56 protein-coding genes, 1 tRNA gene and 1 pseudogene (1 of these 58 running past the window's edge) are annotated in these 56453 nt (G+C 58.5%); 17 read left to right on the top strand and 41 right to left on the bottom strand.

The window, feature by feature from the left end:
- Positions 1-705, bottom strand: partial view of a helix-turn-helix domain-containing protein gene (locus tag ACR0JC_RS17925; protein ID WP_170343484.1) — the 5' portion only. Its footprint begins 303 nt before the window's first position; 705 of the gene's 1008 nt are visible here — the first part of the coding sequence; its start codon is at positions 703-705; the stop codon falls past the left edge of the window.
- A gap of 117 nt (positions 706-822) precedes the next feature.
- Here ACR0JC_RS17925 and ACR0JC_RS17920 point away from each other — a divergent pair, with 117 nt between their 5' ends.
- The 4 genes from ACR0JC_RS17920 to ACR0JC_RS17905 all read left to right on the top strand — a co-directional run bounded on the left by ACR0JC_RS17920 (position 823) and on the right by ACR0JC_RS17905 (position 4696).
- Positions 823-2235, top strand: coding sequence for an amidohydrolase family protein (locus ACR0JC_RS17920; RefSeq protein WP_254429908.1), 1413 nt, complete (start codon positions 823-825; stop codon positions 2233-2235).
- 26 nt (positions 2236-2261) lie between these two features.
- Complete coding sequence (locus ACR0JC_RS17915) at positions 2262-3026, top strand: DUF3299 domain-containing protein (protein WP_170343485.1); 765 nt, start codon at positions 2262-2264, stop codon at positions 3024-3026.
- Positions 3023-4201, top strand: a complete 1179-nt coding sequence (locus ACR0JC_RS17910) for a carbohydrate porin (RefSeq protein WP_170337128.1) — start codon at positions 3023-3025, stop codon at positions 4199-4201. Before ACR0JC_RS17915 ends, ACR0JC_RS17910 begins: the two co-directional genes overlap by 4 nt.
- A gap of 114 nt (positions 4202-4315) precedes the next feature.
- Entirely contained in the window at positions 4316-4696 is a 381-nt protein-coding gene (locus tag ACR0JC_RS17905; protein WP_170337130.1) for a hypothetical protein, read from the top strand.
- A gap of 1486 nt (positions 4697-6182) precedes the next feature.
- On the opposite strand, the gene ACR0JC_RS17900 is transcribed toward ACR0JC_RS17905, so the two are convergent.
- The 17 genes from ACR0JC_RS17900 to ACR0JC_RS17820 form a co-directional block, all read right to left on the bottom strand.
- The gene (locus ACR0JC_RS17900) at positions 6183-6776 is read right to left on the bottom strand and encodes a hypothetical protein (protein ID WP_170343487.1); all 594 of its coding nucleotides are present in this window, start codon (positions 6774-6776) and stop codon (positions 6183-6185) included.
- Positions 6777-7227: 451 nt separating this feature from the next.
- Positions 7228-8754 carry an AAA family ATPase gene (locus ACR0JC_RS17895; protein ID WP_170343488.1) on the bottom strand — a complete coding sequence of 509 codons (1527 nt, stop codon included), beginning with the start codon at positions 8752-8754 and terminating at the stop codon, positions 7228-7230.
- Between the two features lie 230 nt (positions 8755-8984).
- Positions 8985-9746, bottom strand: coding sequence for a hypothetical protein (locus ACR0JC_RS17890; RefSeq protein ID WP_170343489.1), 762 nt, complete (start codon positions 9744-9746; stop codon positions 8985-8987).
- 132 nt (positions 9747-9878) lie between these two features.
- Positions 9879-10112 carry a helix-turn-helix transcriptional regulator gene (locus ACR0JC_RS17885; protein WP_170343490.1) on the bottom strand — a complete coding sequence of 78 codons (234 nt, stop codon included), beginning with the start codon at positions 10110-10112 and terminating at the stop codon, positions 9879-9881.
- A gap of 222 nt (positions 10113-10334) precedes the next feature.
- On the bottom strand, positions 10335-11633 hold the full coding sequence (locus tag ACR0JC_RS17880; RefSeq protein WP_170343491.1) for a tyrosine-type recombinase/integrase: 1299 nt from the start codon (positions 11631-11633) through the stop codon (positions 10335-10337).
- A 14-nt stretch (positions 11634-11647) separates the two neighbouring features.
- Positions 11648-11908, bottom strand: a complete 261-nt coding sequence (locus ACR0JC_RS17875) for a hypothetical protein (protein WP_170343492.1) — start codon at positions 11906-11908, stop codon at positions 11648-11650.
- Between the two features lie 318 nt (positions 11909-12226).
- Positions 12227-12604, bottom strand: a complete 378-nt coding sequence (locus tag ACR0JC_RS17870; RefSeq protein WP_480764004.1) for a hypothetical protein — start codon at positions 12602-12604, stop codon at positions 12227-12229.
- Between the two features lie 495 nt (positions 12605-13099).
- Positions 13100-14254 (bottom strand): Gfo/Idh/MocA family protein, encoded by a 1155-nt coding sequence (locus ACR0JC_RS17865; protein WP_170343494.1) that lies wholly within the window; start codon positions 14252-14254, stop codon positions 13100-13102.
- Positions 14254-15309: a sugar phosphate isomerase/epimerase family protein gene (locus ACR0JC_RS17860; RefSeq protein ID WP_170343495.1), complete on the bottom strand. Its 1056-nt coding sequence runs from the start codon at positions 15307-15309 to the stop codon at positions 14254-14256. Before ACR0JC_RS17860 ends, ACR0JC_RS17865 begins: the two co-directional genes overlap by 1 nt.
- Before the next feature lie 26 nt (positions 15310-15335).
- Positions 15336-16394 (bottom strand): LacI family DNA-binding transcriptional regulator, encoded by a 1059-nt coding sequence (locus tag ACR0JC_RS17855; protein ID WP_170343496.1) that lies wholly within the window; start codon positions 16392-16394, stop codon positions 15336-15338.
- Between the two features lie 7 nt (positions 16395-16401).
- Entirely contained in the window at positions 16402-18024 is a 1623-nt protein-coding gene (locus ACR0JC_RS17850; protein ID WP_170343497.1) for a dihydroxyacetone kinase subunit DhaK, read from the bottom strand.
- A gap of 10 nt (positions 18025-18034) precedes the next feature.
- On the bottom strand, positions 18035-19027 hold the full coding sequence (locus ACR0JC_RS17845) for an ABC transporter ATP-binding protein (RefSeq protein ID WP_170343498.1): 993 nt from the start codon (positions 19025-19027) through the stop codon (positions 18035-18037).
- Positions 19020-20117 carry an ABC transporter ATP-binding protein gene (locus ACR0JC_RS17840; protein ID WP_170343499.1) on the bottom strand — a complete coding sequence of 366 codons (1098 nt, stop codon included), beginning with the start codon at positions 20115-20117 and terminating at the stop codon, positions 19020-19022. The genes ACR0JC_RS17845 and ACR0JC_RS17840 overlap by 8 nt, the downstream gene beginning before the upstream one ends.
- 2 nt (positions 20118-20119) lie before the next feature.
- Complete coding sequence (locus tag ACR0JC_RS17835) at positions 20120-20308, bottom strand: hypothetical protein (RefSeq protein ID WP_170343500.1); 189 nt, start codon at positions 20306-20308, stop codon at positions 20120-20122.
- Positions 20305-21243, bottom strand: coding sequence for a carbohydrate ABC transporter permease (locus tag ACR0JC_RS17830; protein WP_010442361.1), 939 nt, complete (start codon positions 21241-21243; stop codon positions 20305-20307). The genes ACR0JC_RS17835 and ACR0JC_RS17830 overlap by 4 nt, the downstream gene beginning before the upstream one ends.
- Positions 21240-22187, bottom strand: coding sequence for a carbohydrate ABC transporter permease (locus ACR0JC_RS17825; RefSeq protein ID WP_170332156.1), 948 nt, complete (start codon positions 22185-22187; stop codon positions 21240-21242). Before ACR0JC_RS17825 ends, ACR0JC_RS17830 begins: the two co-directional genes overlap by 4 nt.
- Positions 22188-22266: 79 nt before the next feature.
- Entirely contained in the window at positions 22267-23586 is a 1320-nt protein-coding gene (locus ACR0JC_RS17820; protein WP_093965439.1) for an ABC transporter substrate-binding protein, read from the bottom strand.
- Positions 23587-23984: 398 nt separating this feature from the next.
- Here ACR0JC_RS17820 and ACR0JC_RS17815 point away from each other — a divergent pair, with 398 nt between their 5' ends.
- On the top strand, positions 23985-24764 hold the full coding sequence (locus tag ACR0JC_RS17815) for an MOSC domain-containing protein (protein ID WP_170343501.1): 780 nt from the start codon (positions 23985-23987) through the stop codon (positions 24762-24764).
- A 133-nt stretch (positions 24765-24897) separates the two neighbouring features.
- Here the strand turns inward: ACR0JC_RS17815 and ACR0JC_RS17810 are convergent.
- Positions 24898-25698 (bottom strand): annotated as a pseudogene (locus tag ACR0JC_RS17810) (sulfotransferase domain-containing protein).
- Positions 25699-25794: 96 nt separating this feature from the next.
- Between ACR0JC_RS17810 and ACR0JC_RS17805 the strand changes: the two are divergent.
- Positions 25795-26034 (top strand): hypothetical protein, encoded by a 240-nt coding sequence (locus tag ACR0JC_RS17805; protein ID WP_170343503.1) that lies wholly within the window; start codon positions 25795-25797, stop codon positions 26032-26034.
- A 63-nt stretch (positions 26035-26097) separates the two neighbouring features.
- Here ACR0JC_RS17805 and ACR0JC_RS17800 read toward each other — a convergent pair whose 3' ends face one another.
- The 6 genes from ACR0JC_RS17800 to ACR0JC_RS17775 form a co-directional block, all read right to left on the bottom strand.
- On the bottom strand, positions 26098-27645 hold the full coding sequence (locus ACR0JC_RS17800) for an arylsulfatase (protein ID WP_170343504.1): 1548 nt from the start codon (positions 27643-27645) through the stop codon (positions 26098-26100).
- Between the two features lie 562 nt (positions 27646-28207).
- Positions 28208-29056 carry an enoyl-CoA hydratase/isomerase family protein gene (locus ACR0JC_RS17795; protein ID WP_170343505.1) on the bottom strand — a complete coding sequence of 283 codons (849 nt, stop codon included), beginning with the start codon at positions 29054-29056 and terminating at the stop codon, positions 28208-28210.
- A 78-nt stretch (positions 29057-29134) separates the two neighbouring features.
- A complete protein-coding gene (locus tag ACR0JC_RS17790; RefSeq protein ID WP_170343506.1) occupies positions 29135-29923 on the bottom strand; it encodes an SDR family NAD(P)-dependent oxidoreductase in 789 nt (262 codons plus the stop codon).
- A gap of 12 nt (positions 29924-29935) precedes the next feature.
- Positions 29936-30901 (bottom strand): LLM class oxidoreductase, encoded by a 966-nt coding sequence (locus ACR0JC_RS17785; RefSeq protein ID WP_480764003.1) that lies wholly within the window; start codon positions 30899-30901, stop codon positions 29936-29938.
- Positions 30902-30914: 13 nt separating this feature from the next.
- The gene (locus tag ACR0JC_RS17780) at positions 30915-31691 is read right to left on the bottom strand and encodes a CmcJ/NvfI family oxidoreductase (RefSeq protein WP_170343507.1); all 777 of its coding nucleotides are present in this window, start codon (positions 31689-31691) and stop codon (positions 30915-30917) included.
- Between the two features lie 54 nt (positions 31692-31745).
- Entirely contained in the window at positions 31746-32441 is a 696-nt protein-coding gene (locus ACR0JC_RS17775; protein WP_170343508.1) for an NAD(P)H-dependent oxidoreductase, read from the bottom strand.
- A gap of 110 nt (positions 32442-32551) precedes the next feature.
- Between ACR0JC_RS17775 and ACR0JC_RS17770 the strand changes: the two genes are divergently transcribed.
- A complete protein-coding gene (locus tag ACR0JC_RS17770) occupies positions 32552-33466 on the top strand; it encodes a LysR family transcriptional regulator (protein WP_170343509.1) in 915 nt (304 codons plus the stop codon).
- 44 nt (positions 33467-33510) lie between these two features.
- Here ACR0JC_RS17770 and ACR0JC_RS17765 read toward each other — a convergent pair whose 3' ends face one another.
- The 6 genes from ACR0JC_RS17765 to ACR0JC_RS17740 form a co-directional block, all read right to left on the bottom strand.
- Positions 33511-34593 (bottom strand): energy transducer TonB family protein, encoded by a 1083-nt coding sequence (locus tag ACR0JC_RS17765; RefSeq protein ID WP_170343510.1) that lies wholly within the window; start codon positions 34591-34593, stop codon positions 33511-33513.
- Complete coding sequence (locus ACR0JC_RS17760; protein WP_170343511.1) at positions 34590-34967, bottom strand: ExbD/TolR family protein; 378 nt, start codon at positions 34965-34967, stop codon at positions 34590-34592. Before ACR0JC_RS17760 ends, ACR0JC_RS17765 begins: the two co-directional genes overlap by 4 nt.
- Positions 34968-34971: 4 nt before the next feature.
- Entirely contained in the window at positions 34972-35337 is a 366-nt protein-coding gene (locus ACR0JC_RS17755; RefSeq protein WP_254430029.1) for an ExbD/TolR family protein, read from the bottom strand.
- Entirely contained in the window at positions 35330-35995 is a 666-nt protein-coding gene (locus ACR0JC_RS17750) for a MotA/TolQ/ExbB proton channel family protein (protein WP_170343512.1), read from the bottom strand. Before ACR0JC_RS17750 ends, ACR0JC_RS17755 begins: the two co-directional genes overlap by 8 nt.
- The gene (locus ACR0JC_RS17745; RefSeq protein ID WP_254430836.1) at positions 35992-36333 is read right to left on the bottom strand and encodes a hypothetical protein; all 342 of its coding nucleotides are present in this window, start codon (positions 36331-36333) and stop codon (positions 35992-35994) included. Before ACR0JC_RS17745 ends, ACR0JC_RS17750 begins: the two co-directional genes overlap by 4 nt.
- Before the next feature lie 259 nt (positions 36334-36592).
- Positions 36593-37717 carry an ROK family transcriptional regulator gene (locus tag ACR0JC_RS17740; RefSeq protein ID WP_170343538.1) on the bottom strand — a complete coding sequence of 375 codons (1125 nt, stop codon included), beginning with the start codon at positions 37715-37717 and terminating at the stop codon, positions 36593-36595.
- A gap of 306 nt (positions 37718-38023) precedes the next feature.
- Here ACR0JC_RS17740 and ACR0JC_RS17735 point away from each other — a divergent pair, with 306 nt between their 5' ends.
- The 4 genes from ACR0JC_RS17735 (at position 38024) to ACR0JC_RS17720 (ending at position 41591) form a co-directional block, all read left to right on the top strand.
- Complete coding sequence (locus tag ACR0JC_RS17735; protein ID WP_093965461.1) at positions 38024-38992, top strand: sugar ABC transporter substrate-binding protein; 969 nt, start codon at positions 38024-38026, stop codon at positions 38990-38992.
- 114 nt (positions 38993-39106) lie between these two features.
- Positions 39107-40180, top strand: a complete 1074-nt coding sequence (locus tag ACR0JC_RS17730) for an ABC transporter permease (protein WP_170343514.1) — start codon at positions 39107-39109, stop codon at positions 40178-40180.
- A complete protein-coding gene (locus ACR0JC_RS17725) occupies positions 40180-40956 on the top strand; it encodes an ATP-binding cassette domain-containing protein (RefSeq protein WP_170343515.1) in 777 nt (258 codons plus the stop codon). The genes ACR0JC_RS17730 and ACR0JC_RS17725 overlap by 1 nt, the downstream gene beginning before the upstream one ends.
- Entirely contained in the window at positions 40953-41591 is a 639-nt protein-coding gene (locus tag ACR0JC_RS17720; RefSeq protein ID WP_170343516.1) for a nucleoside/nucleotide kinase family protein, read from the top strand. Before ACR0JC_RS17725 ends, ACR0JC_RS17720 begins: the two co-directional genes overlap by 4 nt.
- On the opposite strand, the gene ACR0JC_RS17715 is transcribed toward ACR0JC_RS17720, so the two are convergent.
- The 6 genes from ACR0JC_RS17715 to ACR0JC_RS17690 all read right to left on the bottom strand — a co-directional run bounded on the left by ACR0JC_RS17715 (position 41588) and on the right by ACR0JC_RS17690 (position 45503).
- Entirely contained in the window at positions 41588-42106 is a 519-nt protein-coding gene (locus tag ACR0JC_RS17715) for a GNAT family N-acetyltransferase (RefSeq protein WP_170343517.1), read from the bottom strand. The two genes, ACR0JC_RS17720 and ACR0JC_RS17715, sit on opposite strands and share 4 nt — an antisense overlap.
- The gene (locus ACR0JC_RS17710) at positions 42103-42657 is read right to left on the bottom strand and encodes a helix-turn-helix domain-containing protein (RefSeq protein ID WP_170343518.1); all 555 of its coding nucleotides are present in this window, start codon (positions 42655-42657) and stop codon (positions 42103-42105) included. Before ACR0JC_RS17710 ends, ACR0JC_RS17715 begins: the two co-directional genes overlap by 4 nt.
- A 108-nt stretch (positions 42658-42765) precedes the next feature.
- A complete protein-coding gene (locus ACR0JC_RS17705; protein ID WP_170343519.1) occupies positions 42766-43779 on the bottom strand; it encodes a Fe(3+) ABC transporter substrate-binding protein in 1014 nt (337 codons plus the stop codon).
- Between the two features lie 151 nt (positions 43780-43930).
- Positions 43931-45094, bottom strand: coding sequence for a WD40/YVTN/BNR-like repeat-containing protein (locus ACR0JC_RS17700; protein WP_170343520.1), 1164 nt, complete (start codon positions 45092-45094; stop codon positions 43931-43933).
- A gap of 115 nt (positions 45095-45209) precedes the next feature.
- Positions 45210-45335, bottom strand: a complete 126-nt coding sequence (ykgO, locus tag ACR0JC_RS17695; protein ID WP_005648635.1) for a type B 50S ribosomal protein L36 — start codon at positions 45333-45335, stop codon at positions 45210-45212.
- A gap of 93 nt (positions 45336-45428) precedes the next feature.
- A tRNA-Val gene (locus tag ACR0JC_RS17690) sits at positions 45429-45503 on the bottom strand.
- Positions 45504-45651: 148 nt separating this feature from the next.
- Between ACR0JC_RS17690 and ACR0JC_RS17685 the strand changes: the two genes are divergently transcribed.
- Positions 45652-46512 carry an N-formylglutamate amidohydrolase gene (locus ACR0JC_RS17685; RefSeq protein ID WP_170343521.1) on the top strand — a complete coding sequence of 287 codons (861 nt, stop codon included), beginning with the start codon at positions 45652-45654 and terminating at the stop codon, positions 46510-46512.
- A gap of 6 nt (positions 46513-46518) precedes the next feature.
- Here the strand turns inward: ACR0JC_RS17685 and ACR0JC_RS17680 are convergent, their stop codons facing one another.
- Entirely contained in the window at positions 46519-47772 is a 1254-nt protein-coding gene (locus tag ACR0JC_RS17680) for a DNA polymerase IV (RefSeq protein ID WP_170343522.1), read from the bottom strand.
- Between the two features lie 373 nt (positions 47773-48145).
- The gene (pyrF, locus tag ACR0JC_RS17675; RefSeq protein ID WP_170343523.1) at positions 48146-48862 is read right to left on the bottom strand and encodes an orotidine-5'-phosphate decarboxylase; all 717 of its coding nucleotides are present in this window, start codon (positions 48860-48862) and stop codon (positions 48146-48148) included.
- An 87-nt stretch (positions 48863-48949) separates the two neighbouring features.
- On the opposite strand from pyrF, the gene ACR0JC_RS17670 reads away from it, so the two are divergent.
- From ACR0JC_RS17670 to clpB, 3 genes are all read left to right on the top strand, one after another.
- Positions 48950-50206 carry a tetratricopeptide repeat protein gene (locus ACR0JC_RS17670; protein WP_170343524.1) on the top strand — a complete coding sequence of 419 codons (1257 nt, stop codon included), beginning with the start codon at positions 48950-48952 and terminating at the stop codon, positions 50204-50206.
- 100 nt (positions 50207-50306) lie between these two features.
- Complete coding sequence (locus ACR0JC_RS17665) at positions 50307-50621, top strand: hypothetical protein (RefSeq protein WP_170343525.1); 315 nt, start codon at positions 50307-50309, stop codon at positions 50619-50621.
- Positions 50622-50747: 126 nt separating this feature from the next.
- The gene (clpB, locus tag ACR0JC_RS17660) at positions 50748-53366 is read left to right on the top strand and encodes an ATP-dependent chaperone ClpB (protein ID WP_170343526.1); all 2619 of its coding nucleotides are present in this window, start codon (positions 50748-50750) and stop codon (positions 53364-53366) included.
- Positions 53367-53430: 64 nt separating this feature from the next.
- On the opposite strand, the gene ACR0JC_RS17655 is transcribed toward clpB, so the two are convergent.
- Positions 53431-54414, bottom strand: a complete 984-nt coding sequence (locus ACR0JC_RS17655) for a hypothetical protein (protein WP_170343527.1) — start codon at positions 54412-54414, stop codon at positions 53431-53433.
- Between the two features lie 224 nt (positions 54415-54638).
- Here ACR0JC_RS17655 and msrP point away from each other — a divergent pair, with 224 nt between their 5' ends.
- The gene (msrP, locus tag ACR0JC_RS17650) at positions 54639-55541 is read left to right on the top strand and encodes a protein-methionine-sulfoxide reductase catalytic subunit MsrP (protein WP_170343528.1); all 903 of its coding nucleotides are present in this window, start codon (positions 54639-54641) and stop codon (positions 55539-55541) included.
- Positions 55542-55545: 4 nt separating this feature from the next.
- Positions 55546-56160, top strand: a complete 615-nt coding sequence (msrQ, locus tag ACR0JC_RS17645) for a protein-methionine-sulfoxide reductase heme-binding subunit MsrQ (protein ID WP_170343529.1) — start codon at positions 55546-55548, stop codon at positions 56158-56160.
- Between the two features lie 79 nt (positions 56161-56239).
- On the opposite strand, the gene ACR0JC_RS17640 is transcribed toward msrQ, so the two are convergent.
- Positions 56240-56453 (bottom strand): hypothetical protein (locus ACR0JC_RS17640; protein WP_480764002.1); only part of this gene is annotated, 214 nt, incomplete at its 5' end.

The raw sequence follows: 56453 nt of genomic DNA, 5'->3' as shown, positions 1-56453 counted from the left end.
CACGGTTACTTCTTCATCTTGTCGAAGTGATGCTATGGGCTTGGCAGAACCCTCAGAGACGTGGTGCAAAAACAACCATTCCACAGGAAAACTAATTTGCATTCCGGGATCAGTCCCAAGGCCAACCTCGATCCCTTTGTAGTCGATAGGCAGCCCATTGATGTATCTGCTTTCCCATCGCACACGGGAAGAGTCCCAGGACTCTCCGACGACGGTCTGCAATAGGCGTACATAGATTGCGGCACCAAAACCGGTCACCTGAATGGGTGGGACGGTTGGTTCCTGTTGCCTCTCGATACGATAAGTCGCTTTGTCTGCTTCAATGACAAGGCTGTGCCGCACAGAATTGGACTCCTGCGGCACGAGCTCAACAAAGCGGGTAAAAAACTCGAACAGCGTTTTTGTAGATTGCAAGGCTTGAGCGAAGGGCGGCCATCCTTGTAGGTCAAACGCTTCCCCTACATTCAGTCCTAGGTATCGATCCCCTGATACTTCTGAGAAAGCATTTACCAAGCCGTAAACCAGCTCGGAGTGAACGAACACGGATGGGTTAGTCAACAGTTCGGCTTTCAAGCCGACCTGATCCAATGCTGGTTGCGGATTGATCTTACGTTCGGTGAGATATTGCAGAAAGGGAGCGGCTAAAGAGAGGCGAACAAAGCCCTCGCTATGCTCTCGGGAGGTGGAGTTGAAAGGCAAGCTCATAACCCTTGTTGGATTAGCTTTAAGAAGTGGCCATTTTTGCAGTCACATTCGTACATCCTAATTCAAAAGGGGCAACCGAGCCAATGAATTCCAGACTATAGTTGGCAAAACATGAATATGAAGGGAGTACTTATGTCCGGCTTACGAATGTCTCTTTGCTCGACGGCAATTGTCGCGGCAGTTCTTTCTTTTTCGGCGACCGCGCAGGCTCAGGATCAAGAAGAACCCCAAACGCTGTTTACCAACGTGCATGTCTTCGACGGTGTGAATGAACAGCGGATCGAAAATGCAAGCGTTCTGGTTGAGGGCAACCTTATCAAGGTCGTCTCAACTGATGCGATCGATGCCCCCAATGCGGAGGTGATCGATGGCGGCGGTAGGACACTCACACCGGGCTTCATTGAGCTTCACGCACACCTCATGCTCATGGGACCGTCTATCGCTTCCATGGAAACGAACTCGACCTGGGAGGATTTTGGCATCCATGGAACCAGGATGGCCGAGATGTACCTGATGCAAGGATTTACGACTGTAAGAGATGCTGGCGGCGCCAACGGCGGTCTGCGGAGGGCCATCGACGCCGGACAGATCGTCGGTCCACGTCACTATGCGTCAGGCGCGTTCCTCGGGACACGCGGCGGCCACGCTGACTTCGCATCCTTCACCTCGCCGCCGGGCGGACAGACCAACTTCGGTAATCTGAACATGGCGCAACAAGTCAGCGGTGTCGATGATGTCTACCTGTATGGTCGTAATAACATGCGCATGGGGGCGACACAGCTGAAATTCATGCAGTCGGGTGGGGTGATCTCGGCGTTTGACCCATGGCAGTTGCTCGCCGGCTCCAAGGAAGAAATCGAAGCTGCCGTTCAGGTTGCCAACGAATACGGCACCTATGTCATGGCGCATTCTTACCGCAAGGAAGCAATCATGAACGCCCTTGAGGCCGGTGTAATGTCCATTGAACACGGCTTCTCCTTCGATTGCGAGATTGCCGAGATTATGAACGAGAAAGGGGCTTACATAACGACTAACCTCACGGCTTTTGATCCGGGTTTGTTGGATATCCCATCGGTCAAGAACGAGCCCAAGAGCCTCGCGAAAGCGATATCGGCGTCCGCGACTTTCGCGAACTACATTCCGAATATGAAGGAATGCCCGGTAAAACGCGGCTTTCAGACCGATTGCGTGGGATCAGTGGAAGCATGCAACATCCAGATTGCTTATGAAAAACATCTCAATAACGAGTTCTTCGGACCGTACCAGTCGATGGTGACACTTACGTCAATCGGCGGTGAGGTCGTAGCTTTGTCAGGCGATTTTTCGAACCCTTACACGGCTGGCAAGCTCGGTGTGATCGAGGAAGGCGCCTATGCGGATATCCTGCTGATCGACGGTAATCCGCTCGAAGATTTCTCGGTGGTTGGTACGGGTGATCAATGGTTTGGGGCCGACCCGAGGCCTGAAAGCCCAGAAACAATCCGCCTGATCATGAAGGACGGTGTGATCTACAAAAACACACTGGATTGACCAGATAAGGCAGCCGGAGAGCATTCATGCGAAATTGGTTTTGCTCCGTAGTATTCGCAGGGTTGGTTTTGTGCGGTTATGATGCTGCGGCGACGCCTGGAACCGCGTTGGACTGGGCAGACCTGCTAGATCCGTCTGCGCAGGTCTTTGATGACCCCTATCGTGATCTCAGCCCTGAACAGTTCGACGATGTTCTTTTCGTTGTGCGTATACGCGGCAGGTTGCAGCAGGAGGTTGGCAGCGCCGAAGAACGGCAGAAATGGCAATTGCTTTTAGCAGAGACCGAAGACGCCTTGGTGTCAGACGGAATTGACGTCGACTGGTTACTCGATCAGCGCGAGGTTGTGACTGAACGTCGAAGAAAGGCTGGAACGAGCGGAAACCCGCAATTCGACGGCCGAACAATCACACTCGCGGGCTTTGCCATTCCTGCTCCGAGCGATCCGGACGGCCGGCCTGTGGCGTATTTGGTGCCAGAAAGAGGGATGTGCAGCCACATGCCTCCACCTCCGCCTAACCAGATGATCCGTGTGCGGTTGAACGGGGACTGGGCGCCTAGCTATTTCCACGAACCCGTTCGGCTGACAGGCACGCTGACTATCGATCCTTCCGTTCATAATATGATGGTTGTGGATGGCCTCATGCCTATGAATGCGACTTTCCAGCTAGAGGCGGAACGTGTCGAAACTCTGGAAACCGAGGCAGACAGGTTGGAATGGAAGCAGCGTGCTGCTGATCGCATCCGCGCGGCAGGAAATCGCAAGACCGGTGGGGCACAGGCGTCAAAATGATAAGACTTCTGGTTGCCGCATTGAGCATTGCATTTGCTGGCGCAGCGTCGGCTCAGGGACTATCCGGGCCATCTTCAGTCGAAGCCGATCTTGCGCCCGGAGACGGGCTCACCGATCCGCAATATCGTTCCGATTTTCCACGCAACATCGCACCGGGTTGGTTTCAGTGGAAAGACCGACTGGCTGAGGGTGGTTTTCGGTTCAACATTGACTACCTGGCATTGGGCCAAACCACGGATGCTGATCTGGGAACCGGCGAAGCAGCCAGCGGAATTGCGCGGTTCTACGGCAGTTGGCAGGCAACTGAACGGGGGTCTCTGACATTCAAGATCGAAGACAGGCACAGTTATACTGACGTTGCTCCGCAATTTCTCGGGCTGGATGGCGGAGCCCTTTCAATCACGGGAACAGCCTTCAATGACAACGGTTTGCTTCTGACCAATTTGTTCTGGACCCAAAGGGCTGAGAATGGGTCGTGGGCGCTGCAAGTCGGCCAGATTGATGTAACGGACTTTGTGGATATCTACGGGTTGGTAAGCCCCTACAGTGGTTTTCAAAACCTGTCTTTCAATACCAACCCGACAATCAACACGCCCAACCAAGGCCTTGGTATTGCCGGTGGGGTAAAGCTGAGCGAGAACCTCTACGCCGTTGCCAGCGTATCAGACGCAAACGCCGACCCGTCCGATCCAAACTTTGATGTGTTTAGCGACGGCAATCTCTTCAAGTCGCTCGAACTTGGGTACACGTCCGGCTTTGATCGCATCTACTTCGACAATATCCATCTGACCCTCTGGCATGCGGATGCGGCTGACGATGGCAGTCGAGCAGAAGATTACGGCGCAGCGTTTTCCGCCGCATGGTTTGTTGACAATAAATGGATGCCGTTCTTCCGTGCAGGGGCCTCGAAGGGAACCGCAGCGCTTTATGAACGGTCGATTTCTGCCGGTCTCGGTTACTATGGTCGCAACACCGATTTGGCCGGTCTGGGCCTAAACTGGGCCGAAGCAAGAGGCATAGATGGCGATCAGTTCACGCTTGAAGCTTTCTACCGCTTTTCAATCTCACCCGGACTGCAGATCACGCCATCGGTACAATTCATTTCCGACCCGCTTCTAAATCCCGATCAGGACCGGATTACCCTGTTCGGTCTAAGAACCCGGATCGTTTTCTAATGCGGGGTGAAGGCAGTCACTAAGGGGTGTGCCAAAGGGCAACTAAGAGAGATCAAGCGCGTGCCGGAATTTTCAACGCCGGTCGAATGAAGTTGGGAAGCAAAGGAACAATCTATGAAGATTGCATACGGAATTCTTGCAGCCTTAGCAGTTGTGTTTTTCATCCTTGGAGGCAGCGATGCCCATGCCAAAGACAACAAGGGTAAAAAGCCGAACAAGGGGGGCAAGAACGGTGATGTCAGCATTCAGATAGAAGACAAACCCGGCAAAGGCCCAAAAGCTGTACCACCTGGACAGATCAAGCGCTACACGCGCGGTGCCAAGCTCCCATCTGACCTGGAGTTCGAGGATATTGGGGACCTTTCCAAATGGAAGCTTGGGGAGCCGGGCAAAGGAAACCGCTACATTCTGGTCGATGACGAAGTCCTCGAAGTTACGAATGACCTGTCTACCGTGGTCGATGCCGTCGGCATCGTCGGTGATCTTCTAAATTAGGCGAAAGTACGATGTTTCAGGGCAAGAACTACCTCGTTTGCCCTGACGCTGGCCGGGGCGATCATTTGTGAACCCCGGCCCAAGTTCAAAACCCGGATCCGAGGCGCTACGATGATAAAGGCCCTTCTTGTTCTTTTTGCGCTTGCTACCTTTTCGTCAGCACGCGCCCTACTCGCTCAGGAAAACGGTGCAACTGAAGTCCCGCAAACAATACGCTTTGAGGGCTATGTATAGCCCAGTCGCGAAGCAGAACTGTCGCCTTTGGTGGACAATGTGGTCAACCGGACTTTGCAAAGTCTGCTTTCTGCGCAATGCTACAATTGGGGCATCGAGCAGCATCGGTCAAAGTGGGCTCGATGCAGAAGTTCGCCTAAGTTTTGCTAGCGACCGCAATACAGCACAAAGCGGACAACGATTTAGCTTCCATCTTCAAGAGTTCGTTTGGATCAACTGCACCGCCAAATATTACAAGTATTTTAGTGTCATGGCGTCAGTTTTGTTATAAAATAACACATCCCATGAGCGGCGTAGCAGTAATCGTCATCAGCCATGAAATTTGCATCGCAAGAACACGAAAGCCTGTTTCACGAACGAGGCGAGCCCTACCGAATGGGTAGCCCCGGAGCGCGGACTTGCGGCGCGCGACTGAAAACAGGGGCCGCTTGCCCCAACCCCGCAATCAAGGAAAGCAAGCAGGGCCGGTGTCTTAGCCACTGTGGACCCCATGCCGCGCGTGCCTATCGTGAGCGCCAGAAACGCCGGTTTGAAACCGGCAGAGTGTCCTCCGCAGAGTGGAACCGGGCCGAAGCGCGCCGCGCGGCGAACCGGCTGGGGGGTCAGTGGAAGAAAAACCCGTGGTTGCCGGGCAGCACAATTGACCTGGGCGAACACGAGTGCGCGTTTCGTGACGTGCTGGGCGACTTGATTGTAGAGGCCTTGCCCCCAGCGGTCACGGATTGGCTTCGGTGGCGGTACCGGCGAACACAGATCGACCGGCAGAACGACGCAGCTTGGCAAAAGGCGCTGTTGGAGGATTTGCCTCGGCGCGTCGCTAAGGCCGGGCCACGTCCGGCTGATGGCTGCGGACGTGACTCAAAGCCGAGTGCGACGCCCCGGACGTGGAAAGTGAACTATGGGCAGGATAACCCATATTCAAAGCGCGCCATGCCAGACAAACCCAAGGCCCCTAAAGCCCAGCGCGGCAAAGGCAACGGACGCCGTGGCCGTCCCCGGACGCAGCTTGCCGGTGAGGACGAACTATCAGTTCTGGCGCAGGTCTACCGGGAGAACGCTGTGCTACTGGAACCGGTAATGGCGGGAGTCACGGATGAGGCGAAGCAACTGGCGGTGCTACGGACTCTGCGGGACTATCTGGCCCGCCCTACGGACGCAGAGGCGTGCAAACGCTGGCTGGCAGTGGTAGAACCTAACGCGGTGTGTCAGCGGCGCTCTGTGCGCCGCTGATCGTTGTTTGTGCGGGTCAGCTTCACTTGACGCCCATTTGTTTAAGCGCCGCGTCGAACCGCGCTTGGCCGTTGCAGGCAATCCAATAGCTGCACAGGCTTAGCGGGTCGCCTGTCGCAAAGGTCTCAGGAACGCCCGGGACGTAAATGGGTAGGTTTACGGCGTCCTCAATCAATGAGTACCGGGGCTTCGGCCCTTGATGCACCGACTGCCATTGGCGCCAGACCTTCGGCTGCATATCGAAGTGGGGACGGGCCAACGATCCGAATGTGTCTAGGGCAATGCGTTCTTCTTCGAGTTCCGTTGGCGGCAGAGGCGAAATTGCAGCGCCGCCAATCGCCAACACGAGTTGGTCTTTAGGCACCAGTACATATTTCAGCAGCCAGCCTTTCGGATCACGCGGAGCAGAGCGACGGAATGCAATCGCCGCGCTGAAAGCGGTTGTGTGTACGCTTTCCTTGATGATCCGCAACCGGGCGGTGCGGTCCGGGTGCTTCAAAAAGTATGCTTCATCGTCGTGCCGGTTTTGCCCCGGAAAGAGGTCGTGCGAGGTCGCTGTATCAATCGCCATTTCGACGGCAGTTTCGTAAGTGCGGGGTGCCGCTGTGTTGGACATGCTCTGTCCTTTCTATTCAAATCGTCTTCATCACAGACCGGGCGTTGCCTGTATGCTGCGCTAGTTGCGCAAGATGTGTTTTCCACCCAGTGCGGGACAGCGGCCCCCGCATGCTTATCGCTGTGAATATCGCTCTGACTGTTCGCGTTGCATGCAGTCAGATTGAGTAACCGTTGCGTCTCTTAACCCTCGCAATGCGCCCCGTTCAAAGGCAATAAATCGAACTCATTTCCACGGTCCGGCAGAGGTGTTGTTTGGTTCACCGTGCATGAGGGATTTCTTCGACGACGGTCTGTCCGCCTTAAGTAAAACTCTGTGGTGGTGGGGCGCTTTTTTAAAGCGCGCCCCACTACCCCGTGCAGTTTTACGGACCAATCCACAACCCCTCACGGTTCAACTGTGGGACTGTAGAAGCGTCCTGTCTGAACAGTCAAAGTGGGGTTTCTCACGCTCATTGAGCGGACCCCTCGACCTCATTTCGAACGGCTGCCGGTTCGCCTGCGGCAACGCAGTTTACAGCACGCCCTGCGCGCGGATCGTGTTCTGAAACTACCCGCAGTCCGCCGTCGGCAATCCAGCTTTCCAGCATGTCCGAAACCGCGCTGTAGGCCCGCGCCTGATCCGGGTTTCGGTCCGCTGCTTTGATGCCGCGCGTACCTACATCCATGCTCAGCGTGTCTGCGATCAGGTAGCCCGCCCAAGACGGCGACCGCTTGTCGGCCCGCGGCTTGGACGCAGCGGATTGAATGGCAGCTTGAACGAGGTGAAGGTCGCTAGGTGTCCCCACGGTTGGGCCAGGCGGCGTCCAATCCTCGACAACTGCAACCGTGTCCCCTGCCGGATACTCGGGTGTGCCGTTGTGCAACTTCACCGAGACCAGTCGCCGCCAGCGCGCTTTCGCAGCGGGCGCGAGGTTGGCCTTACCGTTCTCTACGCGGACGTATTGGTGGCGTTCATCGTCGGTAATACCAAACTGACGGGCTTCTTTGTCTGTCATGCGGACCAACTGGCGAACAACGCGCGCGCCGTCTACGATGGCGGATGCGCCGCGCGCCGCGCTTGCCCCCGCCGCACCCATGTCCGCGCCCGCTGCTTTGCCGACGTGGTGAACCAGAACAATTGCCGCGCCGGTACGGTCCGCGATCTGGCGTAGCGCCCCCATCAGCGTATTGGCTGAGTTATTGTCGTTCTCAGGCAGATTGTGAATAGCGCCCAAAGGGTCCAAAACCAGCACGCCTACCTTCGCGTCCAGCATCACGCGCACAAGAGCGTCTACCATACCCGGTACCCCTTCTGGCCCATCACGGCGCATCCGTGCCAAACACAGGTGCAAATCACGTCCAGACGTCATGAACAGCCGTCCGCCAATGTCTGCGTCCGTAATCCCGTAGTGCGCTTGAGCCGCTGCCAAACGGCGCAACTGTTCGTCCTGGGGGTCTTCGGCGTTGTGCAGCCAGACGTTTGACGGGCGGGTTGGTTCGTCACCGCTGAACAACGTCTTTCCTGTCGACATTGCGAGCGCTTCCGCTTTTATCAGCGCGCTTTTGCCTGTACCACCGGGCGCGACCAATACGGACACGAAGCCTTCGATAACACTGCGCCCGTACAGCCAACGACGAGGCGGGATTTGTCCCGGCGCAGGGGCCTTTACAGGCGTCAGCGAGAACGCAGCCAAGGCCCGTGCCATCGCGCTACCTATAGCGACCTGTGCCGAAAGAGCGTCCACGTCCGCCGAGTTGACCGGGCTGGCACCGAAAACGGCTTGTGCGTCAGCATGGGCCACACGTTCGCCCAGCGCTGGGTCCAATCGTCCGGCAAAGCCGCGCAGCCATGTCCAGCCAGTGCGTGTATCACGGATCGTGTCGTAAAGCTGAGCGTCATGCACGGTGTCGCCGCCCCAAGCCCAGCGCGCAGACCATTCAAGAAACAGGGCGCGCCCTTCGGCTTCAAAGCCGGTTCCTTCCACTGCGCCGCGCACTGCGTGCGCTACGGATACTTGTTCGTCCCGGCCAATGCGGTCTGTGTTTGGCAAACCTTCCATCAGCATCTTGAACGGCTCCAAGAAAGCTACTTTGTCCGGTGCCGCGTCTGCGCTGGGCGGCGCGCCTGCGGACGTGGACACACCTTTGCGTCCAGGCAAACCAAGCCGGTTAGCAATCCCAACAAGAGTGTTTCGGAGTTCTTCGGGGGTGGGTGCCAGTACGTGCATCATGCGGCAAGTTCCTGTTTGTTGTCGAATTGCGCCACCGGTAGTGCAAGGCACAGCTTGGCCCCCCGTTGACGCTTTCGTTCTGTCGGAATGTTCAAGGTGTAGGGCAACCGCACAATGCGGGCTGGGTCCGCAACTGGGTCCGAACCCAACGCGGCAAGCGCCTCAGCCAACGGACCGGCTGACGACGATTGCAGAGCGCCGTCCCGTTGTTCTTGTACGCGAAACCAAACTTGGAAGCCGTTTCCGCTGTGGACTACCAATGAAGGGGTCAGTGCGTCCAACGCTGCAATTGTTAGTGTCCAGTCCGGGTCCACGTCCGGGGCGTCTTTCATGTCCAAATCCGCGACCAAATGGCGGCGGCAAGCAACGTCCTGCGCCTTGGCCCGGCGGTGTTGACCGGCCATGTGTTCTTTGCGCGAACAGACGCCCAGGTAGAGATTGCGCAAACCAAACTGGGCCTTGATGAAATCGTGCAGAGCGGCTTGGCCTGCTGCTCCGTCCAACTTTTCACAGAATGCGACAACACTGCCGTCTGTGCCGATTGCGCAGAGTTCGATCACGTCGCCGGACGTGAACAACGACGCAACCGCATCAAGCGCGCGCTGCGCAATGCCGCATTCAGTTAGTGCATCGCGCGTCGCTGTAAGTGCGTCGTCAAATGTGAGAGACCCGAACGCGAAGTGCGCGGCCAGCCCTTCGGCGGTGTTATTGTTACAATCCAGAATGTATTTCTCCTTCGCCAAAGCCAAGACGTCCATAGCTTCTTCTGGTGAAGGTGATCGTTGCCCGCTAGTTGCGGGTTTGGTGGTATTTGTGCTCATGGAAAACTTGCCTTTCGCCCCGTTGCCGCGCTTGCTTGTGGCGCGGGGTTCTTCTTTTTGGGCTTCAAATTATGCAGCGAGCCGAGCGGCTTTTTGTCCTTCAATCCAGTCGGTCAACTCCGATTGACTCCAACGAGACGCTCGACCAATTTTTATCGGCTTGGGAAATTCGCCATTGTTCATCATCTCGTAGATTTTGGTTCTCTTGAACCCAACGATTTTGACGACTTCTGGATAAGCCAGCAACCGTTCGCCTGACGTAGCCCGCTCTTGGCAGCTGTTCTGCTCAGGGGTGTTCTGCATTCTCGCCTCCATAGAAACTGATCGAGTAAGAACTAGGAAGGTACTTGGCGTACTGCCACGAAAAAGTATGCTAATTGTCTGAAAATAATCTGTTTTCTGACTGCTCTGTCAAAGTTGGAGGCGTTGTTTGTCTGTTGTGTCAGGCGCGGGACGAATGACCGTGCAATTTCGGGTCAAAAAAATGTCGCCTTCCTGAGCACTTCGAATCAGCAAAGGCAAAGTTTAGGCTCGATCCCTGAAAGGAATGACGCGGGTGTTGTCGTGTTCTTTGCCGTCAATGAAGTCTTGCCATGCAAGCATTAGGCCCCGGCGACGCTCAACAGCTTGTTCGCGCCGATAGGCTCTTTCCACGTCGTTCAGTTGGTGGGCCAAGGCTTCTTCGGCCAACTCACGGGGAAATTCAGTGTCGTTCGCGGCCCAATCTTTGAACGCGCTTCGGAACCCGTGCGGGACGTACTGACCCAAGTTCATGCGCCGCATCACGGCACGAATGGTCATGTCGGACATTGGCCTGCCCGGTTTAGCGCCTTCAAACACATAGTCGTCTGATTTGATTTCAACGTTTCGCAGCGCTTTAACTTCCGAAAGGATCGCCAGTGCTCTAGGGCAGAGAGGAACTACGTGCTTTCTCCGGGCCTTCATGCGCTCCGCCGGAATGGCCCAGAGTGCGTTTTCCTCGTCAATTTCACTCCAAAGTGCCAATCGCACTTCGCCAGAGCGCGATGCCGTGAGGATTAGAAACTCTAACGCGAGTGCACCCACCGACTTGCTTGCTCGTAGCTGTTGGGCGAACGATGGGACGTCTTTTCTTGGCATTGCCGGGCGGTGCCCCCCGGTCAGTTTCCGGGGCGCGGACAAAGTGGCGTTGAACAGTTCCCAGCGGGCAGGGTTATCCTGATGGTAAGCCCCGTTTTGGATTGCGTGGTAGAACAAGGCCTCAAGCCGTGCCCGCAAGCGAGTGGCCGAAACATGCAGCGCGTCCCACATCGGTTCGTTTCTTTCCGTGCCGTCGGCCTGCTTGACGGGCATAGGCTGTGTCAGAACTTGCCAAATGTCTTGCCGGGTAATCTCGACCAAAGGTTTGTCTGCGAGGGGCGCCGCGTACTTACGAAGTGACATGCCCCATTGGGCAACGTGCTTGGGGTTGGAGAACCCTTTTGTTTTCCAGGGCAAAAACACATCGACGTAATCGGAGAACGTCACGGTTGCGGCTTCGGCCTCTATTGCCGCGACGCGCATTGCAGCGGCTTGGTTTTCAGCCTCGGCAATTGGATCAAGTCCGCTTGCCAGCAAGTCGCGCGCGGCTGTGGCCTTCTGGCGCGCTTGTGCAAGCGTCGTTGAGGGAAACCCGCCGAAGCCCATTTCCCGCTGCTTTTGTCCTTTCAGCGTAAAGCGGAACACCCAACGCTTTGTCCCGTTGGCCGTGCAGCGCAAAGACAAACCGCCCCCATCATTGAGGGCGGTGCCAGGCGCGGCGTTTTCAACTTGTTTGACTGTCAGTCGGTGCATTCCCCGCGCCATGTCTGTTCTCCCGCTTAAATGCTGATTGCAGCGCGATACTCGGCAACGACGTCCGTGGACACTCCTGCCGCTGCCGCCGCTTTTTGATCATCAAAGCCAAGGTCGTTGACCAATGTGCAGAGCAAGTCTGCAAGGTTGCGCCAACTTTCTGGCATGCCGAAATAGATTGTGTCGGGCAGGGTTGGCAGGAGCTCCATTGCCTGTGCCAACAACGGTTGCTCTGCTGTGACTTCATTTGTGAGGGCGGAATTGCCTGCGCGTTCGATAGTTTGCACGTCTTTTCTTTCTACTAATCCGGGGCAATGGGTGCGGCCCCTAATCGCGCCCCTTGTGTGCCCCTAAAAATCAGGGGCAGTCAACGGAATTCGGCGGACGTCAGCGGACGTGACGCCCACTTCCGTCGAAAAATTGCTGATAAGAATATAAAAAATGAACACCAGCGGACGTCAGCGAAAAGCCAATGGCGGCTCCTCGGTCCGCCACTGGTAACTCTCAAAAAACAGTGTTTTCGTCAGTTTGGCCCATGTGGTGAAACCGAGGTGTTTTGTCTCAAGACAACTTCGAGGCAACCGCGCTGGGTTTAGTGGGTTGTTTCACCTCATTCCATATGGTCCGCCTTCCTGTAGTTCGCTGAATGCCGCCCAAACCTCGTGACAAGCATGTTCGAACGCCACATCATCTTTTGGGATGCTGGCCTTGAAATTGGGGTAGGACATGTGGTTGCCCAAGTTCATCAGCACGGTCACTAGGTGGTTGCGCGGTATGAACGCCCGGTAACGGTAATCGCCGCCCGGTGTTTCGATTACCTGACCGTCCATGCCATAGTCGCGCAGCAATTCGGCGTCCTGTGCGCGGCGAAACCGCAGGCAGACGCGGGATCCCATGTGCGGCCCGCTGGTGTTGCCGTCCTCATCCTTGGCAACGGCTGAGAAAAAGCCCGAACCCTCGGGCGTCGAGAATGCTACCCACATCTGCAGGTCCTCCTATTTTTGGGAAAGGGCGCGCTGTCTATCAGAAAAAATTTAGGGTCGTCAAATCGAGGGGGCTTGCGCGCTCGGTTGCTTGGCCTGAAGGCGCAAACCGAGGCCTCAAAATCCGGCAGTGGATACGTGGTGGTTGGAGGCTATTCGTACCCATCCAGTTTTGCCGTGATCGCCTCCTGTTGCGGCGATCTTTCTGAAAGCGGTGGCTGACATCATTGAGCTGCTGTGCTGAACAGACGCTCATACCGATGGTTCCTTTGTGGGGCGGTTCGGGCCATTTGTACTTGCCGGCCGCGTTGGCGGCTTCGTCCGCAGAGCGGCCATTGGCGGATGATGCGGCGAAGGGTTGCTTCGCCGCAGGGCTTTTATTTGGGCGGCCACAGAGTTTCACTACTGCGGTGAACTGGTGGTTGGACGAGCCGAGGGGCAGGGAAGGGTTGGCTGGCTCAGTATCCGGTGCCTACCCTATGCCCACAGCCAGACTTACTCCAACTTGACCCAAGCCGCGTTTCTGGACGAGCTTTGCACACAAGCGGCTACAAATTTGACCCCGTCTAGCCCGTCATGCACGGTTGGGTAAACAACGGACGCCTCAGGTGAAATCCCATTTCGGAAAGCCTGGATCGCCTCAGCAACCTCTCCGTAAATATTGGCGAACCCTTCAAGATATCCCTCGGGATGGCCCGGAGGAACTCTGCTCAAGCGATTGGCAGCGTCACCAGCTCCAGCGCCATTGCGGGTGATCAGACGCTTTGGTTCGTTGTAGGGCGTGAACCAGAGATAGTTCGGGTCTTCCTGAGCCCACTCCAGCCCACCTTTTTCGCCGTAGACCCGCAACCGAAGTGCGTTTTCGTTGCCGGGAGCCACCTGAGAGGACCACAGCATACCCCGTGCTCCGCCTTCGAAGCGAAGCAAGACATGTGCGTTGTCATCGACTTGGCGCCCCGGCACGAAAGCTTGCAGATCCGCCGCAAGGCTTTCCGCCCTCAGCCCGGTCACAAAACAAGCGAGGTTGTAGGCATGGGTTCCGATGTCACCGGTTGATCCGCCCGCGCCGGAGCGTTCGGGATCGGTTCGCCACTCCGCCTGTTTGAAATCCTGCTGCTCGGTCAGCCAGTCCTGCGGGTATTCAACCTGGACGACGCGGATTTTGCCAATATCGCCGTTGGCAACCATTTCACGCGCCTGCCGAACCATTGGGTAGCCCGTGTAGTTGTGGGTCAGTATGAACAGGGCATTCGCGCTTTCCGCCGCTTTGACAAGTTTTTTTGCATCGGCAAGGGTCGAGGTGAGTGGCTTGTCACAAATGACGTGAATCCCGCGTTTCAGGAATTCACGCGCGGCGGCATAGTGGACGTGATTTGGCGTGACGATTGAGACCGCCTCGATCCCGGATTTGAGCCGGGCTTCCCGGATCGCCATTTGTTTGAAGTCTTCATAGACCCGTTCGAGACCCAATGCCCGGCCGCTTTCAATGGATTTTTCGGGCGTCGAAGACAAAGCGCCGGCAACCAGTTCGAACCTGTCATCCAATCGCGCCGCTATGCGATGAACGCCGCCTATGAAGGCGTCATTTCCGCCGCCGACCATGCCAAGCCGAATGCGACCCGAGGCTTCTTCACTGCGTCCTGTAACCATTATTCGATCCCCAGCATTTTGCGATTGGCGGCTTCGTCAGTGCCACCGTCCGCGAAATCATCAAAGGCTTTCTCGGTCACACGGATGATGTGATCCGACACAAACTGAGCGCCCTCACGCGCTCCATCCTCGGGGTGTTTGAGACAGCATTCCCATTCGACCACAGCCCAGCCATCAAAGTCGTTCGCCGCCATTTTTGAGAACACTGCCCCGAAATCCACCTGGCCATCACCAAGCGACCGGAACCGGCCGGCACGATCCACCCAGCTTTGGTATCCTGAATAAACCCCTTGCCGCCCGGTCGGGTTGAACTCGGCATCTTTGACATGGAACATCCGGATCCGATCCTTGTAGATGTCGATATTGTCCAGATAGTCGAGGCATTGCAGTACGTAGTGCGACGGGTCGTACAACATGCAAGCCCTTGGATGATTACCTGTCCGTTCGAGGAACATCTCGTAGGTCACGCCGTCGTGGAGGTCCTCTCCGGGGTGAATTTCGTAGCAGACATCGACGCCGCATTCTTCGGCGTGGTCGAGGATTGGCACCCAACGGCGGGCGAGTTCATCAAATGCCGTTTCGATCAAGCCGGCAGGGCGCTGCGGCCAGGGATAGACGTAGGGCCACGCCAACGCGCCCGAGAATGTCGCATGCGCCGAAATGCCCAGGTTCTTCGAAGCGGATAATGCTTTTTTGACCTGGTCTACGGCCCATTCTTGCCGGGCTTTCGGGTTTCCTCTGACGCTCTCGGCGGCAAAGCCATCAAAGGCGCTGTCATAGGCTGGGTGAACAGCCACAAGCTGACCCTGAAGGTGCGTTGACAGTTCAGTGACTTCGACGCCATTTTCCCTGGCTTTGCCTTTGAAGTCATCGCAGTAACCGGTGCTGGACGCGGCCTGTTCAAGGTCGAACAACCGGCCATCCCAACTGGGAACCTGGACGCCCTTGTATCCACAGTCAGCCGCCCATTTGGTAATCGCGTCCCACGAATTGAACGGTGCTTCGTCCCCTGCGAATTGTGCAAGAAATAATGCTGGACCTTTGATCGTTTTCATAAGTTTCCTCCCCAAAACCTAAGCCGCTATGGCGGTAAATTTTCCCTCAGATAGATGTCGATACGGATACGTTCCTGCGCTTTGTTGAATGGGACTTTGTCTGAAGTCGCACGCAGAAGACGGACGGCTGAACGAACAATGTGCCCGGTGTCTTGCGAGATCAGAGCGTCAAACGTGCCAAGCCTCAGAGCCTCTCGACTAAGCGGAGTCAGCTCATGCGCTATGATCACCAAATCCTTGCTGAGCTTGTTTTCCGAAAGGAACTGAATAAGGCCGGCATTGCCCGCTGCTGACGAGTATATTCCGACCAGATCCGGATAGGTTTCGAAGATCTCGGGCATCATCTTGTAAATCAGATCCGGGTCATCCCGGCCCTCAACAGACGCCACGACCTCGAGATGCGGAAACTCCTCGGCCACAACAAGATCAAAGCCCTGGCGACGCTCTAGGTGGTCACGTGCCAAACGAGAGCCAGTCAGAACCAAGACCTTGCCTTCCCGATGCACGAAACGCCCCATCAATTGACCGGCGGTTCGTCCTGCGGAAACGTTGTCAATTCCTACAAAGTGGTCTCGCTCGGAACTCGGCAGGTCAGACACCAAGGCAACCACCGGAACCCCTTTGTCCTTGAGCCGTCTCACGGCATCGCGAACAGAAGGCGTTTCGGGTCCGAAAACGGCAACTCCATCAACATCCAAACTATCGACAGCATCCAGAATGTTGACGATATCCTGCGGTTCAAACGGAGCGACCCTTTTGATCGTAATGCGTGTCCGCTCGATAAACTGGTCACGGGATTGCTCTGCGATCTGGTTGCTGATCGCTTCCACAAATTCATTGTCGGTGTCCGGCAAAACAAAAAGGAAATTGTAAACCCGGTTTCGTGCGAGGTTGGCCGCGGCGGTGTCGCGCACATACCCCAGTTCATCAATTGCCTTTTGTACTTTCTGAACGGTTACTGCGCGCACGCCGGGGCGCCTGTTCAAGACCCGGTCCACAGTCGCAAGACTGACGCCCGCAACCCGCGCGATGTCATTGACGGTTGGCTTCTTCACCAATTCTAGTTTTTGTTTTTGGTCTGCCACGTGTTCTTCAGCCCTCAAGCTCCCGAGCCAAGCCCTCGAATAACAAGGCAACGGCCTCAGCGCCGGGATCGTTATGTCCAACTAGGTTTTCTTCGGGAACATAGGCTGCTCGGCCCGCCTTCGCACGGCGAATTTTGGCTGTATTGTTTGCACCTTCGCGGGCGGCATGTGCGGCATGGGTCAACCCCGATGGGAGAGCGGCAAGCGCGGGTGCCAAGGCGTCAATCATAGTTCTGTCGCCGACCTTGGCGCCTCCGACTTGGCTGACGCGTTTCAGGCCTTCTTCCAGGGATTTGGCTACGGTTGCCCCATTGGCACATGCATCACCAGCTGCGTTAAAGAAAATTGCAAGTATCACACCGGAGGAGCCACCCATAGTCTGGCTCAATTCATTGCCCAACGCCGGAAACAGCTGAGTCAAATCAGCGAGCGGCATGCGGTCCAGGCTGCCTTGCAGCGCTCTTGCGGCCGTCGCCAATGTGCTTCCTGTATCGCCATCACCGGATTTCGCGTCCAGTTCGTTCAGGTTCTTCTCAGCGTTGATGAGGAGTTCAGACACGCGCGAGATCGTTTCCCTTGTGGTGGGATTGTTCGAAGGAATTGGATCGATCGGCGTCAGGCCGTCAGGCAATGGTGCCACTTTGATCGGGTCGATGGAATTGACCCTGGGCCACGCGGCCAGATCAACAGGTGCTTCAAGAGCTGACAAATCGGCCTGATCCACGGGGAGAATGGAAACAGAAAACCCGTGCATATCCAGCGATGTCATCATGGGGGCCGGGCCGATGATATGGTGGGCTATACCGGTCTCGGACAAGGCGTGTGTTAGGACAGCCATTTCCAGCGGAGTCGTGGAGCCGAGGTTGTTGACCAACGCCACACATTCCCCAGCCCCAAGCCGTTGCCTCAGTTTCTCCACCACTGTGGACATGGCCGAGACGGCATTTGAGAACTCGACTTGCTGCACACCCGGCTCGCCATGGATGCCCAAGCCAAGTTCCGCCTTGCCGGGTGCGATCCTGTCTTCTTTCGGAGATCCCGGAACGGTACAGGTGTCCAGGCTCATACCGATGCTGACAACTTTTTCGATGGTGCTACTGGCTGCTTTGGCAACGGTGTCCAGGTCAGCACCGTTTTCCGCAAGCGCTCCGGCGATTTTGTGCACGAACAACGTGCCTGCCACGCCACGTGGTTGCGGCAGGTCGGGCAGGGCGATGTCGTCGTCGACGACCACCATCTCAACCTTGCGACCCAATGCACGGGCGCGTTCAGCGGCCAGCCCAAAGTTCAGCCGGTCACCGGTATAATTCTTGACGATCAGCAAGCACCCAGCCTCACCCGTGACTGCAAGAATGCCCGCCAGAACCGCCTCGACAGACGGGGACGCAAACACTTCGCCGCAGACTGCGGCCGTCAGCATACCGGCGCCAACAAAGCCCGCATGGGCGGGTTCGTGACCTGACCCTCCACCGGACACCAACGCCACCTTCGACTTGTCCCAATCCGACCTGTAGACAACTTTGATATGCGGGTAGCCGTCCAGCCGGGTAAGCCTCCCTCCAGAGGAGGCCAGTAGTCCGTCTATGGCATCTGTTACCAGAGTTTCTTTTGTGTTGAGGAACTGGGCCATGCTTTGCTCCTTAATTCACCCGCGCGCCGGACGCGTCAAAATACAATGGGTTGTGGGGGCGGATTTTTATAATTTTTCCAGATGGATAGTCCTGGTGGACATCTATCAACGTCACGACCGGGTGACCGTTTAGGTCCAGGTGCAGTCGTGTTTGATCGCCCAGATGCTCGGCGCGTATCACGCGCGCCTCACTGCCTTCACCTTCAATGATGTTTTCCGGGCGAAGACCAATCTGCGGACCTTTATGGTCGCCTCCGAACAACTCGGACGGAAGGATGTTAATCCGTGGCAGACCCAACCTGCTGGCCACGTAAACGCTGCCGGGATTTTCGTAGATATCGCGAGGGGTACCGTACTGAACCAGCCTGCCGTTTTCCAAAACGCCGATATGCGTGGCCATTGTCATGGCTTCCACCTGATCATGGGTCACATAAAGCAAGGTTGATCCCAGGTCGGCCTGAATTCTTTTCAGTTCAACCCGCAAATCCGCCCGAAGCTTGGCGTCCAAAGAGCTGAGCGGTTCGTCCATCAGGAAGATCTGGGGGTCGCGCACCAGCGCCCGCCCTATCGACACACGCTGCATTTCGCCGCCGGACAATTCGGTGGCTTTGTTGTCCAGCTTGTGCGGGATCTGCAATATCTCCGAGACTTCTTTGACCTTCCTCGCGATCTCATCCTCTGGCGTCTTCAGGATCGGCGACCGCAGAGGGAAAGACAGGTTTTCACGCACCGTCATATGCGGGTACAGCGAGTATTGCTGGAAGACCATCGCCACGTCGCGCTGGGCGGGTGTATCCATCCCTACATCGCGTCCGGCAATGCGAACTGTGCCTGAATCCAGTTTCTCAAGCCCGGATATCAGTCTCAGCGTTGTAGTTTTTCCCGCGCCCGTTGGACCCAACAACACCACAAAGGCGCCGTTGGGGATCGTCATTGAGATATCATCCACCGCTTTGATGTCGCCGAATGACTTCGAAATGTTTTCCAGAACGACTTCAGCCATTGCTCAGTACCTCGTCGTTCAGTGCGGACCTCAACGCGCGTCCGGTAGATTTTTCGAAAAGGGTCACTGCAGACGAGCGGAATTCCAATCCGACCGTCTCGCCGGGATTGACGGTTTCGCGTGCATCAATCCGGGCTTTCAACTCTCCGTTCGGGCTTTGCAGCGTCACGATCTGGGTGGTTCCAAGATATTCTGCGGCCAGGACCTTGGCTCGGTAGGCGCTGGCATCCGACAGAAAAACATGCTCGGGTCGAACGCCGAAAACCAAGTCACCTTCCGCACCTTCCATCAGTTTGGGCACGGCTTCGTCATGGCCATTCAGCCGTACCATTTCCAAGCCAGGCGCGACCTTTCCTTGAAACGACAGGAAGTTCATCGAAGGAGACCCGATAAAATCCGCAACGAACATTGTGGCCGGTTTGTCGTAGATTTCCTGAGGCGTGCCGAATTGCTCGATCACAGCGTTGTTCATCACAACGATCTTGTCGCCCATTTGCATGGCTTCCAGTTGGTCATGTGTGACATAAACAGTGGTTGCGCCCATGCGATCGTGGAGCGCGCGCAATTCTTCGGCCATGTGCTCACGAAACTCGGCATCCAAAGCGCCAAGAGGTTCGTCCATCATGAACGCCTTGGGTTCGCGAACAATTGCGCGCCCCAGCGCCACGCGTTGCCTGTCGCCACCTGAAAGACCGCCTACCGGGCTATCGAGGATGTCCTTGATCCCTAGTATTCCCGCGACTTCCTCTACTTTGGCTTTGACAGCAGCGCGCGGCATGCCCTGCGAAATAAGCGGATAGCTGATGTTCTTGCGCACGTTCATGTGGGGATACAGCGCGAACATCTGGAACACGAAGGCAATGTCCCGCTCTGATGGCGGCCGCTGGCTGATCTCTTCGCCGTCCAGATAGATTTCGCCCGACGTAGGAAGCTCCAATCCCGCGATCATCCGCAGCGTCGTCGTTTTCCCGCAACCGGAGGGGCCCAGCAGCATGAAAAACTCGCCGTCTTCAATCGTGAACGAACTTTCGCGGACAGCTGTGAAATCGCCGAACATCTTCTTTACGTTTTTGACTACGATCTGGGCCATTTCTACTCCGGGAAATGGCTGACGATGATGAACATGACGGTTCCGATCAGCGTGACGATGAAGGAATAAGTGAAGGCCCAAAGGACAAAGGGCTGCATCAGCATGAAGACACCCAGTGCGATGAGGATGGTTGCGACCATCTCCCATGGGCCGCGGCGGAGCCGCACCAATCCGGAAAGAAACTCGCTCATTTGCGTACGGCTCCGAATGTGATCCCGCGCAGCAGATGTTTGCGCATCAGGATGGTGAATATCATGACTGGGATCAGGAAGATCGTCGCGCCGGCCGCCACCGCGGGCCAGTCCAGGCCGCCAATACCGATGATGGTCGGGATGAACGGCGGTGCGGTCTGTGCATTCGCAGATGTCAGCAGCACGGCAAACGCGTACTCATTCCAGGCGAAGATCAGGCAGAAGATCGCAGTTGACGCAATTCCGGTAGCGGCTTGCGGCAGCACCACTTTGTAGAAAGCCTGAAACCTCGTGTAGCCATCGATAAGGGCGGCTTCCTCGTACTCTCTTGGGATTTCGTCGATGAACCCTTTCAACAACCAAACCGCCAGAGAGATATTTACCCCTGTATAGAGCAGGATCATTCCCAGATGCGTGTCGCTCAGCCCAAGGTTTCTGAACATCAGGAAGATCGGGATGGCGACAGCGACCGGGGGCATCATCCTTGTACTCAGGATGAAGAACAGAAGGTCGTCCTTGAGCGGGACCTTAAATCGGCTGAACGCATAGGCGGCCAGCGTGCCGAGGAAGATACTCAAGAACGTCGAGCCAAATCCGATGATGACCGAATTCATGAAACGCTCGCCGAACTTGGAGGGCCCAACGATCACCATGTCGTATTGGCGGACGATCTCATCGGCCCAGTTCTGCGGCGGGTTGGCTTCCAGAAACTCCTGCGTCTGCCTGGTGCGTGTGGTGAAAAGGTTTACGTAGCCTTCGAGCGTTGGGTCAAAGACCACTTTGGGCGGGTAGCTGATCGCGTCGGCCGGAGACTTGAAGCCAGTCAGCAAGATCCAAACCAGCGGGATCATCGTGATCAGCGCATAAGTGATGACCAGGAAGCCTGCGATCCATTTGGACCGGTTCGAAGGTTCAGTGACCGAAAAACTGCTCATCGCTGTTTCACCTTGTTCAGGGCTTTGACGTAGATCGACGCAAGGCCGAACACGGTGACGAACAAGATGATCGCATAGGCCGAGGCGTAGCCCGTCCGCCACTTCTCAAACGCCTCTCGCTTGAGATTGATTGAGGTGAGTTCCGTTACAGATCCCGGCCCACCGCCTGTCAGCTGAACAACCAGGTCGAACATCTTGAAGTTCTCGATCCCTCGAAACAGCACCGCGAGCATCAGGAACGGCAGCACCATCGGAATGGTAATCGTAAAGAACTGCCGCAGCTTGCTGGCCCTGTCGATCTCAGCCGCCTCGTAGATGTAGTCGGGGATGCTGCGCAGCCCGGCCAGACAGATCAGCATCACGAAGGGGGTCCACATCCAGGTGTCAACGATCACGATCGCCCAAGGGGCCAAAGTGACCGACCCCAGCATTTCAAAGCTTGAGGGGTCCTTGCCGGTGAACCAGGACACGATGTAGTTGAACAGGCCGATTTGAGGCTGATACAGGAATTTCCAGAAATTCCCGACGACGGCCGGGGACAGCATCATCGGCAGCACGATGATCGTGGTCCAAAGATCGTTGCCCTTGAATTTCTTGTTGATCAGCCACGCCAGCGTGAACCCGATCAGGACCTGGAAAAAGATCGTCCAGAACAGGAAATGCGCCGTCGCCTGCATGTTCAGCCAGGTGTCTGAGTCAGTCAGGATACGTTCGTAATTCCTGAGCCCGACGTCTTTGACTTCGCGCCCGATCCGGTTGGCCTTGTAGTTGGTAAAGCTCAGTTGGATGGTCCAGATCAACGGAAAGATGTTGATCGCCAGCAAAAGAAAAATCGTTGGTGAGATGAAAATCCAGGCGATCGCACGGTCGGATAATCCTCGGATTTTTCGCGCAACTCGCTCGGGCGTTGCCTGCGCAACGCGATCTACGGTCCTGTCAGACATCTCTTTGCCAGCTCTTGTTGGTTTAGGACTCACGGGTGAAGGTGGAGCGGGTTTGCACCCGCTCCTGCCTGTGTCCGGACTACAGCTTGCCTTCGTCTTCGAAGACTTCGGTCCAGTCTTGGATCAGAAGATCAAGCGCTTCTTGAGCGGTGCCCTGGTCCGCAACCACGTAGTCGTGGATGCGCTTCTGCATCGCCAGCAGCAGTTCCGCATAAGCAGGCTCCTGCCAGAAATCCTGCACCCCGGCCATCGCTTCCAGGAAGTCACCGGCAAACGGCTGGCTGTCAACGAAACCCGGATCTTCCAGTACGGAGTTATGGGCCGAGTAGCCGCCGAGCTCCCACCATTTGGCCTGAACGTCCGGTTGTGCAAACCACTTGATGTACTCAAGTGCGGCGTCCTGTTTGTCAGAGTAGCTGACAACCGAGATACCTTGTCCGCCCAGTGTCGAACCTGCCTGATTTTGTGGTGGGTTCACGAAGAAGTCGATCTTGTCTCCGCCGGTATTGGGATCGGCGTAAAGACCCGGGAAGAACGCAAACCAATTCATCGCCATGGCGACCTGACCGGACTTAAAGGCGTCCAGACTCTCACCCATGTAAGAGTTGGTATATCCCGGAGGCGTCGCTGTTTCGTAGAATTCCTTGTAGAATTCCAGAGCTTCAACCGCTTCGGGCGAGTTCACGGCGCCTTCCATGTCATAGGAACCCGGCGTGTTTTCGTATTTGAAGCCCCAAGGATACAGCGCTCCGGTCACACCCATGGTGATCCCTTCCGAGCCGCGCTCGGTAAAGATGGCTGCGCCATAGACAGTCTTGCCGTCGATCTCACGACCTTGGAAGAACTGCGCGATCTGCAGGAGTTCTTTTTGCGATTGAGGCTCGCGAAGATCCTGACCCGTCGCCTCTTTGTAGGCGGCTTGGATGTCGGGGTTTTCGAACCAGTCCTTGCGGTAGAACCAGCCATTCGCATCGCCCATCGCTGGCAGCGCATAGTAGTTCGGCGTGCCCTTGGGCCAGGTCGAGTACGCATAGACGGTGGCCGGCGCGAAATCGTCCATGCTGATGCCTTCAGCATCGAAGAAGTCGTTCAGTTTGACATAGTGGCCATTCTCAGCGCCCCCGCCGATCCACTGGCTGTCACCGATCAACAAGTCGCAGAGCTTGCCCCCAGAGTTCAGCTCGTTCAGCATCCGATCCGCAAAATTCGGCCAGGGAACAAACTCGAAGTTCATCGTATGCCCGGATTCAGCTTCGAATTCCTTTGAAAGCTCAACAAGCGCGTTGGCCGGGTCCCATGCAGCCCAACAAAGCGTCAGATCTTCAGCATTCGCCTTGGTGGAAAGAGTAGTAGCGGCAAGGACTATTGCGCTGGCCGAGGCCAGTTTTGTGTAAGTCATCCATTCCTCCCTTTTTTCGCCGTCAATCGAGGATGTGCGAATCGCGGCATACCTCCAAGGCTATTTGAGGTACGCACATCAAGTCTAGATATTTTTGAGGTTCGTACCTCAAGCGGACGGTGGTTGACGATTGGTGCTCCTTTAAACCACTGATGTAATGTAATTTTATTCCATTTGGTCGGTGTGCATGTATTTTCAGCAGTGAGGCATTTAAGGGCCGCACCCGCCAAAAGTGGCCCAGCTCACAATCACGGCCATCAAGCGGCCACCGGATTTTGGAACCCGCTTGTGAAGCTCTAGCGGATTATTCGGTCGATACCTTTGAGGATTGGAGATAGCGTGCAAACGGCACGGGTCACTCTGGATCGTGCATGACTCGGTTGGACAGGGGCAGACGTATGAATACGCTCTCTATCGTCAGATTGAACCGGTACCCAATCAAAGGCTTGAGTGCCGAGCCGATGCAAACCGTGACGCTGCGGGCAGGGGAGGGGATCCCGGGTGATCGCCTGTTCGGATTTGCGCGCTACAACTCCGGATTCGACCCACAGAACCCTCAGCCACTGCCGAAAGATCGCTTTGTTGTTCTGTTGAATGAGGCAGCGCTGGCAGGCGTCGAGACGAGTTTTGATTTTGAGACCCAAGATCTTGAGATCAAAGCGAACGGCAAAACGCAAAGCTTCAATATGCGAACACCAGAAGACCGGACGGATGCGGCAAGTTTCCTGTCTTCAGAGATCGACTTGAAAGATCCCGAATTGCCGGAATTCGTCTCGTCTGCTCCTCATCGGTTTACGGATGTGTCCGTCGTCTCACCAAAAATGATGAACGCGATATCCGTTCTTAATCGTGCATCGGTGAGAGAGTTGGGTGAAAAACTGAACGCAGAGATCCAGCCAGCGCGATTCCGCGCAAATATCGAGATAGACGGCTTGCCTTCGTTTTCCGAGTTGGATGCAGTTGGATCAGTTCTGAGATTTGGCGATGTTGAGTTGAAGATACTATCGCGTACGAAAAGGTGTGCGGCCACTGAAGTGAACCCGGATACGGCCGAGCGCGACTTGAAAATACCCTATCTTATTAGGAAGTTGATGGGGCACGTGGATATGGGAGTCTATGTCGAGGTGACGAAAGGCGGAACCCTAAGTGTCGGCCAACCCGGGGAAATGCTTGCCTGAATGCCGCCCCCTCAGATTGGCGACCTGGGGAAACCTCTGTTCCATATTCAATCGTGAAAAAGGTCTTCGGTTTTTGCTGGTTCGCCCGGGGTGGCGATATCTACGCAGCGAAGCTCCCCTGAGAGCCATATTCCTACCAGTCTCGGTTTTCGGGATCCAGGTGTGCATCCATCATCGCGTCGTAGCTTGCCAGTTCTTCCGCCGTCAGTTTTCCGTGCCATTTGCCGCTCGTTCCGCTGTGAAAAAACTCGGCATCCGACTTGAAGAACCCTTTGCCACCTGAGGGAGCATAGCGTTCTGCTTTGTCCTTCATATTGTCGAAGGTCGCAGCTTGAACCAATTGATCCATGACTGCCTCTGAATGGGTCGTGCCCAAAATGTCAGCCAGCCTGAAGAACGTTCCTCTCAAGTCCCGGGTCATGTCTGCGTAGTGAAAAAGCGATACGTTCGGCCGATTGGAAAGCGCTGCAGCGGCTTTGTAATGCCGAATGATGTGGGCCAGTGGCATCGCATCGGTATCGAACCCTTCCGCCCCGCCGTCCAGAAAACGACGGAATGTGATACCTTCTTCATCGTTCTCGGGATACCAGGTGTCAAACCAGGTCATTGGAATGTTTCTGATGTGTTTGCGAAACGAGAAATGCGCATCGAGGGGATGACGAAAAACGCAGATTTACTGTGCTTGATCATCCAGGGGTAACCCATCCATCGGTGTGTGGCTTTTCATGCTGCGTCGATGCTGCATGGCTTCGAGCCGCTCTGCGACTTCAGGCATCTCTCGGATTCGGATGTCTACCCACGGCATCTTCACGGACAACTCCGTTTCAACTTCGGGATCACCAGAAAACAACAGCGATACGATGGTTTGCATCCAGGTCGTGCCGCATTTCGGAGGTGTCACTACGAACACATCATCGGAGCGGATACGAACCATATCCCAGCGTCTATTGTCCGTCAGGGGGCCAAGGTAGAGCTTTCGGTTTTTCACGTCTGAAAACTCCTCTGTGCGAATTGGTTCAGGAAAAGTGGAATGAAAGTGAAAGGCGACTGGTTCTCATGGCAGAAAGCCCAAAAAGCCAGTTGCTGCCTTGTTGAGTTCGGCCGGCAACAGAACGAGAGCGGAGCAGCACCTATACGTTATTCCAACAACCGCTCTGGGTTCTGTCCAGCAAGCAGCGCTCAATATCCGCAAAACGGAACCAAGCCGCCGTTCATCCCTTCCCTTGGACTGCGCTGGTCTTCAGTCCAAGGGGATGATTTACCAGCCTGAATTCGACGAACAGTTGTCTGCGAATCTAGACTGTCCAACACAGCTCACGGCGTCCCGTTGGTGCTATTGGTTCCCGGCACGGCTTGTGAGTTCCTCCATGACGTTGTCGAGGTTGAAGCTGCCGGGTTTTTGCCTTGGCGGAAACTCCTCGAAGCTTTGCAGCCATTGCCCAACGAAGGCGGAGGCCGGTGCTATCGCGAACATATGCTCGAGGAACCAGCGTTGGTATCCCATAGCGTTCTCTTCCTCGGCTCGCTCGAACGGATCGCTGCGGAGGTTTGCCAGCATCGGTGCGCGCAAGACTTCAAACGGTGAGAGCCATACATCAAGCCCATGAGCATTCTGCTTCAGGAATGTCACCTTGTACTGTTCGTATCGCAAGGCGGCGACGCTACCATCATCGGTCCAATAGATGAACTCACTGCGCGGCCACTCATCCGTTTCACCTGAGAGCGACGGCAGAAGATTGTAGCCGTCAAGATGGGCCTTGTATTGGCGACCGATCGCTTCAACGCCACCATCGAGCAACCGTTCTTTGATGTCTGGCTCACCGACCGCTGCCAGAATGGTAGGCAACATGTCCGTATGCGATACTACGCCATTGACCTTCGATCCCGGCTCGATGACGCCCGGCCACTTGATGACCGTCGGGACGCGATAGCCACCTTCCCACTGCGTGTTTTTCTCACCGCGGAAGGGTGTCGTACCGCCATCTGGCCACGTGAACGTCTCCGCTCCGTTGTCGGTTGAATACATCACGACGGTGTTGTCGGCGATACCGAGCTCATCAAGTTTATCAAGCAGTACGCCGACATGCCCATCGTGCTCGACCATGCCGTCGGGATAAACTCCAAGTCCCGTCACTCCCTCGGACTCTTCCTTCAGATGCGTGAAAATGTGCATGCGGGTGGAGTTCCACCAAAGGAAGAAAGGTTTGTCCTGTTCGACGGCTCTGTCCATGAAATCCAACGCGCTGGCCGTGACTTCTTCGTCAACGGTTTCCATGCGCTTTTTCGTAAGCGGCCCGGTATCCTCGATCGAGCCATCAGCGGTCGACTTGATCACCCCGCGCGGGCCGAAGTTTTCCCTGAAGGCTTCATCCTTGGGGTAGTCAGGGTTTTCGGGCTCTTCTTCTGCGTTGAGATGGTAAAGGTTTCCGAAAAACTCATCGAAACCATGGTTTGTGGGTAGGTGCTCGTCACGGTCACCCAAATGGTTTTTGCCGAACTGGCCAGTCATGTAACCATGGTTTTTGAGCAGCCCGGCGATGGTTGGGTCTTCGACGGGCATGCCCTCGGGCGCGCCGGGTAGGCCGACCTTGGTCAAACCCGTGCGGATGGGAGATTGTCCTGTAATAAAGGCCGCTCGCCCTGCGGTGCAGGACTGCTCACCGTACCAATCAGTAAATAGCGCGCCTTCTTTGGCTATGCGGTCGATGTTGGGTGTCTGATACCCCATCATGCCATGGTTGTAGGCACTGATATTCCAAAATCCAATGTCATCTCCCCAAATAATCAGGAAGTTCAGGGGGGGATCATCTTGTGCGGAAACGGCTGTGGCAGCTGCAGCAAACAAGGCCGCCATTATTGTTGATCTTGTTTTGTATTTCATTTTCGTCCTCCCAAAATTTCTTGTTAATACCGAGTAACCTACCACAAATTTGGCGGTTTTGTCGGTGTTCTTGCGGCTTTCGGGATTTCGGGCGGAAACGCGCAAGTGATCCAAGAGATCCGATCGACTTCGATGGCTTTGATTTACGAGCCGGCCGAAACTTTTCTCCGCGCTTTAAGGCGTGGTTGATCAAGACGAGTTGCACCGAACCTCGGAGCCACGCCAATCCGGTTTCTGGAGCACTTCTTCTGCTTTTGGAGCAAAGAACGGCCTGCTGAACGTTTTTTGGGGTGTGTGTTCAGTAAGCCTGTCGGTCGTTCCGGCACATTCGATCCCGTGCGTTGGCGACCGAAAAGTGCCGCGCACCGTTGATCAACCCGGCCGTCGGTGCTGCTGCCGTCTATCCTTTGGCCTATCGCCGGCTTCGGAACATGGGTGTATGAATTCTTTGACAACCGCAGGATGGCGACCTGCGTGCCTCCGCCCCCTTGCCGTCGGAACGCCCAAACCGGCTGCGGGATATGATCCGCCGAAACCGATTCCAGCGGATCAAGTGCAGTCTTCAGTTGGTGATTTCTTGCACCTTCATGACCAGTTCGTTCCAGTTTCGCTGGTTCTCGATATCATGCTCGAGACCTTGTTCATCGGCAATTCGAAAGCGTTTGACCGCCGGCGTCTTGCTTGTCGCCTGGTACAGCCAATAGGCCTCGGCTCTCAACGCCTCGGAAATAGGTTTGTCGATGGATTCGTAGACCATCTGCTTGCACGCGTTGATGGATTCGGCGGGGAACTTGGCAATGCGCCTGGCCAGAGCATCGACATAGGGACCGATTTCGTCGGGATCCAGCGCCTTGTTGATGGTGCCCATGCGCTCGGCATCGTCGGCATCGTAGTCCTGCGCACTCAGGATGATTTCCAATGCCCGGCCAAGTCCAGTTTGGCGCGCCATGCGCGAAGCTCCGCCGCCGCAGGGCAGGATACCCATGCCAACTTCCATCTGCATGAACTTGAACTTCCCGCGTGCCGCAAAACGCATGTCCAGCGCGAGTGCGAGTTCGTGTCCGCCGCCACGCGCGAAGCCTTCAAGCTTTGCGATTGTTGCCTGCGGGACCTTGCTCAGCCGTTCGCACACGGACTGCAGGTCCAGCAGCTGGGCGTCTTCGCGCGAGACGGCTTCGGTCGAAAGATCCTTGAGCAACTCGGTATCGTAGTGACAGACCCAGATTTCGGGGTTCGCAGACTGGAAGATCACCACTTTGGTTTCCCGGTCCCGCTCCAGCCGCATCGCAAGGCTGTTGAGGTCGGCCAGCATCTCCTGGCCCTGAACATTGACCGCTCCGAAGTTGAACGTCACGGTGGCAATTGCATTCTCGACCGCGACGTCGAAGGTCTGGAAATTTTCGTATTTCATTGGACAGTCCTCTCCTGTTCTCGCCATCAAAGATGCGAGGGTTTGCATGGATTGGCAGGGCGCGGGAGTGCGCCCGGCTTAGCCGTATCGGCGGATAGTGTCTTGAATGGCCTTCATGACGTCGGCAGCGTGTTCGGACTTCAGCGCTGCGGGGTGCGGGTCTGCAAATGTACCGCCGTCATTGTCGAAATAGGCGCCCGACGCCTGCGCGAACCGATCGCTAAGTGCGGCGTCGATCAGGATGTCGGCGCCGATGTTGAGGTCGTTGCCGGCGACTCCGAAACCGTCCTTGACCATTTTGGACGCCAGCAACGAACCCGGATTGACCGCGATCAACGCCGGTCCATCGGGCAGGGCGCGGGCCTGTTCGCGCGTCCATATCGTGATTGCCAACTTGCTTTGCGCATATGCGCCCATATCGGCCAATCGCGTTTTGCCGGTCAAAGCATCCACATCCACAGGGGCCTGGGCGGCCGAGGACAGGTTCACGACGCGGCCAGTCTTGGGAATGATCGGAAGCAGAAGTTCGGTCAGCAGATAGGGCGCGAACGTGTTCACGACGAAGCGGATATCGAGACTGTTTTCGAGAGTGGTCTGCGGAGCCTTCAGGACGCCGGCGTTGTTGATCAGCACATCCAGCCGGTCGTGATTGGAGCGGATGGCCTCCGCCAACGACCTCACGGCTGATAGGTCGGACAGATCGGCGCTGTAGGTTTCCGGCTGCCCTCCAACCTCCTGGGCGGCTGCCTCCAGCTTTGCAGAGTTCCGCCCGTGCAACAGAACACGGTGACCGTCAGCGGCCAGTTTCTTGGCGGTGAGCAGTCCGATACCATCGGTTGCGCCAGTGATCAGAATGGTCTTGGTCATGTGACAAGTTCCTTATGAAAATTCCGGCAAGATCGTATCTGCCAGGCGTTTGAGTGTCGGTTCGATGGCTGCCTGGTTGAAACGCAGATTCAGGGCGACGTGATTCATCCCCAACTCACGGATTTCAGCCAAGTAGCGGTGCAGGAAATTCGAACCCGACTGGAACCCCAGGTGTATTGGGCGTGCGGGGGCATTTGGGTCTTCCAGCAAGTCGACATAGAGCGACTGCATCACCGGTTTGTCCGGTTGCCCCAGTGCTTTCAGACGGTTCCGGTAATCGGCCACCGCGCGCCCCTGTGAAGCCGCATCGCGCGGATAGGTCATCCATCCATCGCCGTTTTCAGCCACCCAATCCGGGGATTGTCGACTGCCGCCGGTGATCAACAGCGGCAGGCGCGATCCCGAGGGTTTTGGCAGAAGGTCAATGTCGCCGGGCAGATGTCCCTGCAGGCTTTCATGCTTGGGATAGGGTGTTGCCGTTGCACGGATATAGTCGACACTGTCGCGGAACCGTTCACCGCGATCGGCGAAGGATTGACGCATTGCCGGATACTCTTCCGGTCGATCGCCGGACGCCACACCCAACAGCAGACGGCCATCGGACAATACATCCGCCGACGCGGCTGCCTTTGCCACATGGGCCGGATGGCGCAGCGGCAAAACGATGCTGGCGGTCCCCAGGGCAATGCGATCCGTCGCGGTCGCCAGTGCACCCAGATAGACGAACGGGTCAAAGATCTGGCCGGGGTCCCCGAAACTTGGAACATTGAACGGCACGTCGCGCAGCCAAAGCGCGGCAAAGCCCAGAAACTCGGCCAATTGCGCGGCCTTCATGTGGCCCTTCATCGTCGGCTCGGATCCCGCCGGGTAGGCCTCAAGCGGCAATACCAGCCCTAGCGTCAGCTGATCTGGTCGAAATACCTGACCGTAGGCCTTGTTGATCGGGGCAAAGGACAGGTTTTGGTTTTTGTCCAACATGACGGTTCCTTGCTCAGTAGCGCACCAAAGTGCGGGTCTCGATGCTCTTCCGGATGGTGTTGACGGTCGGGTCCTCGACCATATCGAGCGTGCTGTGCGCGACGGAAGGCAACCCCCGATTGTCGTAGATGTTGAAAATCGCGATTTCATCCGGGTTCATTCGAGACAGATAGACCCAGTCATGCCGTGCATTCCCGACAAGCCCCATGATCTGCCCTTTGCGGTCAGGATAGATCAGGTCAAGCAGGATCCAGTCTTTTGGGTCGACGGACGAAGGACGGACGAATCCCAGCGGCGCGCTGGTGATCGTGTGATCGACGGGCCGCCAGAGATTGACAAAGGCATAGTGCCCTTTGCTCCACTCGGCCGCCCGCTCGGCGCCAAGCAAATCCACCAGCCGTTGCCGAGCGCCGTCCGTGCTGTAATCGCTGTGGACATTGCGCGCCGGCTTGCGCGTCGCCTTTGGGTCGTCCACGCGCAAGGTATGGTCAAAGATCACGACCTCGCGAACGCCGATCTTTGTGGTCAGCAGTTGAGTGAGCTCGTGTTCGTAGGTCCGTTTCCACTGATCCCCGTAAAAATCGCGGATGGCACTGGGCGCATTCAGAAACTCGACGCCGTCGGGGTCAAAGCGCAGGGGTTGCCCCGATGTCCGCATATCAGTCAGGTTCACCTGTGTCGGTAACAGTTCGGGCGAAATCAGGTTGCCGACAATGCCGCCGGCGTCCAGTTGGAACGCCTGCCGTTCAGGTTTGTGAACGTGATAGTTTACGATACCGGTTCGTTGCATCTGTACCCTCACTGAATTGCGGATGACGCAGCCCCTGGCTTTATCGACGTTGGCTCAGAACCAGTTCACGGTTTCGGCCATCGGGCGGCGGGTCTTGGGGAATTGCGGATCGCTGGCGCGGTACCCAAAGGCGAACATCACCGCGGGTTTCCATTTCGAGGTATCCACCCCGAAATGCTCGGCCAGAGTCTGGGTGGTGAGTTCCATGTCAAACCCTTCGATGGGGCAGGAATCGATACCCATCAAAGCAGCGGTCGTCATCATGTTGGCCAGAACGATATAGGCCTGTTTGCCGGACCAGTCGGTGATCTCGCGTTCAGTGGTGATGCGATGGTCGGTTGACTGGAATTTGCCATACGCGCCGTTGAACAATTCGATGACGTCCTCGGGCAGTTGTTTGACCTTGCGATAGTGGTCCTGCAGATAATCAGACCCAGCGGTCATGGTTGCCGCAGTGCTGGCCAGAATGATGCCAAAATGGCTGGCTGTCCCCAGCTGGCCGGAGCTGCCGTTCATCATGCCATTGGCGCCCCATGAAAACTCGCGCAAAAGCTCGCGTTTGTCGGGCGATTGGATGACCAGAATCTTGAACGGCTCGTGCCCGAAAGAGGTGGGCGACAGGCGGCCAGCCTCAAGGATGGTTTCGAAATCGGCGTCGCTGATCTTTCGGTCGGGATCAAAGACCTTTGTCGCGTGCCGAAAATTGAAGGCTTCGAGGATCTGTGACTGAACGTTCGGGCGAACGGACATTTGTGGCTCCATTTGGTTTGTCTTCCGTGGAGCCAGAAATATCACTTGAGAAATCCGATGAAACAGCAGATATCAGGTTTCAGTTTTCGGATTTTGCGTATAATAGGCTTATGGACACACAGGCGCTTCGTCTTTTCGTGCTTGCAGCGGACAAGCTGAACATATCGGCCGCCGGGCGCGAACTGGGTTTGGTGCCCGCAGTCTCCAGCGCCCGACTTGCCAAGCTGGAGCATCAGCTGGGTGTCGAGTTGCTTCACCGCTCGACCCGGAAAGTATCGTTGTCTCTGGAGGGCGCTGAGTTTCTACCTTATGCGCGCGAGATTCTGGCGCAGGAGAATGCGGCCTTGGCCGCTTTGGGGCAGGGGTCGGCCCAAGCCACCGGCACACTGCGGTTTACTGCGCCCAGCACGTTTGCACAGCTCTACATTGCTCCGATCCTTGCAAAGTTCCAGGAACAGCATCCGGGTGTGACCCTGGACCTGCGTCTGTCGGATGCTCAGTTTGATCTGATCGAAGGCAGCTATGATCTTGCTTTGCGGAACGCACCGCTGATCGATACCAGCCTCAAGGGGCGCAAGCTGGCGGATGACAAACGCATCCTCTGCTCGGCACCAGATTACCTGTCGGCCCACGGAGAGCCCAAGACGCCGGATGATCTGGCGCATCATCGGCTGATTGCATTTCGCCACACCCGGGCCCGGGCGCTGAAAACTGCCCGGGGAGCTGTCGCAAGTTTCGATCCCGGAGCCACGAAATGTCCATTGATCATGGATGACGGTCTCAGCCAGAAGCTGGCCACCGTGGCAGGGGCGGGGATCTCGATGAACTCACTGTGGAGCGTTCAGGAGGAGCTTGCCTCGGGCAAGTTGCGTCATGTCCTTCCCGAATATGAGGCGGCGGAAGACAACGTGCTTTGGCTGATCTATCCCAAGTCGAACGTATTGTCGCCAAAGGTGCGGGTCTTCATGGATTTTCTGATCACCGAGATCGGCGTGAAGCCTCCGTGGGAAAGATCGTTGGACTGACTGATTGCGTCCAGTTGCTTCGGGCCAGCGCAGCAAAGGCCCGATTAGCCGTTCTGAAAGTAGAACGACAGCTTCCGGCTGACCCCGCCCGGAGGTTTCGGGAAGGGCGATGCGCGGCGGACCTGTTCCTTGGCGGCCCTGTCGACCTCGGTCGAGCCAGAACTGTCGATAATATCGACCCAGGCCAGTGTTCCGTCCGGGTTGATTTCAAAGAAAACTTTGGCAAAGCCGCGAACCGAGACATAGACCGGCGGAGTTCTGTTGAGGTGGACAAGAACCTGCCCGGCGTAATTGGTGACATTCGAGTTTCCCGGGCCTCGACCGCCGGACTGATTGGAGTTGCCTCCTCGGCTGAAGGAATCGACCCCCTGTCGGCGATAGGTCGTCAGCGGCGAGTCGATCTGCTTGTTGGGAAATCGCAGGTTGTCAAAACTGTCCAGCCGGCTGGCCCTTTGGTCGGGTACAGGGGCCGGAGCAGGGGGCCGGTCCGGAAGGCGCGGGCGGATCGATGTTGCAACCGCCAGATCCGAGACGCCGTCTTCGGTGTCGCTTTCGACCGGTTGCTGCTCCTCCGCCGGCACTGAGGGGTCCGGGATCGGCGAGGGGGCCGGCAGGGCTGCCAGTTGCTCTGGTTCCGAAACCGGGTCCTCTATGGGTTCGACCGGTGCTTCGGGCGCCGCTGCGGACTGCGTTTCGGCTTGGACGGGGGGTGTTTCATCCACCTCATCGGCGGCCTGCCGATCACTTTCGGCCGAGTCCGCCGGCTCAACTATTTCCGGAACGGGCTGATCAGGCTGCACCGGGTTGGTTTGTCCGATATCAGGCGAGTTGACCTTTTGCGGGTCCGACGAGGCGACCAGTGTTTCGCTGACGGGTATTTCGGCCCGGTCCGGCTCTGTCGGCTGTTCGACATCGGGCTCGGGCTCTTCTGCGGGGGTTGGCGGCTCGGGCGGGGTCGCGGTTTCCGCCAGATCCTCGAACGCGTTGCCCAAGGCAACCGTGTCCGGTTGCGAACCGGCCGTCGCAGGTTCCGCAGAATCCCGCGCGGCTGGCAGCAGCAGGAAAAGGTGGAGCAGCACCGAAAGCACAACGGCCAGCGCCGCGACAAACAGAGATTCCCGGATCATTCGAGCGCCCGTTCGGTCACCGCAAAGACTGCGGTGGCGCCGAGACGGCGCAAGGCGCCGGTGACTTCGATCAGGCGTGCCCCGGAAACGTTCCGGTCAGGCACGATCCGCACGGGTTCTTCCCCCCGGCCGGTCATGTAGGTCTGCGGATCCGTCGGAGTCCCGCGAAAGCTGAGCGTCCCGTCAGCGTGAAGAACCAGTGCATCGGGTGGTTCGCGGCCATCCAGATCGGATGTGTTGACCAGTTCCAAGTCCGGGTCCAACGGTTGAGCAACGGTTCCGGCGATCAAAAAGAAGATCAGCATCAGAAAGACCACGTTGATCAACGGGATGGTCGAGTCGCGCTTGCGGCTTGGGCGGTCGTGGCGGATCATGGGGTCACTCCAGAACCGTTACCGACAGACCGTCGAGGCCGCGCAATTTCACCAGAAAGTCAACAAGCCGTTGGGCGTTGACGTCGCCGTCAAGACTGACGAGCACCTGCCCGGGCTGCAGTGCTTGTGCCAATTCATCCAGCGAGAGCGGTGCTCCGTTCAGCACCACGCGGTTCGCCCCCAATTGCACAAAAGCGCGATCCGACGGGGCGCTGGGCTCTGATGGGCCCGCGGCTGCGCTGCTGAGTTGAATTTCTCCGAATGTCGAAAAGGTCGACGTTAGCATGAAGAACAGCAAAAGCAGAAAAATCACGTCGATGAGCGGTGTCATCGACATGGCGCGCCGAACGAATGGGGCCGCGTTACGCATGTCCCGGCGCGGCGACAAACGCGGTGCTTGTCGTTGCTGTAGGCAGCGCCTGGGTCGGTACCAGGATCGTGCGCAAGGCCTTGTCTGCGAACACCCGCTCGCGCGCGGTGCGGCTTTCGAACCAGGACAGGACCATGGATGTGGGCATCGCAACCGCCAGACCTACAGCCGTTGTCACCAGCGCAACCCAGATCCCACCAGCCAGCAGCGACGGATCTACACCGGCCCCGGCCGTCTGCAGGCTTTGGAACGCTTCGATCATGCCCAGAACCGTGCCGAACAACCCCAGCAAGGGGGCCAACTGCGCGACCGTATCCAAAAGCCGGAAACCGCGCTCGAGCCCGGCCAACGCCAATCCGGCTTCGGCGTCCAGCCGTTCGTCCAGCCCCGCCGTATCCGGGGCGTTCATTGCCGCACCCACGATCGGGGCAAGGTAGCTGCTGCTGGCGGCCAGACGCTCGCGCGCAGTGTCGTGGTCTCCGGCATCCCAGGCCGCCAATGCCTGGGACAGCACCCTGTGGCGGCCGACGCCACAGGCCGCAAACTGCCAGAGCTTGTAGATCGAAACCGCCACGGTCAGGATCGACATCACAAGAAGGATCGCCACTACTGGCCCGCCTAGTGCAAGGATCTGGCCAAGCGCGTTGAAGATGTTCATCCCAAAAGCTCCATTTCCAAGCGGCTGGTCACCGAAAGGGCCGAATTGCAAAGATCACTCTCGGAACCGCCTGTTACGCAGGAACTGGCTCCGTTTATCAGAACGCGCCCGACCGTTGCGCATGGTCTGTCGGGCAGGTCGAACTGGCGCACACGCGGGCGCTCCTGCGGCAAATCCCGAAAATCGAACAGAGACAGTTTTATCACCGAACCCTGCGTGTCGAAGATCACGGTTTCGAAAACGGCTTTGTCGATCGCCTGTCCGGTTTCGTTGGTGATCAGAAATGACAGCCGACAGGCCTGCCCCACATCCTGCGCCGCGTTGAGTTCCAGTGACAACCCTGCGCCATCGGCGTCAGATGATTGCGCACTGGCCGCAAAGGGGAGGGCTGACCATGCGATAAGGGCGGGTAAAAGGTGACGCAGTTTCAATGATAGAACCTCATTCTGAACACGTGGTACCTGCAGCCCGCCAAGCAATGCTGGCGCCGTGCCTGTAATATCTTAGACCGGCTGTACGGGGAAGGGTTGGCGCGGGCTTTGTGATCGTTCGTCAGGCGAAACCTCGCCAATACTTTTGTAGGTCCGCGGCTGTCGCTCAGGTTTCGACAAGATATCTGTCCGACAGAGGCAGGCTGGCTGCCCCCAGGGCGCGGGCATCCGGACCCACCGACCCGGCCAGAACCGAGGGCTGCTCGAGCCCGGTAAAGTTCAACCGGGAGAGATGCGTCTCGACACGTTCGATCAGGCGCGCGGTAACGCTCTCGGGCATCCAGCCGTCGATTTTCACCGTTTCAAAGTCGATCAGGCTGCAGGAAGACAGGATCGCATAGGCCAGACCTTTCGCGGCCTCGACCATCCATGCTTCGAGAAGCGTGTCCGGCATGTCCCAATGGTCCGGGGTCTCCCACATGTGGAAGGGATCCAGCCCTGCGGCGACAAGCTTCTGCTCAAGCACGCACAGGCTGGCGACATCGATCAGGGGTTTGACTTCGCCCGAGCCGACGGGAACCGGCAACGGACCCAAGGCGCCTGCATTCCCGCGCCCGGAAAAAATGACGCCGTTCAGGACGACTCCCCCGCCAATGAAGTACCCCATGTAAAAATACAGAAAGTTCCGCGGTCTTTCGGATGGTCCGAACACCAACTCTGCCCCGCAAGCCGCGGTGGCATCATTCTGCAAATAGACGGGGATGTTTCGCGCTTGGGAAAGACTGGCCTGCAGATCGGCCGAGCGCCATGGATCCATCCTTTCTTGTGGGACATTCAGGGTCTGCGCCCAGTCCCAGAGATAGAAGGGCATCGCAATGCCCAACCCGGCAACCCGGTCACGCGATGCTGCCGGCATCTGGTGTATCATCCTGTCCAATGTGCCCGTGGCGAAATCCAATGTCGCATCGGGGGTGGGATAATCATAGGTCTCGCGCGCGCGATCCCGTACTTTGCCCAGGAAATCGGTCAAAACAAGCTCGGTGCTGCGGCGGCCGACCTTCAGCCCCAGAAAATAGGCCCCATCCGGATTCAGGCGCATTGGCACTGAGGGTTGCCCAACCTTGCCACGTTGTGGCTCACCCCGCAGCAGCAACCCATCGCTTTCCAGTTGGCGCATGATCACCGAGACAGTCTGCGCCGACAATCCGGTCATGCGGGCCAGCTCCGATTTGGCGAGCGCCTGGTGCCGGCGAACCAGCGACAACACCAGTCGTTCGTTGTGGGCGCGCATGCCACTTTGGTTCGTCCCGCGCACGGTCGAAACACGCTCGGGCGGATTGCTCTGCGCTGATTGTTCGTCGGGCACGGGCCGCTCCTCCTTTAGTCAAGAATGTGGATGCGCCTACCCAGTGTCAATAATAAATAAGAGTGATTTATTTATTGACAGAACCCGAGAATCACCGGATGGTTTTACGCATGGGAGCCGGCGGAATTCCGTCCGGACTCCTTAGATGCCCATCGGGTATCGGAGATATTGGGAGGAAAAGCCTTGAAGATTTCAACATTTGCTGGCGCGACCGCGCTGGCCTTTACAGCCATGGCAGGCGCTGCCGCCGCGCAGGACACGGTCTGCCTGATCACCAAAACCGACACCAACCCCTTCTTCGTGAAGATGAAAGAGGGGGCCACCGCCAAGGCCGAAGAGCTGGGCATGACGCTCAAGGCGTTTGCTGGCAAGATCGACGGCGACCATGAGACACAGGTGCAGGCGATCGAGACCTGCATTCTGGACGGCGCCAAGGGTATCCTGTTGACCGCATCCGATACCTCGTCGATCGTTCCGGCCGTCCAGCAGGCGCGCGACGCCGGTGTGCTGGTCATCGCGCTGGATACACCGCTCGAACCGATCGACTCGGCGGACGCGACTTTTGCAACCGACAACTTTCTGGCGGGCGAGCTGATCGGCAAATGGGCCGCAGCCACGCTGGGAGACGAAGCCCAGAATGCGAAGATCGCGATGTTGGATCTGGCAGTCAGCCAGCCTTCGGTCGGGGTGCTGCGCGATCAGGGCTTCCTGCAGGGGTTCGGCATTGACCTGGGCGACCCGAACAAATGGGGCGACGAAACCGACCCGCGCATCGTGGGCCATGACGTCACCGCCGGGAACGAAGAGGGTGGCCGCAAAGCCATGGAGAACCTTCTGGCCAAGGACCCGATGGTCAACGTGGTCTATACGATCAACGAACCGGCCGCCGCCGGCGCGTATGAGGCGCTCAAGGCCATCGGCCGTGAAAACGACGTGCTGATCGTATCTGTCGACGGCGGCTGCCCCGGCGTGCAGAACGTGGCCGACGGTGTGATCGGTGCGACCTCGCAGCAATACCCGCTGCTGATGGCGTCGCTTGGCGTCGAGGCGGTCAAGAAATGGGCCGACGAGGGCGTGAAGCCCGAGAACACACCCGGCAAGGACTTCTATGACACCGGTGTTGCGCTGGTGACGGACAAGCCGGCCGATGGCGTCGAGTCGATCTCGGTCAAAGAGGGCATGGACCTCTGCTGGGGCTGATCTGAACCCTTCAGGGGCCGCAGCGCGCGGCCCCTGAATTGAACCACGACCTCACCCGAAATTTTGCTAGAGTCGCCCCAAGACGGGAGCTTGACGCATGGGGGAACCTCACTGATGTCCGACACATCGAGACAGTCCGACGACTTCGAAGCCGCGGCCAAAGGCAGCCCGGAACAAGTTGCCGAATTCGAAGATCACCACCGCGGTTTCATGGGGACGGTCCAACACTTTCTGCATGTGAACCCGTCGCTGGTGCCGCTGATCGTTCTGGTCGCGGCGATCCTGATTTTCGGCGCCGTGCTTGGGGCCAAGTTCTTTTCGCCATTCGCACTGACCCTGATCCTGCAACAGGTGCAGATCGTCGGCATCGTCGCCGCCGCCCAGAGTCTTGTGATCCTGACCGCCGGGATCGATCTTAGCGTGGGCGCGATCATGGTCATGTCCTCGGTGGTGATGGGCCAGTTCACCTTCCGCTATGGTCTGCCGCCCACGGTGGCGATCCTGTGCGGTCTGGCCATCGGGACCGCCATCGGCGCCGTGAACGGGTTCCTGGTCAGCCGGGTCAAGCTACCACCCTTCATCGTGACGCTGGGCATGTGGCAGATCGTTCTGGCCGCCAACTTCCTGTATTCACAGAATGAAACCATCCGGTCGCAGGAAATCGAGGCCAACGCCCCGATCCTTCAACTGTTCGGCGCCAAGTTCAATGTCGGCGGGGCTGTTTTCACGGTCGGAGTGATCTTCATGCTGGTGCTGATCCTGGTTCTGGCCTATGCGCTGCGGCATACCGCGTGGGGGCGCCATGTCTATGCCGTGGGCGACGACCCCGAGGCCGCCGAGCTGTCGGGCGTGAATGTGCATCGCACGCTGATGTCGGTCTACATGCTGTCGGGGCTGATCTGCGCCTTTGCCGGCTGGGCGCTGATCGGGCGCATCGGCTCGGTCTCGCCCACCTCGGGGCAGTTGGCCAACATCGAAAGCATCACCGCCGTCGTGATCGGAGGCATTTCATTGTTCGGGGGGCGTGGATCGATCCTGGGCTCGTTGTTCGGGGCGCTGATCGTTGGCGTGTTCACCCTCGGCCTGCGGTTGTTGGGCGCGGATGCGCAGTGGACTTTCCTTCTTATCGGTATGCTGATCATCGCCGCCGTGGCCGTGGACCAGTGGATCAGAAAGGTAGCAGCGTGATGGAACTCATTCTCAAAGGGCGCAATCTGGTCAAACGCTATGGCAAGGTCACGGCGCTGGATCATTGCGATTTCGACCTGATGCCGGGCGAGATCCTGGCCGTGATCGGCGACAACGGCGCGGGTAAATCGACCCTGATCAAGGCGGTTTCCGGTGCCGTCGCCCCGGATGAGGGCGAGATCTGGCTGGAAGGGCGAAAGGTCGATTTCCACTCGCCCATCGACGCGCGCGAAGCCGGGATCGAAACGGTCTATCAGACGTTGGCCATGTCGCCCGCCCTGTCGATCACCGACAACATGTTCATGGGGCGCGAGATCCGGCGCAAGGGACCGTTGGGTTCGGTGTTCCGGATGCTCGACCGTCCGGCGATGGAGAAGTTCGCCCGCGACAAGCTGAACGAACTGGGGCTGATGACGATCCAGAACATCAACCAGGCGGTTGAGACCCTGTCGGGTGGACAACGTCAGGGTGTCGCCGTGGCTCGTGCGGCGGCGTTCGGGTCTAAAGTCATCATCCTTGACGAACCCACCGCGGCGCTTGGCGTCAAGGAAAGCCGGCGGGTTCTGGAACTGATCCAAGACGTGAAATCGCGTGGCATTCCGATCATTCTGATCAGCCACAACATGCCCCATGTGTTCGAAGTGGCCGACCGCATCCATGTGCATCGGCTTGGCAAGCGGCTCTGCGTGATCGACCCCAAGGACTACACCATGTCCGATGCCGTGGCCTTCATGACGGGCGCCAAAGAGCCGCCGGAACAGGATCGCGCGGCATGACGACCGAAGGGTCATCGCCGCAGGCGCTGGCCGAGCGGATCGCCGACGCCGCAGCCGGGCTGGCGGACGGCGAGGCGCGTCAGCTTGTTGCCGTAGCCGGGCCGCCGGGTGCGGGGAAATCCACCGTGGCCGCTCTTGCCCAACAGGCGCTGCAGGGGCGCGGCATTCCGACCGGGCTGCTGTCGATGGATGGTTTCCACTATGACAACCAGATCCTGACGGCACGCGATCTGCTACCGCGCAAGGGTGCGCCCGAGACATTCGACCTGCCGGGCTTTCACGCCTTGTTGCGTCGCCTTCAGGCCGAAGACGAGGTCGCCGTGCCCGAGTTCGACCGCGTGCTCGACAAATCCATCGCAGCCTGTTCGTTCGTGACCCGTGACCAGCAGGTGGTGATCGTCGAAGGGAACTATCTCCTGCTGGACGAACCGGGATGGAACGATCTTCGCGACCTGTGGGCGCTGACCGTGTTTCTGGACGTGCCCCTGCCGACACTCGAGGCGCGCCTGCTGGACCGTTGGATCGGGCTGGGCCTGCCGCGCGACGAAGCCGAGCGCCGAGCCTTCGCCAACGACATTCCCAACGCCCGACGCGTGGTGCAGAACTCGGGCGCGGCCGACCTGGTGCTGCGTTAGCCGAACGCCTTGTACATGTAGGTGGTGGGTTCGAACACGGGCTCGAACGGGTTGCGGCAATAGCCGGGAATCTCTCCGGCAGTTTCAAAGCCCAGGCTTTGGTACAGGATGCGCGACGGGTCGGTGCTGCGCGTGTCGAGCACCAACAGGGTTCGGCCAAGTTTGACGGCGCGCTCTTGCAGGGCACCCATCAAGGCGCGGCCCAGCCCGCGCCGCCGTGCGTCGGGATGCACCAGCAGCTTGGCCACATCGGCGCGGTGTGGCTGGTTGGGCATCGCGGCCGGAATCAGCTGAACCGTCCCTTGGATGCGTCCGTCGCCATAGGCCACGAAAAGATCCAGCTCTCCGGCTGACAGCGCAGGGCGCACGCGCTCCTGCCAATAGGCGCGCGCGGCGTCACGGGAAAACGGCAGAATGAACCCTATGCTGGCGCCGGTATGCACGCAGCCATGCAGGATATCCGCCAGATCCTCCACCGCCTGGTCAAAAGTCGTTTCGGTCAGGCGTGTAATCATATCAGCACCAGAATGTAGCGGGCGCCGCGGGACGCCTCGGTTTCAAAACGGGTCGCGCCTGACAGATGATAGCGGAGGCAATCACCCCCGTTCAGCGCATGGGACGTTCCATCAACGGTCAGGGTCAGTGCGCCATCCAGCACGATCAAGTGATGTTCCTGCCCGGGACGAGGCGGTGCGTCATAGGTGATCGTTGTGCCGGGTGGGAGGTGACATTCCAGAACCTCGCCCGTCAGCCCCGCCGAGGGCGGCGACACCGATCGCCGCGTGAACCCGGTTTCGGGGTCGCGCCATTCGATCTGCCGTTCGTAAGGAACCTTGGGCTCGAAGCTGTCCTCGACCATCATCAACAGGCGCGACATTGGCAGTCCGTAGGCTGCGCACAATCGGCCAAGATTCTCGGCCGTCGGGCTGACCTCGGCCTTCTCCATGCGCGACAGGGTGGCCCGGCTGACCCCGCTGGCCTGCGCGAGTTGTTCAAGCGACCAGCCCCGGCTGCGGCGCAGGTCGCTCAGGTGGCGCGCGAGGCGGCTGGACAGGTTGTCTAGCATTTCTCATATCCGAGAATAAGTTTCGATAGTGAGAAAATAAGCAGAAATAAATAAAATAAAAAGGGGCGCCTGTTCCGCGCCCCTTCAACTGCTCGATATGATGGCGGCTTACTTCCAGCCAACCTCGTTGAAGATCTTCTGGGCCTCGGGGATGTTCTTGGCGACTTCAGACAGGTTCACGTCGTCGGCCTTGAATTCACCCAGAGCGGCCACGTTCTCGGCCAGCTCAACACCTTGGACGGCCGGGAATTCATCGTTGCCGTTCGAGAAGTAGACCTGTGCCTGATCGCTGGCCAGGTATTCGAGGAACTTGACCGCATTGTCCTTGTTCGGGGCATGGGCCGCGACGCCCGCACCCGACAGGTTCATATGTGCGCCTTCGGCATCCTGCGCGGGGAATTGAATACCGATCATGTCGACGCTGTCCGACAGGCCCTTGACGTCTTTGCGCAGAGCACGTGCAAAGTAGTACGAGTTCGACACGGCGATTTCGCATTCACCGGACACGATTCCACGCAGCTGATCGGTGTCGCCGCCCTGAGGTTCACGCGCCATGTTGGCCACGACGCCCTCGGCCCATTCTTTGGCCTTTTCGGCACCATGATGGGTGATGATCGAGGCCAGCAGGGTCTGGTTGTAGGTGTTGCTGGACGACCGGATGCAAACCAGCCCTTTGTATTCAGGGTCGGCCAGATCCAGGTAGGTGGCCGGCGGGTTGGTCACGTCATTCTTGTCGTAGAAGATGATGCGCGCGCGCTGCGAGAAGCCGAACCACTGGTTGTCTTCGTCCTGCAGGTTGGCGGGGATGCGCTCTTCCAGAACGTCGCTGTCGACCGCCTGCAGCAGGCCGGCGTTCTTGGCCCGCGCCAGGCGCGAGGTGTCCACGGTCAGCAGGATGTCGGCGGGCGAGTTCGCGCCTTCGGCTTCCATCCGCGCGATCAGCTCGTCGGCCTTGCCTTCGATGCGGTTGATCTTGATGCCAGTGGCTTCTTCGAAATCGGTGTAGAGACGCTCGTCGGTGTCGTAATGGCGCGAGGAGTACAGGTTCAGCTCGCCTTCAGCGGCGGCCGATCCGGCGATCAGGGCCGACAGTGCGGCGGCGATAAAGCTCGTGGTTTTCATCTGTGGATGTCCCGGTTGTCGAATCTCATGAGCGGGGTATTTCCCGACTGATTTTCTCAATTAAACGATTCCGGGTGGGATGCAAGAAAATCCGACAAAATTACTTGGTCTAATTTGCCGCAGCGTGTTTAAGTGCGCCGGACAGGCATGGCTAGCGCGCGCGTTGAATTGTCTCGACCGACAAAATGGTCGGCAAATGCCTGGCGATCTCGGTCCAGGTTTCGCCTTCGTCGGCGCTTGCAAACACCGAGCCGCTGTTGGTTCCGAAATAGACACCCGCAGGGTCGCAACAATCTCCTGCCATCGCCTGGCGCAGAACCGTGAAAAAGCAGCTGGTCTGCGGCAGCCCTTCGCGACAAGCGGTCCAGCTTTGGCCACCATCGGTCGATTTCCAGACCGCCGCCGCCGCATCCGGCGGATACCGTCCGATGCTGTCTCCATTCAGGGGAATGGTCCAGATCGTATTGGGATCGTGGGGATGGACGTGGATTGGGAATCCAAAGGTCGACGGCAACCCGCCCGAGATATCGTCCCAGCTGCGCCCGTCATCGGACGAACGCCAGACACCATGATGGTTCTGTTGATACAGCAGCCCTTTGGTGCCGGGCGCCCGGACCATGTTGTGTACGCAATGACCGATTTGACCGTCCCGCGGCGCGGCCGGATGGTCGTGATGGCCGCAACTTTCGGCGTTCGACAGCCGGTTGCGCCGCTCCCACGTAGTGCCGCCGTCTTCCGAGGCGAATACTCCGGCCGCCGATATGCCCACCCACAGCTTTTGCGCATCGTCTGGATCGGAAACGATCGTGTGCAGCACCAAGCCTGCGGCCCCCGGTGACCAGTCTTCGGCTGAGGGGTGATCGGTCAGGCCATTGACCGTTTCCCAGGTCTGCCCAGCATCCGAACTGACCAACAACCGCGCCGGTTTTGTTCCCGCGTACAATGCCCCGCCCGTATGATGCAGCGACCAGATCTGCGAGAACTCGTCGCCGAACGGTGCTGCTTCTCCGGTCCACCCGATCAACTCGGCAAAGTCGGGATCGTTCGCGGCCCACTCGTCCTGCTGCCCTTGGGTGAGTTTGGTGACCTCCCAGCTCTGGCCCCCATCCTCGGAGCGCCAGACGCCGGCTCCGTGCCAGTCGCCGCCACCGCCGGCCCAGAGCGTCCCCGTTTCGTCATCTCCGACTGCGTGGTTGATGGGCCAGCCGCCGCAATGCGGACCCGTAATGCGCCAAGACGCGCGATCCGGGTCTCCGATGATCACGAAGGCACCCTTGGTGGTGCCCACCAGTATGTCGATGCAAGGGTGTTTCATCCGTTTCGCGCTCCCGGCTGTTTTGGACAGCCTAACACGAACGGTCAGTCTCGGCGCGCGGCACAAAAAAACCGCGCCCGGAGGCGCGGTTCTTTGAAACAGCGATTTGCCGTTCTCAGCCCTGACGAGCTTTGAACTTGCGCTGCGTCTTGTTGATCACATAGACGCGGCCTTTGCGACGCACAACCCGGCAGTCGCGGTGCCGGTTCTTGAGCGAGCGGAGCGAGTTCTTGACCTTCATGGTCTCTCTCCAATTCTGCGGCGCCTTCATCAAGGACGTGGCCAGCGCCTGGGTTAGCGGGTGCCCCGGGTCAGACCCGAAACAGTGAAACGATGGTGGGCGGTACAAGGATCGAACTTGTGACCCCTTCGATGTCAACGAAGTGCTCTACCGCTGAGCTAACCGCCCACTTTCCCTTTGCGTATCCTGCCCCATAACGAAACGGGGCGCGGATCTCCGCGCCGGTGGAGGGGTCTATAAAAGGAGTCGCGAAGGGGTTCAAGGGGTTTGGTCCAACAATTTTCCGGTCTATGTTATCGGCAAAGAAGGAGAGGCCATGCACAGCGCCGCATACGCTTTGGAAATGCCCGCAGAACGCACGTCGTGCGTTGTTTTTTCTTCGCCACATAGCGGCCGGAACTATTTGCCGGGCTTTCTGGATCGTTCGGTTCTGAACCGCAATGTGATTCGCTCTTCCGAAGATGCCTTTGTCGATCAACTGTTCGCTTCCGCCTCGATCCATGGCGCACCGTTGATTGCGGCACAGATGCCGCGCGCGTTCCTTGACCTCAACCGCAGCGCCGAGGAACTGGATCCTGCGTTGATTCTGGGCGCGCGCCGCCAGGGACACAACCCGCGCGTGGTGTCGGGGTTGGGCGTGATCCCCCGTGTCGTGTCCAACGGTCGCGCAATCTACAGCGGCAAGCTTACGATGGACGAAGCGCGCCTGCGCATCGACACCTATTGGCGCCCCTATCACGCCCGCCTGAAGTCTCTTTTGGCCGAATCGATCGACATGTTTGGACAGGCCATCCTGATCGACTGCCATTCGATGCCGCACGAGGCTGTTGCCATGGCCGGGAACCCCAAGGGGCGCCGTCCCGAGATCGTACTGGGGGATCGGTTTGGTGCCTCGGCATCGGGCGTCATTGTTGATCAGATCGAAGCAGCCTTTTCGTCCGCCGGTCTGACAGTGGCCCGCAACACGCCCTTTGCAGGGGCGTACGTGACCCAAACCTACGGGCGTCCCGCCCGTCATCAGCATGCGATTCAGATCGAGATCGACCGGGCGCTCTACATGAATGAGAGCACGATCGAGCCCAACGCCAATTTCTTGGCGTTCAGGGATATTCTGGAAGAAGTCATCGCGGATATCGCCCGAATTGGATCTCAGCCGGCACGGTTGGCCGCCGAATAGGAAGAGCTACCGCAGCGCTCGGCCCTTCACGATTGCATCAGTTCCATATTTTCGGCGGATCTCGTCGGTCGCACGTTCCGCTTTCGAGCGTTGCGTGGCCCCGGGGTCCAGCAGGTCGCCGGATATGTCGGCCTGATCTTCGGCGCATAGGTCTGACAATCCGCAGCCCAGCAGACGAAAGGGGCCCTGATCGCCGACCTGATCGAACAGCCCGCGAGCGGTGCGGTAGATGCGGTCGGCCATCTGTGTCGCATCCCGCAACGAGACCCGGCGGGTCAGCAGTTTGTGGTTGGCCTTTTTGAGCTTCAGCGTCACGACCCGCCCGGCCAGCCCCTTGGCCTTCGCTCGGTCGGCCACCTTTTCGGCCATGCGCCAAAGGTGGCCGTCCAGAATGTCGGGGTTGGCGGTGTCTTCAAAAAACGTTGTTTCATTGCTGATCGACTTCATCGGCTCGTGGGCCGAAACGCGCCGCTTGTCCTGCCCTCTGGCCAGGTGCCACAGCCGATAGCCCATCGAACCGAAGCGCGCCGTGAGGGCCTCTTGATCCCATCGCAGCAAGTCCGAGAATGTGCGAATGCCGGCCCGTTCCAGTGACTCCTGCGCAGCCGGTCCGATGCCCCAGATCAACCGCACCGGTTTGTCGTTCAAAAACTCGGCGGTTTCCGCCTTGCCGATCACGGAAAACCCGCGTGGTTTGTCCAGGTCGGACGCCACCTTGGCCAGAAACTTGTTGTGCGAAAGCCCGATCGAGCCGGTCAGGCCCAGTTCGTCTTTCATGCGTTTGACCAGCCGTGCCAGCATCACCGCGGGCGGCGCGCCATGCAGTCGCTGGGTGCCTGACAAGTCCATGAATGCCTCGTCCAGTGACAAGGGTTCGATATCCGGTGTCAGTTCGTCCATCATCGCGCGGATCTGTCGTGAGACCTCGACATAGACGGACATGCGCGGTTTGATCACCACTGCATTGGGGCATAGTTTCAGCGCCTGAAACATTGGCATCGCCGAGCGTACGCCGCGAATACGCGCCACATAGCAGGCCGTTGACACCACGCCACGCCGTCCCCCGCCGATGATCACCGGCTTGTCCGCAAGTTCGGGGTTGTCGCGCTTTTCGACCGAGGCATAGAACGCGTCGCAATCCATATGGGCGATGGTCAGATCGAACAGCTCTGGATGCCGCAACACCCGCGGGCTGCCGCAGGAGGGGCAGCGCCGTTCGTCGTGAAGACTGGCAAGGCAATCGCGACAGAGAGCGGGCATCATTTCCTTTCCACGGGCACCGCGAATGAGCGGGCCGGCCGAGGTGCCAAAAGTACAACACAGCACGCTGCAGCGCAAAGCGATTGAACGAAAAGGTGGGGCCGACAAGAAGACCCCCCGCAGTTTCGCGGGGGGAGGTAACGGGCCTCAGGAAGACGCGGCCCGTTGGGGAGTGTCTCTTGATCAGAATCGCCCAAAAATGTCGATTTCGATAGGCCTACGAAGCAGGTCCCAAAACTCGTGTTTTTCATGTGTGTTTTGGGGCACAGAGGCAATTTGGCGCAGCCGCGGCCAGAAGTGACGCAAGGTCAACCGCTTGCGGGCCAAATCGTGCTTCTGGAATGGTGATTTGACGCGACTTGCCCTCGAAAGGTTACACCGAACGCAACTCGGCCAGTACGGCGTCGGCTGCAGCTTTGGGGTCGGCGGCCTGATAAATCGGCCGCCCGACCACGATGTGATCGGCCCCTTCATTGATTGCGGCGGCGGGTGTCGCGACGCGTTTCTGATCGCCAAGGTCCGATCCGGACGGCCGCACGCCAGGGGTGACGATCAGTCGGCCTTCGGCCTGGGGCAGGGCGCGGATCAGGGCCGCCTCTTGCGGACTGGCGATCACGCCGTCGGCGCCGGCCTCGAATGCGCGGGCCGCGCGTTCCAGAACCATGTCCTGCATGTCGCCGGACTTCATCAAACCTGCATCCAGATCGTCACGGTTCAGCGAGGTCAGGATGGTCACCGCCAGGATCTTCAGATCCTTGCCTGCCGCGCCTTCCTTGGCGGCACGCACCACGTGGGGGTCGCCGTGCACGGTGAGGAAATCCAGATCGAACTGGGCCAGCTCCCGCACGGCATTCTCGACCGTGTTGCCGATGTCGAACAGCTTCATGTCCAGGAAGATGCGCTTGCCGTGCTCCTGCTTCAACTCGTTTGCCAAGGCCAACCCACCACCGGTCAGCATGCCCAGACCGATCTTGTAAAACGATACCGCGTCGCCCAGCGTCTCGGCCATTTTCAGCCCTTCCAGCGCGTTGGGCACGTCGAGGGCGACGATCAGGCGGTCATCTGCGGTTTGGGGCAGGGCTTTGGGCATTGTTTCGACCTTTCAGGCTTGACGGGATCGGCGCTTCTGTAGAGCGTGTGGCGCAATCAGACAAGAAAAGACGCAGGGAAGTACAGGATGATACGGTTGGGTGTGATGGCTTCGGCAGCTGTTTTGGCCGGGGCGGGCGCTGTCTGGGCCGGCGAAACCGATTGCGGAGAGGCCCGACTGGTCTGGGCGGACGTCAAGGACAGCGGGTCGGCAGCAGCCATCCAAAGCTTTGCCGAGGTCTATGCGGAGTGCCCGATTTACTCGCAGCTTGCACGCGAGCAACTGGCCGAATTCAATGGAGGCTCACCTGAACCGGAGGAGGTCAGCACCCCCAAAGAAGACACACGACGCCTGCTTGTCACCGACCTGCGACCCCGGCCGGAACCAAACCCCGACGATCCGCCATACGAGCCCGACTATTCGGACGGAGAATATGAGTGCCTGATGGCCGCTGCCGCTCCGGGCCAGTCGCCCTATTTCGACGGGGTGGAATGGGCGGACATGGACGCTGAGGACGCAATCGGCATCTGCGCCGATGCCCTGTTGAACGCGGACGAAGCTGATGCCGAGGTTGTGGCGGCGTTTGCCCGCGCGCTTCTGAAGGGCGGCGAATTGCAGATGGCGCTCGAGTTTTCCGAAATGGCTGCGATGGAGTGGAGCGGGCTCGCCATGAACACGCTCGCTTCGCTCTATAACGAGGGTCAGATCGTTCCCGAAAACGATGAAACGGCGTTCGGGTGGTACATGGCGGCCGCCGATGCCGGCCTGTCCATGGGAATGCACAACGTGGCATACGGCTATGAACACGGGGATGGTGTCGCGCCCGACATCGACAAGGCGCTCGAGTATTATGAACGGGCTGCGTTCTTTGGGTATGATCCTTCTATGGTCCGCCTTGGCATCTTCCATCGCGACGGTATGCATGTCGCACAGGATATGGACCGCGCGGTCGACTATCTGGAGCGGGCCGCCGATCACGGAAACGTCGATGCTGCGGTGCATCTGGGCTTGATCTACGAAACCGGCCAGAACGGATATCCCAAGGATATCGAAAAGGCGCTGGAGTATTATTTCCAGGCCGCCGAAGAGGATGACGTCGTGGCGCTGCATAATCTGGCGTCGCTGACCTATCACGGGCGGGACGGAGTACCCCAGGACACGCAGGCGGCTTTTGTGCTCTGGGGCAGGGCGGCCGAGCTTGGCCATATGGCCTCGCAGCGCAAGTTCGGCCGGCTGCTGCACGAGGCGGGCGAGATCGAAGGCGCGTTGAAATATTACCGTCTTGCGGCCGATCAGGGCGACGACGTTGCAACAAAACTGATCCGGGAAATCGAAGGCGATTGACCGCCACGGCTGGCAGGGGAGACCCTGGTTTCCCCGCTTTGGCCCAACTGTGCTATGGTGCCGCCATTCAGGACCAAAAATTGCACCAAAGGGACAGACCATGAAGCATCTATTTCCGCTGGCCGCCGTGGCCGCGCTCGCCGCTTGTGACGACACCCCTCCACAACCCGAGACGGGCGCTGCCCCGCCGCCCACCAACGACGATTTGTACCTGGTCGGCGGCTATCGGTCCGAGGATGACTGGTGCCAGTTGACCGGCGAAACCGCCTTTACCGTCAATTTCCTGGACCACACGGCCGACCTTGTCTCGTGCCCCACCGGCAGCGCCGCCGCGCAGTCGCTGGTCGAAATGCAGAATGCTCAGCAGGTGACCGAAACCGGCGGCTATACCGTCTATACGATTCCCCGCGGCTGAGCGTTTTTTCACCCGCTACCCTCTTGAAGCAGCGGGGACATTTCCCAAATTGATCCATGAGGCCCGGACCACTGCGTGCTGCCAAGCAGGCGCAAATTTAACGGGCGCTTGGAAAAGGAGAATGCCATGGACTTGAACAAGTTCACCGAGCGTGCACGAGGTTTCGTGCAGGCGGCGCAAACCATTGCGCTGCGCGAGGGACACCAGAGATTGGCTCCCGAACATATTCTGAAAGCACTGATGGATGATGACCAGGGGCTGGCCAGCAACCTGATCAAACGTGCGGGCGGCGCGCCCGAGCGCGTGGTCGAAGCGCTGGATGTTGCCCTGGCCAAGATCCCGAAGGTCAGCGGCGACGCGGGCCAGGTCTATCTGGACGGTCAGACCGCCAAGGTTCTGGACGAAGCCGAGAAGATCGCCAAAAAGGCCGGCGACAGCTTCGTACCGGTCGAGCGCGTGCTGATGGCTCTGTGTATCGTCAAATCCAAGGCGAAAGAGGCCCTGGAAGCCGGTGCCGTGTCCGCCCAGAAGCTGAACGAGGCGATCAATGACATCCGCAAGGGCCGTACGGCCGACAGCGCCAATGCCGAAGAAGGCTATGACGCGCTGAAGAAATATGCCCGCGACCTGACCGAGGCCGCCCGAGAGGGCAAGATTGACCCGATCATCGGCCGCGACGAGGAAATCCGCCGCGCCATGCAGGTGCTGTCGCGCCGGACCAAGAACAACCCGGTTCTGATCGGTGAGCCCGGTGTGGGTAAGACCGCCATCGCCGAAGGTCTGGCTCTGCGCATCGTGAACGGCGACGTGCCGGAATCGCTGAAGGACAAGAAGCTGCTGGCCCTGGACATGGGTGCCCTGATCGCCGGTGCGAAATACCGCGGTGAGTTCGAGGAACGCCTGAAAGCCGTTCTGAACGAAGTCACCGCGGCCGCCGGCGAGATCGTTCTGTTCATCGACGAGATGCACACGCTGGTCGGGGCCGGCAAGTCCGACGGTGCGATGGATGCGGCCAACCTGATCAAGCCCGCGCTGGCGCGGGGCGAGCTGCACTGCATCGGCGCCACCACGCTGGACGAGTACCGCAAATACGTCGAGAAGGACGCGGCCCTTGCCCGCCGGTTCCAGCCCGTCTTCGTGCAGGAACCTACGGTCGAAGACACGATCAGCATCCTGCGCGGCATCAAGGAGAAATACGAACTGCACCACGGTGTGCGCATCTCGGATTCGGCGCTGGTGTCGGCCGCGACCTTGTCGCACCGCTACATCACCGACCGTTTCCTGCCTGACAAGGCGATCGACCTCGTGGATGAGGCCGCCTCGCGTCTGCGCATGGAAGTGGACAGCAAGCCGGAAGAGCTGGACCAGCTGGATCGCCAGATCCTGCAGCTCCAGATCGAGGAAGAGGCGCTGAAGCTTGAAGATGACGCGGCTTCGAAAGATCGGCTTGAAGCGCTGCAGAAGGAACTGGCCGAGCTCAAGGAGAAATCCGCTGAGATGACCGCCCAGTGGCAGGCCGAACGTGACAAGCTGGCCAGCGCCCGAGAGCTGAAAGAGCAGCTGGACAAGGCGCGCGCCGAGCTGGAGATCGCCAAGCGCGAGGGCAACCTGGCCAAGGCCGGTGAGCTGTCCTATGGCGTGATCCCCGAGCTGGAGCGCAAGCTGGCCGAGGCCGAAAGCCAGGAAAGCAACGCGGTCATGGCCAAGGAAACGGTGCGTCCCGAACAGATCGCGGCCGTGGTCGAACGCTGGACCGGTATCCCGACCTCGAAGATGCTGGAAGGCGAGCGCGAAAAGCTGCTGCGCATGGAAGAAGCGCTGCATGCCCGCGTTGTCGGCCAGGACGAGGCCGTGCGCGCCGTGGCCAACGCCGTGCGCCGGGCCCGGGCCGGTCTGAACGACGAAAACCGCCCGCTGGGCTCGTTCCTGTTCCTCGGCCCGACCGGTGTGGGTAAGACCGAGCTGACCAAGGCCGTCGCCGAATACCTGTTCGACGACGAACACGCGATGGTGCGGATCGACATGTCCGAGTTCATGGAGAAACACGCCGTCGCCCGCCTGATCGGTGCCCCGCCGGGCTATGTCGGCTATGAGGAAGGCGGCGTTCTGACCGAAGCCGTCCGTCGCCGGCCGTACCAGGTGGTGCTGTTCGACGAGGTCGAGAAGGCGCATCCGGACGTGTTCAACGTGCTGTTGCAGGTGCTGGATGACGGTGTCCTGACCGACGGTCAGGGCCGCACGGTCGACTTCAAGCAGACGCTGATCGTGCTGACCTCGAACCTTGGCTCGCAGGCGCTGAGCCAGTTGCCCGAAGGGGCCGACACGGCGCAGGCCAAGCGCGATGTGATGGACGCGGTTCGGGCGCATTTCCGGCCCGAGTTCCTGAACCGTCTGGATGAGACCATCATCTTCGACCGGCTTCAGCGGTCGGACATGGATGCAATCGTCGACATCCAGCTGGCCCGCTTGCGGAAGCGGCTTGCCGGGCGCAAGATCGATCTTGTGCTGGACGATGCTGCCAAGGAGTGGCTGGCCAACGAAGGCTACGACCCGGTCTTCGGGGCGCGTCCGCTCAAGCGCGTGATCCAGCGTGCCCTGCAGAACCCGCTGGCCGAGGCTTTGCTGGCCGGCGACATCCGGGATGGCGACACCGTGCCGGTAACTGCCGGACCCGATGGTCTGATCATCGGCGACCGGTTGGGCACCAGCGACCGCCCGCGCCCGGACGAGGCCGTGGTCCACTAACTTGCGGCTTGGCTGAAACAGGAAAGGCCCGCCAGAAATGGCGGGCCTTTTTCATGCGCACCAATCAGTCGTGGTTCTGACGGCTTTTGCGCAATGCTCGCAAGTCGTCGGCACTCAGGCGCGGACCGGACTCGGGCGATGGTGGTGGTGCCGGCGGAGCCATGCGCTGGGCCGGATCCACCATATGGCGGCTGGGGCGCCCGCCCTGCAGTTTCAGATAGGCCAATACCGCACCCGCGGATTGCAGGCTCAGCCCCCAAAGCCCGACCAGGATAAAGCTGAGAAACAAGGCCACTGCAGGCCAGATCGGGTTTTCGATGGCGCCACCGCGGAACAGGCCTTCGATTTCGGTAACGGACGTTGCCAACGCCGGTAGCCCCGCCACGAAGGCCACGGCCAGAAAGGCGAGGACGTAAAGCACCATCATCGATACATAGCTGATGGCCACCAAAGCAAAGAGCGGCCAGAAGGACGCACCCAGATTGCGGAAGGGTGTATAAGGTCGGTCGTCAGGATCACTGCCCAAGGCCGCCGCAGCCAGGGGAACCAGCAGACTGGCCCGCGCAGCCGAGGCTACCGTGAATACCGCAACCGTGACGACGAGGCCCGCCACCGAAACCGACGCGCCGGCCGAGGTCAGCCGGTCCAGTGCCGGTGTTTCGGGGGTCTTGGTCAGATCGACCAGATTGGGCGCGACCTGAACAAAGGCCAACCCGACCACTGGCGCAAGGATCAGGCCGATCGCCAGGGACTCCGCCGCGCCATAGGCAATGGCGGGAACGATCAGCTTGCGATAGCCCACGCCGGGTCGGATCAGCTTTGACTGGAACCCGAACCGGGCGCCGACCATGATCGGGATCACGCCGGATGAGGCGCTGATCAGGAAGGTTGCGATGAACAGTGTTCCGGGCAGGATCAACCCGATGACGAACCCGATCACGCCACCCAACGCGCCGTACAGAAAAAGGCCGATGAGCAGGATCGGGAACGTCACCGCAAAGCGCCACAGGATCGAAAGGGACAAAGGAATGGTTTTGGTCAGTAACACGGGGCGGCCTTCACACAGTCTCTGGTGGTTTCGGCGATACCTTATCGGATGTGCAGCTTCCATCCCGTTGATGCCGTTCCAAACAGGTGTTCGTCTGTGCGCGACGGGAATGCAACGCAGGCTTCGTTACAGTCCCGTCTCTCAATCGTGACGCAAGTTGCGTTGGTCCGGTGTTAAAACGGGGCTAATTCAAGGCTGAATTTTTTAAATGAACGGAGAACGGAATGGCGCACCGCTGGATCAACACTCTGACACATGCCGATACGACCCCGCGGGCGGCGTTCCTGAACCGCCGACAGATCATGGCAGGACTCGCCGGATCGGGACTGGCGATGATCGCGGGCCGTGCAGGTGCGGAAGATGCGCTGGAGCAGAACACGTGGGAAGAGATCACCTCCTACAACAACTACTATGAGTTCGGGACCCGCAAGGACGACCCTGCGAAATACGCCCATACCCTCAAGACCGAACCATGGAGCGTCACGATCGACGGGTTGGTTGACCGCCCGGGAGAGTATGATTTCCAGGACATCATGTCCGAAATGACGATCGAAGAACGCATCTACCGTTTCCGCTGTGTCGAGGCCTGGTCGATGGTCGTGCCCTGGAACGGGTTCGAGCTGGCCGATCTGCTGAACATGGCCGGCGTGCAGGAAGGGGCGAAATACGTGGCCTTCGAAACCGCGCTGCGCCCGGATGAGATGCCGGGCGTTGCATATCCGGTTCTGGACTGGCCGTATCGGGAAGGTCTAAGGCTGGATGAAGCCATGCATCCGTTGACGATCATGGCGACGGGTATCTATGGCCGCCCGATCCCCAACCAGAACGGCGCCCCGCTGCGCCTGGTGGTTCCATGGAAATATGGCTTCAAGTCGATCAAATCGATCGTACGAATCACTTTGACCGAGGAAGAGCCGCCAACCAGCTGGAACATGGCCAACCCGCGTGAATACGGGTTCTACAGCAACGTGAACCCGACCGTGGATCATCCGCGGTGGTCCCAGGCCTCGGAACGCCGCATCGGCGGCGGGTTGTTTGCCAAGCGACAACCGACACTGATGTTCAACGGTTACGAAGAAGAGGTCGCAGGGCTTTATGACGGTATGGATCTCAGGGAATACTACTGAGGCCATGCACAAGCTGAACCAGATACTGCGCCGCGTTCCTGTCTGGGCGGTCTACATCGCCGGATTGGTTCCGGTGCCCTGGTTGTTCTACCAAGGCATGACCGGTGGCCTTGGATTCGAACCGATCGAGGCTTTGGAACATGAATATGGAGAACTGGCGCTTCAGTTGTTGATCCTGGGTTTGGCGGTCACGCCGCTGAGGCGGCTCACCGGCTTGAACCTCATGAAGTTCAGGCGGGCCATTGGCGTTTTGACCCTATCCTATGTGGCGTGCCATCTTTTGGTTTGGCTGGTTCTGGACGTGCAAGACCCAGGTCAAATTTGGGCAGACATCATAAAGCGACCCTACATCACGGTCGGCATGGCGGCATTCGTTCTGATGCTGCCGCTTGGGATTACGTCGAACAATGCCTCGGTCCGGTGGCTGGGGGCGGCTTGGCGGCGCCTTCACAAGCTGGTCTACCCGGCAGCCATTCTTGCAGGGCTGCACTACGTCATGTTGGCGAAGGGCTTTCAGATCGAGCCCCTGATCTACTTGTTTGTGATTCTTGCCCTGTTGCTGCTGCGCTTGCCCAAACCGGCATTCAATACGGCGTCCCGGCGCGCCGATTCCGCGTGACTCGGGTGCTGGGCTGTGGGTAACCATGTGGGCAAGTCAGGCAGCGAGTGCTTTCGCACTGCGAGGCCCAGGCGAAAACTCAGTTCTGGGGAGGTATGAAGGAATCAACACTCTGATAATAAACAATTATTTTTGTTATCGCGATTTTTTCCCAATTCCTGTCATTTTCTGCTTGCGGTGATTTGTAGTTATCCTTAGAACGCCCTTCACCGGCGCTGCTGAGGCGGTGTTGGTTGGTCGGAGTGACGGCCTGACGGACTGGAAAGACGGTTGAGACGCCTGGGAGAGACCGG

The organism is Ruegeria sp. CH5 (genome assembly GCF_056537025.1).
The sequence above is the reverse complement of the archived record's forward strand: the minus strand, read 5'-3'. Positions and strand labels throughout refer to the sequence as shown.

Coding starts and splice junctions, on each gene's coding strand:
- ACR0JC_RS17920 (WP_254429908.1), top strand. CDS start 823: ATGAAGGGAGTACTTATGTCCGGCTTACGAATGTCTCTTTGCTCGACG.
- ACR0JC_RS17915 (WP_170343485.1), top strand. CDS start 2,262: ATGCGAAATTGGTTTTGCTCCGTAGTATTCGCAGGGTTGGTTTTGTGC.
- ACR0JC_RS17910 (WP_170337128.1), top strand. CDS start 3,023: ATGATAAGACTTCTGGTTGCCGCATTGAGCATTGCATTTGCTGGCGCA.
- ACR0JC_RS17905 (WP_170337130.1), top strand. CDS start 4,316: ATGAAGATTGCATACGGAATTCTTGCAGCCTTAGCAGTTGTGTTTTTC.
- ACR0JC_RS17900 (WP_170343487.1), bottom strand. CDS start 6,776: ATGTCCAACACAGCGGCACCCCGCACTTACGAAACTGCCGTCGAAATG.
- ACR0JC_RS17890 (WP_170343489.1), bottom strand. CDS start 9,746: ATGGACGTCTTGGCTTTGGCGAAGGAGAAATACATTCTGGATTGTAAC.
- ACR0JC_RS17885 (WP_170343490.1), bottom strand. CDS start 10,112: ATGCAGAACACCCCTGAGCAGAACAGCTGCCAAGAGCGGGCTACGTCA.
- ACR0JC_RS17880 (WP_170343491.1), bottom strand. CDS start 11,633: ATGGCGCGGGGAATGCACCGACTGACAGTCAAACAAGTTGAAAACGCC.
- ACR0JC_RS17870 (WP_480764004.1), bottom strand. CDS start 12,604: ATGTGGGTAGCATTCTCGACGCCCGAGGGTTCGGGCTTTTTCTCAGCC.
- ACR0JC_RS17865 (WP_170343494.1), bottom strand. CDS start 14,254: ATGGTTACAGGACGCAGTGAAGAAGCCTCGGGTCGCATTCGGCTTGGC.
- ACR0JC_RS17860 (WP_170343495.1), bottom strand. CDS start 15,309: ATGAAAACGATCAAAGGTCCAGCATTATTTCTTGCACAATTCGCAGGG.
- ACR0JC_RS17850 (WP_170343497.1), bottom strand. CDS start 18,024: ATGGCCCAGTTCCTCAACACAAAAGAAACTCTGGTAACAGATGCCATA.
- ACR0JC_RS17845 (WP_170343498.1), bottom strand. CDS start 19,027: ATGGCTGAAGTCGTTCTGGAAAACATTTCGAAGTCATTCGGCGACATC.
- ACR0JC_RS17840 (WP_170343499.1), bottom strand. CDS start 20,117: ATGGCCCAGATCGTAGTCAAAAACGTAAAGAAGATGTTCGGCGATTTC.
- ACR0JC_RS17835 (WP_170343500.1), bottom strand. CDS start 20,308: ATGAGCGAGTTTCTTTCCGGATTGGTGCGGCTCCGCCGCGGCCCATGG.
- ACR0JC_RS17830 (WP_010442361.1), bottom strand. CDS start 21,243: ATGAGCAGTTTTTCGGTCACTGAACCTTCGAACCGGTCCAAATGGATC.
- ACR0JC_RS17825 (WP_170332156.1), bottom strand. CDS start 22,187: ATGTCTGACAGGACCGTAGATCGCGTTGCGCAGGCAACGCCCGAGCGA.
- ACR0JC_RS17820 (WP_093965439.1), bottom strand. CDS start 23,586: ATGACTTACACAAAACTGGCCTCGGCCAGCGCAATAGTCCTTGCCGCT.
- ACR0JC_RS17815 (WP_170343501.1), top strand. CDS start 23,985: ATGAATACGCTCTCTATCGTCAGATTGAACCGGTACCCAATCAAAGGC.
- ACR0JC_RS17805 (WP_170343503.1), top strand. CDS start 25,795: ATGAAAGTGAAAGGCGACTGGTTCTCATGGCAGAAAGCCCAAAAAGCC.
- ACR0JC_RS17800 (WP_170343504.1), bottom strand. CDS start 27,645: ATGAAATACAAAACAAGATCAACAATAATGGCGGCCTTGTTTGCTGCA.
- ACR0JC_RS17795 (WP_170343505.1), bottom strand. CDS start 29,056: ATGAAATACGAAAATTTCCAGACCTTCGACGTCGCGGTCGAGAATGCA.
- ACR0JC_RS17790 (WP_170343506.1), bottom strand. CDS start 29,923: ATGACCAAGACCATTCTGATCACTGGCGCAACCGATGGTATCGGACTG.
- ACR0JC_RS17785 (WP_480764003.1), bottom strand. CDS start 30,901: ATGTTGGACAAAAACCAAAACCTGTCCTTTGCCCCGATCAACAAGGCC.
- ACR0JC_RS17780 (WP_170343507.1), bottom strand. CDS start 31,691: ATGCAACGAACCGGTATCGTAAACTATCACGTTCACAAACCTGAACGG.
- ACR0JC_RS17775 (WP_170343508.1), bottom strand. CDS start 32,441: ATGTCCGTTCGCCCGAACGTTCAGTCACAGATCCTCGAAGCCTTCAAT.
- ACR0JC_RS17770 (WP_170343509.1), top strand. CDS start 32,552: ATGGACACACAGGCGCTTCGTCTTTTCGTGCTTGCAGCGGACAAGCTG.
- ACR0JC_RS17765 (WP_170343510.1), bottom strand. CDS start 34,593: ATGATCCGGGAATCTCTGTTTGTCGCGGCGCTGGCCGTTGTGCTTTCG.
- ACR0JC_RS17760 (WP_170343511.1), bottom strand. CDS start 34,967: ATGATCCGCCACGACCGCCCAAGCCGCAAGCGCGACTCGACCATCCCG.
- ACR0JC_RS17755 (WP_254430029.1), bottom strand. CDS start 35,337: ATGCGTAACGCGGCCCCATTCGTTCGGCGCGCCATGTCGATGACACCG.
- ACR0JC_RS17750 (WP_170343512.1), bottom strand. CDS start 35,995: ATGAACATCTTCAACGCGCTTGGCCAGATCCTTGCACTAGGCGGGCCA.
- ACR0JC_RS17740 (WP_170343538.1), bottom strand. CDS start 37,717: ATGCGCGCCCACAACGAACGACTGGTGTTGTCGCTGGTTCGCCGGCAC.
- ACR0JC_RS17735 (WP_093965461.1), top strand. CDS start 38,024: ATGGCAGGCGCTGCCGCCGCGCAGGACACGGTCTGCCTGATCACCAAA.
- ACR0JC_RS17730 (WP_170343514.1), top strand. CDS start 39,107: ATGTCCGACACATCGAGACAGTCCGACGACTTCGAAGCCGCGGCCAAA.
- ACR0JC_RS17725 (WP_170343515.1), top strand. CDS start 40,180: ATGGAACTCATTCTCAAAGGGCGCAATCTGGTCAAACGCTATGGCAAG.
- ACR0JC_RS17720 (WP_170343516.1), top strand. CDS start 40,953: ATGACGACCGAAGGGTCATCGCCGCAGGCGCTGGCCGAGCGGATCGCC.
- ACR0JC_RS17715 (WP_170343517.1), bottom strand. CDS start 42,106: ATGATTACACGCCTGACCGAAACGACTTTTGACCAGGCGGTGGAGGAT.
- ACR0JC_RS17710 (WP_170343518.1), bottom strand. CDS start 42,657: ATGCTAGACAACCTGTCCAGCCGCCTCGCGCGCCACCTGAGCGACCTG.
- ACR0JC_RS17705 (WP_170343519.1), bottom strand. CDS start 43,779: ATGAAAACCACGAGCTTTATCGCCGCCGCACTGTCGGCCCTGATCGCC.
- ACR0JC_RS17700 (WP_170343520.1), bottom strand. CDS start 45,094: ATGAAACACCCTTGCATCGACATACTGGTGGGCACCACCAAGGGTGCC.
- ykgO (WP_005648635.1), bottom strand. CDS start 45,335: ATGAAGGTCAAGAACTCGCTCCGCTCGCTCAAGAACCGGCACCGCGAC.
- ACR0JC_RS17685 (WP_170343521.1), top strand. CDS start 45,652: ATGCACAGCGCCGCATACGCTTTGGAAATGCCCGCAGAACGCACGTCG.
- ACR0JC_RS17680 (WP_170343522.1), bottom strand. CDS start 47,772: ATGCCCGCTCTCTGTCGCGATTGCCTTGCCAGTCTTCACGACGAACGG.
- pyrF (WP_170343523.1), bottom strand. CDS start 48,862: ATGCCCAAAGCCCTGCCCCAAACCGCAGATGACCGCCTGATCGTCGCC.
- ACR0JC_RS17670 (WP_170343524.1), top strand. CDS start 48,950: ATGATACGGTTGGGTGTGATGGCTTCGGCAGCTGTTTTGGCCGGGGCG.
- ACR0JC_RS17665 (WP_170343525.1), top strand. CDS start 50,307: ATGAAGCATCTATTTCCGCTGGCCGCCGTGGCCGCGCTCGCCGCTTGT.
- clpB (WP_170343526.1), top strand. CDS start 50,748: ATGGACTTGAACAAGTTCACCGAGCGTGCACGAGGTTTCGTGCAGGCG.
- msrP (WP_170343528.1), top strand. CDS start 54,639: ATGGCGCACCGCTGGATCAACACTCTGACACATGCCGATACGACCCCG.
- msrQ (WP_170343529.1), top strand. CDS start 55,546: ATGCACAAGCTGAACCAGATACTGCGCCGCGTTCCTGTCTGGGCGGTC.